Origin of the sequence: Mesorhizobium mediterraneum (assembly GCF_002284565.1) — a bacterium.
Lineage (GTDB): Bacteria > Pseudomonadota > Alphaproteobacteria > Rhizobiales > Rhizobiaceae > Mesorhizobium > Mesorhizobium mediterraneum.
The window spans coordinates 1-56962 of the sequence record NZ_NPKI01000037.1; the positions used below are offsets into that span (position 1 = coordinate 1).

The window sequence follows — 56962 nt, forward strand, 5'->3', positions numbered from 1 at the left end:
TTGAAGCTTACCGGTACTAATAGTTCGATCGGCTTGATCGTTCTCATTCCTTATGCCCATCACCAGCGCAATCCTTTGGATTGCGCCGAGATGGATGGCACAGAAAACAGCTTCTCGAGCAACGTGCGCTTTGCCGACCTGGTGGTTATGGCGGAGCGGCTGCACCCGATCCCATTCCGAACTCGGCCGTGAAACGCTCCAGCGCTGATGGTACTTCGTCTCAAGACGCGGGAGAGTAGGTCGCTGCCAGGTCTGCAAAACGCACGTTGAAAAAATCTTCTCCTTACAAAACAGGCCCGCCATACGGGAGCCCGGGCCGCGCAAGCGGCCCTTTCAGTTGGCGGAAGCTTGAACCCAGTAAGCCAGCGCTTACTTCTAAGATTGACGCGGGGTGGAGCAGCCCGGTAGCTCGTCAGGCTCATAACCTGAAGGTCACAGGTTCAAATCCTGTCCCCGCAACCAAATCAAAAACGGCCCGCTTCACGCGGGCCGTTTTGCGTTTGCGGCCCGGCACGGTCGAGACCCTGTTCACGCGGCCGGCGCATGAGCGCTGAGCAGGCGTTCCAATTCAACGGTAGAGTCGCGCAGACAGAATCGACAATTTAACCCGCAGCTCATCCCGCAACAATTGCGGTTTGGGCAAGCCCGCCCGTCCGCCGTCCGTCGGCGGTCTCAGAGCTGCGGACCCTTAGTCGAAACCTGCCGCGGTGCTGCCATAAGGGCGTCGCTCAATTCACACGGTTTTCCGACCCCGCCATCAGCGGTATCTCAAGCCCTCGCCGCAATCCCGTCGCAACGACCGACACCCTGAATTTTCCTGCGAGCGCCTTGTCGAAAATGGCGCCGACGATGATATCGGCGTCGGCGTCGACCTCCTCGCGTATGCGGGTGGCAGCTTCGTCGACCTCGAACAGCGTCATATCAGTGCCGCCTGATATCGAGACAAGGACGCCCTTGGCGCCCATCATGGACGCTTCGTCGAGAAGCGGGTTTGCGATTGCCGCCTCGGCCGCCTTCCTGGCGCGGTCCTCCCCGGTGGCTTCGCCGGTGCCCATCATCGCGCGACCCATATCGCGCATCACCGACTTCACATCTGCGAAGTCGAGATTGATCAGCCCTTCCTTGACGATGAGATCGGTGATGCAGCCGACGCCCGCGTAGAGGACGCGGTCCGCCATGGCGAACGCGTCCGCGAACGTCGTCTTGGCATCGGCGATCCTGAAGAGATTCTGGTTCGGGATGACGATGACGGTATCGGCGCTCTCGCGGAGCCGCTCGATGCCCTCATTGGCCGCATGCATTCGACGGTTCCCTTCGAACACGAACGGCTTGGTGACGACGGCCACCGTCAGTATTCCCGCGTTGCGCGCGGCCTGCGCTATGACCGGTGCCGCACCGGTTCCAGTTCCGCCTCCCATGCCTGCGGTCACGAAACACATATGCGTTCCCGCGAGATGGTCCATGATTTCGTCGATCGATTCCACGGCAGCGGCATGGCCAACTTCGGGCAGCGATCCTGCACCCAGGCCCTCCGTCACGTGAGCTCCCAATTGGATCAGCCGCGTTGCCTTCGACATGGTGAGCGCCTGAGCATCGGTGTTGGCAACGATAAATTCGGTGCCCTGCAAGCCTTCGGCGATCATGTTGTTGATGGCATTGCCGCCACCGCCGCCAACTCCGATGACGGATATTTTGGGCCTCATCTCGGAGATTACCGGCCTCGTTGCAGTGTTCATTTGCCGTCTCTCCCGTTGAATGCGCAAGCGCAGGGGTCGGTGGAAGGCTTGTTCCCGACGCACTGCAAGACTTTGGACAGTGAGCGAATCAGGACAGCCCAGCGTGCCTAAGGGAATCAGACGGTTGACTCGGCTGCAAGTGCACTATGCAAACTCGCGCATGTTACGCGCCATTGGTTCGCCGTCAGTGCTTCGAAAGTTGTCTGATGTCAGCGTCTCTGGGTAGGGCCGGGGCGATCTTCCTGTTCTACTTCACGCCGATGCCGGCCGTCAGGCCGCCATCGATCTTGTAGTCCGCACCAGTGCAGAACCCGGCTTTCGACGAACACAGAAAGGCGATGAGTTCCGCCACTTCCTCCGGCTCGCCGATGCGTCCGATGGGGTGGGCTTCGCCGAAGCGCCTGTAGGCCGCCTCGACATCGGCATCGGTGCCATTCTCGCCGCGCGCCGCCTTTTCCAGGATTGGCGAGCGGATCGAGCCAGGGCTGACGGAGTTGACGCGAATGCCGGAGCGTGCGTAGTCGAGCGCCAGAGAGCGCGTCAATGTGTGGATGGCACCCTTGGTCGTGGCATAGGCGGCGACGTTCTGCTGGCAGGCAAAGCCCTGCACCGAAGCCACGTTGACAATGGCGCCGCCGCCCCGCTTGATCATTTCCGGGATGCCGAAATGCGCGGTCAGGTAGATCGAGCCGACATTGACTGACATCGCCTGGTTCCAGGTGTCGAAATCGGTGCTGGTAGCGGTTCCATATGGATGGACCGCCGCGGAATTGACGATGATATCGAGGCCGCCGAACCGCTCGACACCGGCCGCGACCGCGTCGCGAACCTGATCCGGCACCGACACGTCGACGGCCATGACCAGCGCCCCGGCGCGGATCTGTCCAGTTCCGCCGTCATCGCTGCGTTGGCCGCGCGGTCGATGCCGCAAGCGATGATCGCAGCACCCCCTGCCGCAAGACGTCGGGCGGTTGCCAGGCCGATCCCGGTCGTCCCCGTCACCAGAGCGATCTTGCCGTCGAAATCCTTCATTGCGGAAAACTCCTTCATTGGTCGTCGGAAGCCGGCTTTAGTTTGACTTCCATTGTGGCCCAACAATACCTTTCTGTTCTGTTTTTATCGCAAAGGGAAAGTCTCAATGGAACAGTGCTGGCGCTGGTATGGACCGGACGATCCGGTGACGCTCGATCATGTTAAGCAGGCAGCTGCGACAGGCGTGGTGACGGCCCTGCACGACATATATGACGGGCGTGCCTGGCCGCTCGACAGCATTTTGGAGCGCAAGCGGATCATCGAGGCGGCAGGGCTGACCTGGTCGGTCGTCGAGAGCATTCCCGTTCACAACTCGATCAAGATCGGCTCGGCGGAACGGCTTCGCTATGTCGGCTTCTACAAGGACACGATCCGTGCGCTCGCCAAGGCCGGCATTTCGACGATCTGCTACAATTTCATGCCCGTGGTCGACTGGACCCGCACGGATCTGGCCTATCGGCTTCCGACAACGGGTTATGCGCTGCGTTTCGATGCGATCGATTTCGCCGCCTATGACCTGTTTGTGCTGACGCGCAGGAATGCCGAGGCCGGCTACAGCGCCGCCCGTATCGCCGAGGCGGAATCGCGACTGAAGGAACTGAGCGACGAGCAGATCGACAGGATAGAGCGCAATCTCATTGCCGGCCTGCCGGCGACCGAGCGCAGCTATAATCGCGAAAGCTTTCGCGAGGCATTGGCGGAATATGACTCGATCGGGCCGAAGGAGTTGCGCGACAATCTTGCCTGGTTTTTGCGCGAGATCATTCCGGTGGCCGAGCAGGAGGGAGTGCGCATGTGCATCCATCCCGACGACCCGCCGTTCTCGCTCTATGGCTTGCCACGGATCGTTTCGACCGCCGAGGACGCGCGTTTCATCCTTAACGCCGTCGACAGCCCGGCCAATGGGCTGACGTTCTGCACCGGCTCCTATGGCACGCGCGCCGACAACGACATTGTCGGCATGGTCAAGGAATTCGCCGACCGGATCCATTTCGTCCATCTGCGCAATGTAACCATCGAGGATGACGGCTCCTTCTACGAGGCCGAGCATCTGGAGGGCGGCACCGACATGGCGCATGTCATCCTCGCTTTGATGCAGGAAGAGACGCGCCGTCGCAGGGAAGGTCGCGCCGACTGGCGGATTCCGATGCGTCCCGATCATGGCCATTTGCTCGCCGACGATATCGGCAAGACCAAGATCAATCCCGGCTACTCATTGATCGGCCGCCTGAAGGGCCTCGCCGAGCTGCGTGGCATCATGCGCGCCGTGGAGCGTTTTGGGCTGGCCTGAGATCGCCAAACAGGAAGCCCAAACGTAGTTTTCCTATGTGAAAATATCTTGCGCAGGTAAAAATACCTGCTAGTAATCTCGGATCGGGCTAGCGCCCGGTTCGGGAGGAATTTTTCAGGAATGACAAGGCTGCGCGGTCTGGCGTGGGATCATCGACGCTGCTGGGGTCCGCTCGACGCCAGCATCGAGACGTACTGCTCCGACAATCCCGGTCTGGAAATCGAATGGGACCGCCGCAGCCTCTACGAGTTCGGCGAGGGCGTGCTTGGTCCGGTGCTAGGCACCTACGATCTGATCGTATTCGATCATCCCTTTATCGGCGACATCGCCGACGGCGAGTTGATGGTGCCGTTCGACGGCTATTTGTCGGTGGAGCAGCGCCGCTTCTTCGAGCACGACTCGGTCGGCGCGTCCTGGCGATCCTATGCACGGAACGGCCGCCAGTGGGCACTGCCGATCGATGCCGCCTGCCAGGTCGCCTCCTATCGCCCGGATCTCCTGGAGCGCTACGCAGCGGTGCCCACTACTCATGAAGAGGTGCTGGAGCTTGGCCGTCGCGTGCGCAAGGACGGCAAGTGGCTTGGCCTGCCGTTCGTGCCGACGGACGCCATGTGCCTGCTCTTGACGCTCGGCCATCCGCAGGAGAACGGCGAGGAGTTCATTGCAAGGGACAAGGTCGAGCAGGCTGTCGCGCAGTTGCGCCAGCTTGCCGAGCTGTCGCATCCGAGTTCGTCGAAATGGAATCCGATCCGCTGCTATGACCACATGATCGCGCATGACGATGTGGTCTATGTGCCGTTCGCCTTCGGCTATGTGAACTATGCCTCGAACGCCGACAGGCCGTATCTGCGTTTCGCCGACGTGCCGACCCCGCGATCCGCTGGCGCCTTGCTCGGTGGTGCCGGCATCGGGGTCAGCGCCCAATCGAAACACAGGCAGGCCGCCATCGACTACGCGCTTTTCCTATGCTCGCCCGGCTACCAGCGCGGCGACTACGTGAAGTCAGGCGGACAGCCGGAATCGCTGGCGGCGTGGAAGGACGCCGAAGTCAACGATCTTTCCGGCAATTTCTTCAGCTCGACGCTTGCGACGATCGAAGCGTCCTACCTGCGCCCGACACATCCGGGCTTCATCACCTTTTTCCGCGAATGCGCTCCGCATGCGGCCGCTGCCATCGCCGGCGGCATGCCCGCGACCGAACTCGCGGATCGGCTGAACCGCCTCTACCGCGAGACCAGACGAGGCCAACCGGAACGGAGCGTCGCATAATGGCCGCCGACATAGCCCAGATCGTCGAAGAAGGCGAAAGCGGCCGCAACGGCTATCGCGTGCCGGCGGTGGAAAAGGCGCTCGACGCTCTCGAGTTCATGGCGTCCAGTGCCGAGCCGCTGACCCAGACCGAGATCGCCGCCGGCCTGGGGCGCTCCATCCATGAGATATACCGCATCCTGCTTCTGCTGGAGAAGCGCGGCTACATCTTCCGGACGCAATCCGACCGCTTCCGCCTTTCGCTAAAACTGTTCGAGCTGGCGCATATGCATCCGCCGGTAAACCGGTTGGTCGAATGCGCGCTGCCGGTGATGCGCGAGCTCTCGGCCAATACCGATCAAAGCTGCCATCTGGTTGTTCGCGAAGGCGAGAGCGCGCTGGTGGTGTTGCAGATCGATTCGCCTTTGCCGATGCGCTACTCGGTCGCGCTCGGCTCGCATTTCCCGATCCTAGAAACGAGCTCCGGCGCAGTGCTGCTCGCACATTCGAACCAGGCCGAGCGCGACCGCATCGTCGAGCGGATTGTGGCCGCCGGCGAGGGGCAGGGCACGCGGGCGGAAATCGAAGCGCGGCTGAACGAGGTCGCAAGGCTCGGCTATGAGATGCGCCCCTCGCTGGCCGTCGAGGCCTGCACCAACGTCTCAATGCCGGTGCGCGACCACACGGGTGCGGTCATTGCCGCGCTCACAGTCCCGTTCCTGCCGCAGAAAGCCGCTCGCTTCGATCGCGAAACCGTCTTCGAACGGGCGAAAGCGGCAGCCGAGACAATATCGGCGGCGCTGGGCGCGGGTGAAATCATCGCTTCGTCACGTGCCGACCCGGAACGGCGGGACTATCCGTTCAGCAACTAACAAGATGATATCAGGGAGAAGAAGATGAATTGGTCCAAATCAATCCTGTTTGCCTCGGCGGCCGCGCTGGCCCTGAGCGCCGCTGCCGCGCAGGCCGAAAACATGCCGAAGCGCATCGGCTACGTCACCAACTACGCCACCCATGAGTGGTATCAGAATGTCATCAAGGGCATGCAGTCTCGCGCCAAGGAACTCGGCATCGAGCTCGAGGTGCAGGACGCCAATCTCGACATCGCCAAGCAGGTTTCTGCCGCGGAAGACTTCATGGCCAAGGGCGTCGACGTGCTGATTGTCACGCCTGTCAACGAAGAGGGCGTCGTGCCGCTGCTGCGCCAGGCGAAATCCAATGACGTCCCCGTCGTTCTGGAAGGCAATCCGGTCAAGGGCATGACGACCATGGTCGCGATCTGCGACTATGATACCGGCTACACGACTGGCGTCGAAGCAGGCAAATACGCCAAGGAAAAGCTCGGCGGCAAAGCCCAGGTGATGAATGTCGGCCTGCCGCTCCTGTCTGCCACCGTCCTGCGTTCGCAAGGTTTCATGGACGGCCTGAAGACCATCATCCCTGACGCGGTCATGGTCCACGATCTCGACGGCGGCGGCAATCCTGACCGCGCGCTCGAAGTGTCTTCGGCGGCGCTTGCCAAGAACGCCGACATCAACATCATCTATGGCATCAACGATTCCTCGTCGCTGGGCGGCCTGCAGGCCTGGAAAGCGGCCGGCAAGTCGCAGGATAATTTGTTAACGGTCGGCACGGGTGGCGAAGGCCTTGCCTTCATCAATGCGATACAGAACGAGCCGTCCTACCGCATCGAAGCCGCGATGTTCCCGGAAAAGGAAGGCTACACCGCCATCGATGCCGCAGTGAAGCTGTTCAACGGCGAAGAGGTGCCCGAGCACATCGTCAGCCCGACCGCGCCGATGAACGGCGACGATTGGAAGAAGTACTACGATTACGACGGCACTGTCCGGACGATCAAATGGGATGCCGTCAACGCGCTTCAGCCGCCGGAAAAGTGCATGAAAACCTCCGCCGACCTGAAGAAGTAGGATCCCAAAATCGCCCTTCCCGCTCGGCGGGAAGGGCAACTGATCGGATGCCGACGGCAAAACAGGTCAACCGCCCGGTTTAGGCAGGTTTCCAAATAGCGACGGCACCCGATGCCGCCCCGGAAATGAAATGGAAATGAGCGAGCTTACGCAATCTTCCGCGCCAAGGCGTTTCATCGGCGGCCAGCTGCTGGGCAGCAGCCAGCTCGTGCTGGGGATTATCCTGGCCGTGCTTTGCATCGCCATCTCGATCGCAGCGCCACAGTTCTATTCCGAGGCCAATATCATCGCCATCCTGCGCCAATGCGCGCTGGTGCTGATCGTCGCCTCGGGCATGACCATGCTGATCATCACCGCTGAGGTCGATCTCTCGGTCGGAGCGTCGCTCGCCTTTGTCGGCTGTATCGGCATGGCCGTGCTCAACTCGACGCACAGCCTCGTGCTCGGCATGCTGGCGGCGCTCGCCTTTGCCGGCGGGGTCGGCCTGTTCAACGGGCTGGTCGTCACCAGGCTCAAGGTGAATTCGCTGATTGCCACCATCGGCACGATGATGATGCTGCAGGGCGGCGTCTATCTATTCACCCGTGAGGCCGTGCAGAACCATCACCGGCTGGTCAGCTTCACTGATCTCGGTGCCGGCTACATCGGCGCGATCCCGCTGCCCGTCGTCATTGCGGTGGCCATCTTCGCCATCGCAGCCGTGACGCTGCGCTTCACCACGCTTGGCCGTTACCTCTATGCGGTCGGTGCCAATGAGCGTGCGGTTCGTCTTTCCGGTGTGCGCTCGGAGCGTCTGAAACTGTTCGCCTTCGTCGTCACCGGCCTGTGCGTCGGGGTTGCCGGCATGATCCTGGCGTCGCTGATGAATGCGGGTCAGCCGACCGCCGGACGCGGCTTCGAGCTGACGGTGATCGCCGCTGTCATCCTTGGTGGCACCAGCCTGCTTGGCGGGCGCGGCTCGCTGTTCGGCACGTTGCTCGGCGTTCTGGTGCTGAAGGTCATCGACAACGGTATCATCATCCTGGGCTGGAACCAGGACCTGCAGATGGTGGTGCCCGGCGTGGTCATCATTCTGGCAACCTATCTCGACATCATCCGGAACAGAGCCAATGTCCGTTGATTTCCTTCACCCCGGCGAAGGCGCGGCCGTCGACACAAGCGTGCCGGCGCTTGAGATGCGCGGCATCGACAAGCGCTTTCCGGGCGTGGTGGCGCTGGACAATGTCGACCTCACCCTGGAGCCCGGCAAGATCCACGCCTTGATGGGCGAGAACGGCGCCGGCAAGTCGACGCTCATCAAGATCATGGCCGGGGTCTACGGCAAGGATGCCGGCACCATCCGCATGCGCGGACGCGAGCTCGACATCAAGTCGCCGCGCGACAGCCTGAAAGAGGGCATTAAGGTCGTGTTCCAGGAGATCGCGCTGATCTCCGAATTCACCGTGGCCGAGAACATCTTCCTCGAGGGCTATCCGACCGGCAAGGGCGGCTCGATCGACTGGAGGAAAATCCGCGCCGATTCCGCCGCGCTGTTCAACCGCATCGGCTTCAATGTCGATCCGGCGGCGCGGACGGGATCGCTGCCGGTCAGCCAGCAGCAAATGGTCGAGATCGCGCGCGCTCTCGCCCACGAAGCCCGCGTCGTGGTCATGGACGAGCCGACGTCCTCGCTGACGCCAAACGAGATTTCGCTGCTGTTCACCGTCATCCGCCGGCTGGCCGCGCTCGGCATTGCGGTGCTCTATGTCAGCCACAAGCTCGACGAGGTTTTCGAGATCGCCGACACGGTCACTGTTCTGCGCGACGGTCGGCATGTCTCGACCCGACCGATCGGCGATCACACCAATGATACGCTGATCCAGGACATGATCGGCCGTCGCATCGAAAGCCTGTTTCCGCGCAAGCGCGGCGCACCGGGCAGCAAGGTCGCCTTATCCGTGCAAGGGCTCAGCACGGCGAAGAAGCTGAAGGACGTATCGTTCGAAGCGCATGCCGGCGAAGTCCTCGGCTTCTTCGGCTTGATGGGGGCCGGCCGAACCGAACTTGCCAAGGCGGTCGTCGGCTTCGATCCGATCACCTCCGGCACGATTTCCGTCGACGGTCACCGCCTGCTGCCGCACGACACGCATACGGGTGTCCGGCTCGGCATCGGCCTGCTTACCGAAGACCGCAAGAGCGAAGGGCTGATGGGCGAATTGCCGGTTTACCAGAATGCCAGCCTCGCCTCGCTCGGCGCCTTCGCCCGTATGGGCTTCATCGACAAGGCCGGGGAACGCAAGGCGGTGCAGGATTATGTCGACCGCTTCCGCATCAAGACGCCCAGCCTGTTCCAGGAGATCAAGAACCTGTCCGGCGGCAATCAGCAGAAGGTGCTGATCTCGCGCTGGCTGATGCGGGGCCTGAACGTGATCGTCGTCGACGAGCCGACCCGCGGCATCGATGTCGGCGCCAAGTCGGAGATCTTCGCGCTCATCGACCGGCTCGCCGGCGAGGGCCTGGCGGTCGTCATGATGACATCGGAGATGCCCGAGTTGCTGGGCCTTTCCGACCGTGTCGCGGTGATGTGCGAGGGCCGGCTCACCGCGATCATGTCGCGCGACGACGCCACGCAGGAGAAAATCCTCAATGCAGCGATCGGATAAGACGATGACGCTTCGCAGCCGCATTCCCTGGCATTCGGCCGACGCCTTCGATGGTGGCAAGCTATGAGCCTGGCAAGCACAGAGACGATGAGAGCCGGGCCGTCCATGTTGGCGCGGCTCTTCGCGCGGCAGGAATTGGCGTTGCTCTTATGCCTCATCCTGGTCATCGCGTTCTTTTCCTTCACCGCCGAGAATTTCTTCTCCGTGCGCAACATGACCAACGTGCTCGGGCAGGCGTCCCTGGCGCTGACCGCCGGCATCGGCTGCGCCATCGTTTTCATGTCCGGCGAGGTCGACATTTCGATCGGGTCGCTGCTGGCGACCATCGCCCTGCCGCTGATCATCATCATGAACGACACGAACTCCCTGCTGCTCGGCGTTGGCGGTGCGCTGCTGTTCGGGCTGATCATCGGTGTGGTGAATGGCTATCTCACCGCCTATGCCGGGATCAACTCGCTGATCGTGACCCTGGGCACGATGTTCATCATGCGCGGTGGGGTGTATCTTTATACCGGCCAGCGGGCGATCCCCGCCGATGCCGCTCTCGACAGCTTCATCGCGCTGTCGGATGGCCGCCTGTTCAATGTCGTTCCCTATTCGGCGGTGATTGCGATCGTCCTGCTCGCTGCCTTCGCCTACATGATGCGGCACCGGCCGTTCGGACGGCAGATCTATGCTGTCGGTGGCAATCCGGAAGTGGCACGGCTCGCCGGCTATGACGTGCGCCGGGTCAAGTTCATCTGCTTCATCATCAGCGCGATGCTGGCGACGGTTGCCGGCATTATTCTCGCGGCCCGCGTCGGCTCAGCGCAGCATACGGCCGGACTGAACTTCGAGTTCCAGGTCGTTGCCGCCACCGTGCTCGGCGGGGTGAGCCTTGCCGGCGGCATCGGCAGCCTGACAGGCATGGCGCTCGGGGTGCTGATCCTGCAGTTCCTGTCCAACGGGCTGCGCGGACTCGGCCTGCCGACCGAGTGGCAGCTGGTCATCACCGGCATGATCATCATTGCCGCTGTCGCTTTCGACGAAGCGAAGCGCCGGCGCATCATTGGAGGCTGACATGGATCGTCTCAAGGGGAAAAGCGCAATCATCACCGGCGCCGCCGAAGGCATCGGCCATGCGATCGCGGCGGCGATGGCAAGGGAAGGTGCGCATGTCTTCTTGAGCGACATCGCCGACGAGAGCGGGGAACATTTCGCGGCGAAACTGCGCGCGGCTGGCCACGCTGCCGACTACGTGCATTGCGATGTGTCGAAGGAGGCCGACATCGTCAACCTCATCGCTACCGCCGTCGGCAAGACCGGCCACCTCGACGTGATGGTCAACAACGCCGCCATCGCCATCGGCGGCATGCCGGTCCACGAGATGACTGACGAGCAGTGGCACCGGCTGATCGCGGTCAATTTGACCAGCGTCTTTCGCGGCTGCAAATACGCGTTGCCGCACATGATCGCGCAGAAATCGGGGTCGATCATCAACATGGCCTCAGCGCAGGGGCATATCGGGCTCGACGGCTGGACCGCCTATGCCGGCGCCAAGGGCGCGGTGATGGCGATGACGCGCCAGATGGCGGTCGAGTTCGGCCCGCTCAACATCCGCTTCAACTCGATCTCGCCAGGCACCATCAACACGCCGATGAACGACAAGCTAATCAAGGAGATCGGCGGCAATCTCGCCAAGGCGTGGGTGAAGATGCATCCGCTCGGCCGCATCGGCGAGCCTTCCGAAGTGGCGGAAGCCGCCGTCTATCTCGCCTCCGATGCCGCCGGCTTCACTACTGGCACCGACCTGCGCGTCGATGGCGGGCTGACCGCCGCGCCACGCTACGTTCCCGATCTGCTTTGACACACGAAACGAGACATAAAATGAACAAGGCCCTCGAAGGCGTCCGCATCCTCGATTTCAGCCATCTGCTGCAAGGGCCGTTCGCCACGCAGCTGCTCGGCGACATGGGCGCCGACGTCATCAAGATCGAGCGCGCCGGCGCCGGCGATATGTTCCGCAGCATGACCTTCTTCGCCAAATGGGTCGGCGGCTCCGAGAGCCCGAACTTCCTCGCCTGGAACCGCAACAAGCGCTCGATCGCGCTCAATCTGAAGAGCCGCAAGGTGCATGCGATCGTCATGGACATGGCCAAGAAGGCCGACGTCGTCGTGCAGAATTTTCGCCCCGGCGTGCTGGCCAAGCTCGGTTATGGCTACGAGGACTTCAAGGCAGTCAATCCCGGCATCATCTATTGCTCGGGCTCCGGCTATGGTGAGGAAGGCCCTTATGTCGAGCGCCCGGGCCAGGACATGCTGATCCAGGGGCTGTCCGGGCTGATCTCCAACACCGGCCGTGGTGACCAGGCTCCTGTTCCGGCCGGCGCCGGCCTCGCCGACCAGATCGGCGCGATGAACATGGTCTACGGCATATTGTCGGCGCTCTACTATCGCGAGAAAACCGGCAAGGGCCAGAAGATCGAGGTCAATTTGCTGGCCGGGATGCTCGCGCATCTCAACCAGGAGTATGTCGCCGTGCTCAATCTCGGCGAGGATTTCGTGCGGCCCAATTCCGGTATCGGCCATCCCGGCATGCAGGCTCCGTTCGGCATCTACGAAGCGAAGGACGGCGGCCATGTGTCGATCGCCATGAGCCCGTTCAAGACGCTGTATGAGACATTGGAGGCGCCGCAGCTTGCCGTCTACGACGATCTGAAGACGCTGTTCGACAAGCGCGACGAGGTGTTCGAGAAGGTCAACGCCGAGACCAGGAAGTTTGCGACGCAGGACCTGCTGGCGCGGCTGCTTGCAGTCGATATCTGGTGCGCCGAGGTGAAGGATATCCGCCGCGCTGCCGAGGATCCGCAGGTCAAGCACATGGGCATGATCACCAGTTACGATCATCCGCGCGGCGGCAAGGTGAGGGTGGTCGCGCCGGCGGTCAAAATGAGCGAGACCCCCGCAACCATCGAACGGCCCGCCCCGCTGGTCGGCCAGCATGGTCGCGAGATCCTGGCCGAGTTCGGCCTCTCCAAAGACGAGATTGCAGCACTTGAGGCGTCCGGCGACATGACCGTGGACGCTACCTGACGATGCCCGCCTACCAGACGCTTACGGTCGAAATCTCGGGTCGCGTCGCCGTCGTCACTTTTCGGCGCGCCGACCAGCTCAATGCCATGAACCGGCTGATGCAAGGCGAGATCACCGGCGCCTTCGAGGCGCTGTCCGGGGATGACGGTGTCGGTGCGATCGTTGTGACCGGCGAAGGACGCGGCTTCATGGCTGGCGCCGACATCAAGGAATACGCCGCCCAGACGGCTGCCGAGTTCGACGCCTTCCAGGCCGCCGGCACTCGCATGTATGCGGCGATCGAGAATAACCGCAAGCCGGTGATCGCCGCGGTCAATGGCTTCGCGCTGGGCGGCGGCATGGAGCTGGTGCTGTGCTGCGACATCGTGATCGCCAACCAGTTCGCGAAACTCGGCCTGCCGGAGATCAAACTCGGACTGATCCCCGGCGGCGGCGGCACACAGCGCAGCGTCCAAAAACTCGGCCGCAACCGCGCCAATCTCCTGCTGATGACCGGCGCCATCGTGCCGGCTTCCGAATTCATCGACGCTGGACTGGTCAACGAGGTCGTCGACGTCGAAAGGCTGATGCCGCGGGCGCTGGAACTCGCCGAGATGATCGCCGCCGAACCGGCTGCAGCGATCGAGGGACTGAAAGCGTTGACGGCGCATGCCGTATCGGGCGACCTGGCCGATGGCCTCGCCATGGAACGCGACATTCTGGGCGGGCTCTATCGCAGCGAGATCGGCCAGCAGCGAGTGAAGGCGTTCGCCGAGAAAAGCGCGGCGCGGGCGAAGGTAGCGCAATGACCTCCTTGGTCGAGCCGAACCGCCCGCGCTTCACCGATGTCGAAGGGCTGGCTGCTTTGGTTGGAAGTGGCGACGTCTTCGGCGTCGGCGGCCATCATTTCGCCCGGCTGCCGATCGCCTTGCTGCGCGCCATCGCCGGCTCTGATATCAAGGATTTGCGCTACGTCTGCTGGGCCGGTGGGCTGCCGCTCGAACTGCTTCTCGAAGCGGATGCGGTAGCGGAAATCGACCTCTGCTTCTCCAGCCTGGACATTTTTGGCCTTCCGCCGCGTTTCCGCGCGGTTGCCGAGACGAATGCCGTGCCCGTCCGCGATTGGACGGCGCTGGCGATGATCCAGGCGCTGCGGGCGGCGCAGCAAAACCTGCCGTCGATGCCGTTCCAGCTTCCGCAGGGCTCGGACATGCTCGCGCGTGTGCCGGGCGCGCTCGCCGCTCCCGATCCCGTTGCCGGGACCGAGACAGGGTTCATCCCGCCGCTGCGGCTCGATACGTTCGTCGTCCACGCCCAGCGCGCCGACGAGAGCGGCAATGTCCAGATCATCGGGCCTCGGGCGCTGGACTTTGCCATGGCGGGCGCGGCGCGGCAGGTGCTGGTCACGGTCGAGGAGATCGTCCCTGTCGGGGCGCTGCGGCATGACGGCCGCCAGAGCATTCTCACGCGGAACCAGGTTTCGGCCATAGCGCTGGCGCCGAGCGGCGCCTATCCGGCCTCCTGCCTGCCGTTCTATGTGACCGATTATCAAGCGTTGTCGGGGGCGTTCGCAGCCAGGGAAGCACCTTTGGCGGACACTCTGCGCCTGCCTTCCGAAGGCGTGCCGGAGCTGGTTCAGGATGCTGCGAAAATCCGCGCCGAAACGGCCCTCGCAACGCCCGCTCTCGCGCAGGGCGAAAAGAAAGCGTCGATCGACGAGATCATCGCCGCCCGTATCGCCGCCGAGCTCGACAACGACAGCTTTGCCAGTGCCGGCGCGGTGTCGCCGCTGGCCAACGTCGCCTACCGGCTGGCCAAGGCGACCCACGCGCCGGACATGATCATCGCGACGATGAGTTGCGGCCACCTCGATATCGCGCCGAGCCCGATGATACTGTCGCTGATCGAAAGCCTCGATTGCGAGACGGCGGTGGCGCATGCCGGTGGCGACGACACCTACTCGACCTACTATCAGGCCGGCGCGGTGACCCATGAGATCGTCGGGGCCGCGCAAGTCGATCGACGCGGTCGCGTCAACACCATCGCGCTGCGCAAGCGCGATGGCGGCCTCATCCGGCTGCCCGGGCAGGGCGGCATGGCCGATGTCGCCAACATGCATCGCGACTATTTGCTCTACGTTCCCCGCCATTCGGTGCAGTCGCTGGTGGACGACGTCGAGATCGCCAGTTCGGCGCGAGGCTTGCTCACCCAGAATGAACGCGAGCCGATGGGCTATCGGACCGGTGAGGCGCTGGTGTTCACCGATCTTTGCGTCTTTCGGCTCGACCGATCGAGCCGGGAATTGATCGTCATCGAAACCATGCCTGATATCACGCAGCAGCAGATCCGTGATGCCACTGGTTTTCCCGTGTCATTCGATGCCGACTGCCGGCAAATTCCGCTGCCCTCAAACGACACGCTTGATGTCCTGCGAAACAGAATCGATCCCCTCGGTCTGCGCCGCCTGGAATTCGTCAGCGCCAAGGAGCGGGGTGCACTGATAGCCGAGATCCTCGCCGCCGACCGCATCATGGTCGAGCGTTGCATCGCCGCGCAGACCGCAGGAGGCTGAAGCTCCAATGGCAAAGCCGTTGCTTGAAATGGCCGCCGCCCGGGTCTTCTTCGACGGTATCTTCACCAGTCCGCGCGTCGCCCATCCGGAGGGTGTGGCCGTCAACCGCGACGGGTCGATCTGGTGCGGCACCGAAACCGGCGATCTCTTGCGGCTTTCCGCCGATGGTGGCTCGGCCGAACGCATGGGTGGCACGGAAGGTTTTCTGCTCGGCATCGCTTTCGACAGCGCGGGAAACTGTTTCGCCTGCGATCTGAAGCATTCGGCGATCTTTCGCTGGAATGCCGGGACTGGTCTTATGGAGCGCTTCGCCTCGGCTGGCATCCGCGTGCCGAACTATCCGATCGTCGACGAGACACGAGGCTGGCTCTACGTGTCGGACAGCGCAGGCGAAGACAACCGCTCCGGCATCTTCCGCTATGATCTGAAGACCGGTGAAGGCCGCCTGTGGTGTCGCGAACCCATGGCCTTTGCCAACGGCATGACGATGGCGCCGGACGGCAGCGGGCTCTATGTGGTGGAAAGCAATGCGGCGTGCATCAGCTATGTGCCGATCCTGGCTGACGGCGCGGCTGGCGCCAGGCAGATCGTCGTCGATGGCGTCGACAATGTCCCGGACGGATTGGCTTTTGCGCCCGACGGCTCGCTTTTCATCTCATGCTACGAGCCAAGCCGAATCTATCGCTGGCGCCAGGACAGAGGCCTCGAAGTGCTGATCGAGGACCCGGCCGCGACCACACTGGCGCATCCCACCAACATCGCCTTCAAGGGCGATAAACTCTACACGGCCAATTTGGGTCGCTGGCATATTACCGAGATCGACCTGGCCACAATTCCAAACTAGATTTTATTTGAGCATCGGATTTTCCCAAAACCGGTACCCACTTTTGGGTCCGATGCTCGAGCCACGCCTGATGGATGAGGCCGGGGTGGGTGCTAAGGTCGATGGCTTGATGAAACAAGCTCGGCCTTGCGCCGTGACGTCTCCAGCCCGATGGCGATGAAGCGGCGTGCATGCTGAGCCAGCTCCATATTGTCGGTCCACAAATTGCGCCAGATAGCGGTTTTCTTCGACAGGTTCTCGTCGACGATCTCCGACGAGAACGATTCGAAGCTGAGATCGTCGCTGTAGCCGATTGCGGTCAGCGCATCGAAGATCGCGGCAAAGTCGATGTTGCCGGTGCCGAGGAAGCCGCGATGGCTCTCGCCTATATGGACATAGCCGATCTTCTTCGCGGCGTGGCGGATGGCCAGTCCGACATCGGCCTCCTCAATATTCATGTGGAAGGTGTCGAGATGCAGGAAGATATTGTCGGAGCCGGTGTCCTCGATGAAGGCCAAGCCTTGCGCCGCGGTGTTGAGCAGATTGCTCTCGAAGCGATTGACGATCTCGAGGTTGAGCGTGACGCCGGCGGCCTTAGCGGTCTCCGCGACCTTGGCGAGCGTTCCGGCGCTGCGGTTCCATTGATCGCGCGTCGGCGCCTGCGTCTGCAATCCATGGCCCGTGCTGAGGATGCCGGCGACCTTCTGGCCACCCAGATCGCGGGTCAGCGAAATGGTATCATTGAGGATTTCGACGCCGCGCGCGGCAATCGTCTTGTCGGCGCTCGAAATGTCGCCGTCGGCCGGCAGTCCGATGCTGATCGCCACGCCGAGATCGAGGTCGGCGATGCGCTTGGCCAGCCCGCCAATGTCGACATTGGCAGGGTCGAGATAGGAGAATTCGATCAGGTCGAAGCCGGCCTCTTTGGTGTTGGCCAGCGTCCGTTCGAGGTCGCCTTGCGCCGAGCTTGCCGACCAGACGAAAGAATGGATTCCAATGCGCGACATAATCGTCTCCGGTTGCGCGGGAGCATCGGACCCAAAAGTGGAAACCGGTTTTGGGAGAATCCGATGCTCAAACAAAAAAACGGCGCGGCCGGTCATCCCGGCCGCACCAGCCTTGGGAGGCTTAGCGGGCTGCGGTCCAGCCCTTGTAGTCCTTCAGGTTCTCGGCCGTGATCAGCTGCGGGTCGAGCAGCACCGTCGCCTCGGCCGGCTTTTTGCCGGCGAGCACTTCAGCCGCCATCTGCAGCGATTGGCCAGCCATCACATAGGGGTCCTGCGAGGCCGAGGCCTTGATCATCGATGTGCCGGACGAGAGTTCCTTCTCGATATCGGGCGCGCCGTCGACCGCGGTGAAGATGAACTCCGAGCGGTTGAGCTGCTTGGCCGCAAGCTGGGCGCCGATCGCCGTCGGATCGTTGATGGCGAACACCGCGTCGATCTTGTCGAAGCGGGTCAGCAGCGACTGGAACACCTTCAGGCCGCCGTCGCGCGAGCCTTCGGCATTCTGGTCGTCGGAGAGGATCTTGATATCCGGGTGCTTCGCAAGCACGTCCTTGCAGCCCTTCACCCGCTCCAGGATCGACGACGATGCCGGGCCATTCAGGATGACATAGTCGCCCTTGCCGCCGGTATGGTCGACCAGATACTGGCAGGCCGCTTCGCCGGCCTTGACGTTGTTGGTCATCACGGTGACGTCGGCGCCCGGCGCCGAAACGTCGAACGCGGCAACCACGATGCCCGCCGCCTGCGCCTTCTTCACCGCCGGCGCGATCGCCTTGGCATCGACGGCGTTGAGCATGATCACGTCGACGCCGGCCGCTATGAACGAGTCGACCTGCGAGACCTGCTTGTTGAGGTCGTAGTCGGCCGACACCGACGTCACCTCGACGTTGGGGTTGATCTTCTTGGCCGCGTCTTCGATGCCCTTGATGGTTGCGACGAAGAACGGGTTGCCGAGCAGGCCGACCGAGATGCCGACCTTGTTCAGATCCTTGGCCGAAGCCGGTGCGATGGCGACGGCCGTAAGGGCAACGCCGCAGAGCAGTTTAGCGATGGTCTTCATTCTTTTCCTCCTGATGCCCCGCGCCTCTCACGGTGCGTTACATGAAACCGGTCGTTGACGCCGGCGACTAAGGTCAATCACGTTCTTGCTCCTGCCTGGAGCCTGTAGCGGTCGAGGGCGACCGCCACGATGATGACCAATCCCTTGATGATGTACTGCCAGATGTCCGAAACACCGGCCAAGATGAGCCCGTTGGAGAGCACCGCGATGATCAGGCCGCCGATCAGCGTGCCCCAGATCGAGCCGACGCCGCCGACGAAGCTGGTGCCGCCGAGAATGACCGCGGCGATGGCGTCGAGTTCGTACGACTGCCCAAGCTGCAGCCCATTGGCCGCGTAGAGCCGGGCCGCCGACATGGCGCCGCCAAGGCCGGCCAGGAGACCGGACACGCCATAGACGAAGAGCAGCACGAGCGGCACCTTGATGCCGGTGAGGCGGGCGGCCTCGGCATTGCCGCCGACGGCATAGATCCAGGTGCCGAGCACGGTGCGCTTGAGCACCAGCCAGGACAGCACCACGACCGACAGAGCGATGATGACGAGCCAGGGGATGCCGAACAGCGAACCGTTGCCGATGAAGTCGAACGGCAGGTCCGAGTTGAACACCGTGGTGTCCTGGCCGAGCAGGCGGGCGACGCCGCGCACGGCTGTCAGCGAACCCAGCGTGACGATAAAGGGCGGCAGCTTGATGTAGGCGACGAGCAGCCCGTTGATGACGCCGAAGCCGAGGCCGACCAGAATGGCCGCCGGCACGCCGAGCATGCCCCATTCCGGCACCAGCGACACCATCACCGCCACCATCGCCGAGGCGGCAAGGATGGCGCCGACGGACAGGTCGATGCCGCCGGTCAGGATAACGAAGGTCATGCCGGCCGCAAGCACGATGTTGATCGACGACTGCTGGGTGACGATCAGCAGGTTGGTCTCGGTGAGGAAGCGCGGGTTCATGAACTGGAAGCCGGCCGCCAAAAGGATCAGAACCGGCAGCATGCCAAGGGCGGCGAAGGCGGTGCGTAGCCGCCGGCTCCTGCCGACAGCCTGGTCGCCAGCGCTCATCTCGGTTGCCTTGTCGGTCATCGCTTGGCCGCTCCCGTTGCAAGTTCCATGATTGCTTCCTGACTGAGCGGCTGGCCTTCGGATGACGTCACCTCGCCAGCGATGGTGCCGTCGCGCATCACCAGCACGCGGTCGGCGACGCCGATCACCTCCGGCAGTTCGCTGGAGATCATCAGGATGGCGATGCCCTTCTTGGCGAGATCGTCGATCAGCCGGTAGATTTCCGACTTCGCCCCGACATCGACGCCGCGGGTCGGCTCGTCGAGGACGAGGACCCGCGGCTCGGTCTCGAGCAGGCGGGCCAGCAGCACCTTCTGCTGGTTTCCGCCCGACAGCGAGCCGGCATTGGCCTGCACCGACCGGGTGCGGATGGACAGGTCGGAAACGGCCTTGGCAGCGCGCCTCTCGGCCGTCGCGAAGTCGCGCAAGCCTCCGGCCCGCGCGTCCCTTGCGAGCACGCCCATGCTGATATTGTCGGAAATCGACATGTCTAGGAACAGGCCGAGCTCCTTGCGGTCTTCGGTGAGATAGGCAATGCCGGCATCCAGCGCCTCGCGCGGCGAGCCGATGGCTATCGGTTTTCCGTCGAGCTCCAGCGTGCCTGATGTGTGCTTATCGGCGCCGAAGATCAGCCGCGCGAGCTCGGTGCGGCCCGAGCCGACCAGGCCCGCCAGCGCCAGCACCTCGCCCTTGTGCAGGTCGAAGGAACAGTCCTTCAAAAGATTGCCGTCCGACATGCCCTGCACTGATAGCGCGATCGCGCGCTTGCTGTCCGGCGGGCGGTGATCCTTCTTGTAGAAGGCGGATAGGTCGCGGCCAACCATCATCGAGACGAGGCGCGAGGCGTTCAGATCGGCGCGATCGAGCGTGCCGACATAGCCGCTGTCGCGCAGCACGCTGACGCGGTCGGCAAGCTGGTAGACCTCTTCCATGCGGTGGCTGATGTAGATGATGGCGATGCCTTGCGACTTCAGCGTTGCAATGACCTCGAACAGCCTGTCCGTCTCGCGCGAGGTCAGCGAGGTGGTCGGCTCGTCCATGACGATGATGCGCGCGCTGGTCGACAGCGCGCGGGCGATCTCGACCATCTGGCGCTCGCCGAGCGACAGGCTGGAGACAAGCGCGCGCGCCGAGAAGGAGACGCCGAGCCGCGCGATGATTTCCTTGGCGCGCCGATTGCACTGGTCGCGGTCGACGATGCCGAACCGTCTCGGCTCGTTGCCGAGGAAGATGTTCTGCGCGACCGTCAGGTTGGGCGCCAGCGACAGCTCCTGATAGATGACGGCAATGCCGTTGGCGCGTGCCTTGATCGGGTCGCCGGTGGCGACCGGCGCGCCGTCGATCAAGATATCGCCGCCGGGGTCCGGCCGGTAGGCGCCGGATAGCACCTTCATCAGCGTCGACTTGCCGGCGCCGTTTTCGCCCATCAGCGCGTGCAGTTCGCCGGCGTGAGCGGTCAGCGACACATCCTGCAAGGCGCGGATCGGACCGAACGTCTTCGAGATATGCCGCATCTCCAGCACCGGCTGGCTCACTGTTTCGATCCGGGCCGCGGCGGTCATCGTGCACCTCCCGCTGCAGCATCAGCGACGCCTCGGTCGGTGGCGAGACTACGCCAGCTGTCGCGATAGCCGGCAAGCCCGGCGAAGCTTGATGCACGGACAGGCTCCGGCGCCTCGGCGGCGAACTCGCGTCCAACACTCTCGAACGCAAGAGCCGCCGCTCCGGTGGCGCTGCCCTCCAGCGTGGCGCCCTGCATGAAGGCCTGGCCGGGACGCAGCTGCGCCAGCAGGCTGGCGAGCAGGCCACCACTGTTCAGCCCGCCATCGACGATCACGGTGTTGTTCGAATGGATCAGGTCGAGACACAGATCGACCATTAGCGCGACATAGAGCAGCGCCACGGCCGCGCGCTCCTCCGCGTTGGGTGTGCGCCCGACCAGTTCGCCGGGATGGCCAGGCATCGGCCCACCTGGCGCGAAGCTGGGCAGCGCCATGATGCCGGCGTCGATCACCTGCTGTACCGAGGAGCGATCGATTGCGCCTTGCCAGCCCTCGCTGATGACAGCGAATTCGCGCCCGCCCATGAAGCGGACGGTCGGCACCGGGCCACCGTCGACATCGACATTGACCAGCATGTCGCGGTCGCGATCGAGCGCGTCGAGCGGGCAGTCCGGGTTGAGCACGACGACCCAGGTGCCGGTCGAGACGACAGTGACCGGGCCAAGCTCCTGCCGGCGATAGGCATAGAGCGCCGCATTGCTGTCATGGACACCGTTGTGGATGGCGATCGGCCGCGCCTTATCGCCGAAGCGCTGCTCGCCGATGACCGCGCCGGCACGCTCGAAGGCGGGCATCTTGCCGCGCCATCCCTCTGCGTCGACCAGCGAGGAGAAATCGCGCTTGCGCGGCGCCCACAGATGCGAGTGACAGCCCAGATACGACACTTCCGAGGCCGCCCGGCCGCCAAAGCGCCAGCTCCAGTACTGCGGATAGCCGAGGATCGACTTTGCCGCAGCGAACGCGCCGGGTTGCACCGCCTTCAGCCACAGCATGTGGCGACCATAGTTGAAGCCGAGCGGCAGATGCGGCGAGAAGGTCTCGGCAAAATCCGGAATGCGGCGATCGATCTGCGCGGCAATCTCGGCCGGCGGCTCCTGCTCGTAGTCGAGGATCGGATGCGTCAGCGCCGCATCGTCGACCAACGCAAAGGTGCAGCCATGGCCCGAAACCATCAAGCCCTCTATGCCATGATTGTCGACCGCGTCGTCGACGGCGCGAGCCGCCCAATCGTGAAGCGCTGGCTCGTCGAGCACGCTGAAGCCGCCTTTGCGTGTCCAGTTCGGCTGGGTCCGACGCTCGTCGAGGATCCGCCCGTCCTGATCGAAGACGAACAGCTTCGAGTTGGTCTTGCCGAAGTCGAGGACAGCCACCTTCATTGGATGGCTCCCGAGGCAGAGGCGATCCGCACCATGACGCCGGCGTCTTCCAGCATGCGCGCGTCAGCGTCGGACAGGTCTTCATCGGTGACCAGAGTGCCGATGCGGGACAAGGGCAGCGCGACGTTGCGCGCGTGGATCGACAGTTTGCGGCTGTCGGCCAGCACCACGATCTGGTCGGCGCATAGGCTGAGTTCGACGATGGAGCGGACCAGCAGCGGATGCGATTCCAGCAGGCCCTCCTGGCCGATGCCTTGCGCGCCGAGAAAAAACTTCGACGCATAGAACGGCACGGCTTGGGTGAGCGAATGGATGATGCCAGGCTCACGGTGCAGTTCGCCGCCGGCAATGGTTAAGCTGCAATGGCCGTGGTCGCTCAAATAGGCGATGAGGGGCATGGAGTTGGTGTAGAGCCGGATGTTGCGGTCGGCGAGCTTGGCGCCGAGATGGAAACAGGTCGAACCGCCATGCACGATGACGGCATCGCCATCGCGCACCATGGTCGCCGCGAGAGCGGCGATCTGCCGCTTGGCCTCGACCGCGAGATCGCGGTTTTCGTCATAGGGTCTGGCATAGGCGACGCCGGCTTGAGAAGCGCCATCGAGCGCCGAGATGCCGCCATAAACCTTCCGTGCTTCACCGGCCTCATCGATCTTGTCGATGTCGCGCCGCACCGTCGCAGCCGACACGCCGAGCCGCTCCTGCAGCTCGCGCACCGAGGCGAAGGGGCGATCCCGCAACAACTCGACGATCTGACGCTGGCGGCCGGAGTCGCTCAACGGATACCTCCCGAAAATGCCATTTTGCCACGGCAATTGGTGCAACTTACTCAACACACATCGGATTGCAAGCTCGATTTGACGAGATAAGATCACTATTGACGTAACTTACTCGCATCTGCGATACCAACGTCAACCATATCCCGGCAGCGGGACATCCAAAGCCGTGGCCACGCGGCCGGTTTGTGGAGGAATTCGATGGCAAACTATGCGGATGCGCAGGAATTGGCTGCTCTGCGGTCGCTTTCGGCCAGCATCGGGCGCGACCCGCATTTGACCCAGGCCGCGGGCGGCAACACTTCGCTGAAGGCCGGCGACACGCTCTGGATCAAGGCTTCCGGCACCTGGTTGAAGAATGCGCTCGCCGAGGACATCATGGTGCCGGTGGCGATCGCGCCGCTGCTTAAGGCTGTCGAACAGCGCGACCCGGCCGCCGATCAGCCGCAGGCGTTCGCCATCGAGGCGCTCAATGCCCGCAAGCTGCGTCCCTCGATCGAGACCACGGTTCATGCGCTGATGCCGCAGCGCGTCGTTCTGCATGTCCACTGCGTCGAAACCATTTCGCTTGCCGTGCAGGCCGACTGCGAGGCTCAGCTCGCCAAGCGCCTCGATGGGCTCGAATGGGCGTATGTTGCCTATCGCCGACCGGGCCTGCCGCTTGCCCAGGGCATTGCCGAGCGCCTTCGGCCAGGCGTCGATGTGCTGATCCTTGGCAATCACGGGCTGGTCGTCGCTGCCGAGACCGTCGCTGACGCCGAGGCACTGCTGCGTCGCGTCACAGGGCTGCTGGCGCGGCCACCGCGCGAGGTGGTGGAGCCCAACGTAGCGGCATTGACCGCGCTCATCGGACGCACCGGTTACAGGTTGCCGGCGGATATCGAAGCGCATGCGGCCGCGATCGATCCGGAAAGCTGCCGCATGGCGTCGGGAGGCAGCCTCTATCCCGATCATGTCATCTTTCTCGGCCAGGGTTCAGTCGTGGCGAGATCCGGCGAGGATGTGAAGTGTGTCACCGAACGGTGCGGCGCGGCACCCGCGGCAATCCTGTTTCCCGGGCTTGGCGTGCTGATGCGCGGCGACGCCGGTGCCGGCGCCGATGCCATGCAACGCTGCCTCGCCGACGTGACGGCGCGGGTCGACGTCGTGGCGAAGCTGAACTATCTGACCGCCGCCGAGAACGACGAGCTGATCAACTGGGACGCCGAGCAGTATCGCCAGAAACTCAATGCCGCCGGCGGCTGACATGGCGCGTTCAATCGACCAGCTTTCGATCGGCGTCGACATCGGCACATCAGGTGCGCGCGCCGTCGCCATGCGCCCGGACTTTTCGATTGCCGCGCGTTCCGCCGTTCCACTCGACAGATTTGGCCAGGATGCCCGCGACCCCTCGGTGTGGTGGTCAGCGGTCGGCGCGGCGCTGACGGAACTGCTTTCAGGCATCGATCGCGCGGCGGTCCGGTCGATTGCCGTCGACGGCACTTCGGGCACGTTGCTGCCGGTCGACGGCGCCGGGCGGCCGCTGGTCGAGCCGCTGATGTACAACGACAAAGTCGACGACGACGCGATCCTCGCCGTGATCGCGCGCGAGGCGCCGGCAACGAGCGCAGCACTTGGGCCAACGTCCGGTCTCGCCAAGGCGCTGTCGTTCCAGCGCCTGCCTGGCGTCGCCGCGGTGCTGCATCAGGCCGACTGGATCGCGGGGCAGTTCTCCGACCGCTTCGATATCAGCGACGAGAACAATGCCCTGAAAACCGGCTACGACGTCGAGGGCCGCCGCTGGCCGGACTGGATCGCGGCAACCGGCATGCGCATGGAATTCCTTCCCGATGTCATCAAACCGGGCGATGTGGTCGGAACGCTCGCCGCGAGCGCTGCGGACCTGTTCGGCCTGGAGCGTGACGTCGCCGTGGTCGCCGGGACGACGGATGGCTGCGCGTCGTTCCTGGCGACGGGTGCTGCGGCAGTTGGCGACGGCGTCACCGCGCTGGGGTCCTCGCTGACCATCAAGATCCTCTCCGACCGACCGATCTCGGCGCCGCAGTTCGGCATCTATAGTCACCGGTTGGGAGATGCCTATCTGGCGGGTGGTGCGTCGAATTCGGGGGGCAAGGTGCTGGCGCAGCATTTTCCCCTCGCGCGCATCATCGAGCTGAGTGCGGCGATCGACCCCACGACGGAGACGGGCCTCAACTATTATCCGCTTCCGGCGGTCGGCGAACGCTTTCCGATCGCCGATCCTGCTCTGCCGCCACATCTGACGCCGCGGCCTGCGGACGACGCCGACTATCTGAAAGCGATGTTGGAGGGCATTGCCGGGATCGAGGCGCTCGGCTATCGCCGGCTTGCCGAGCTCGGCGCCCCGCGACTGACGTCGGTCAGAAGCGTCGGCGGCGGTGCGGCAAATCCTGCCTGGACCGCGATCCGGCAGCGCAAGCTGGGCGTCGGTTTCCTGCCGGCGCTTTCGGACGAGGCGGCCGCCGGCACGGCGCGGCTGGCGCTGATGGGCGCAATCGAAGCGGGGCTTTTGTGAGCACGAAAACAGTTGAGCATCTAGACGGCATCGGCGCGCTGGTTGAGCGCTATCAGGTGTTCCTGCTCGATCAGTTCGGCGTGCTGCACGATGGCACCAATCCTTATCCGGGCGCCGTGGAGGCATTGTCGGCGCTGAAGCGCGCAGGCAGGACGATTGTGCTGGTCTCGAACTCCGGCAGGCGGGCACGGCCCAACGAGGCCCGCTTGCTGAAGCTCGGCTTCGAACCAGGAAGCTGGGATCAATTTGTCTCTTCCGGCGAGATCGCGTGGCGATCTTTTCACGAAATGGCGAAATCCGGAAAGCTGCGCCCAAACACCAAGTGCCTGCTGATCAGCAGGGAAGGCGACCGCTCGGCGATTGAAGGTCTGTCTTTCGCGTTGACCAGCGACGGCGACGATGCCGAGCTGGTGCTGATCGCCGCCAGCGAGGGCGATCGCTACGATCTCGAGCATTATCGCAGACTTTTTGAACCGGCAGCAATGCGGCAGGTGCCATGCTTCTGCACCAACCCCGACAAAATCATGCTGACGGCAGTGGGGCCTCGTTTTGGCGCCGGTCAGCTTGCGGATCTCTACGAGAGCCTCGGCGGCAGCGTCACCCGTATCGGCAAGCCCTACACGCCGATCTTCGATGCAGCGCTGGCGCTGGCGGGCAACCCGGACCGCAGCACCGTGGTCTGTGTCGGCGACAGCGTCGAACACGATATCGCCGGTGGAATTGGCGCCGGCGTGGCGACTGCGCTGGTCTTGTCCGGAATATTGGCAGACACCCCTGACCTGGCCGATCTTTTCGATGGGCTGAACGCATACCCGGATTACACGACAGATCTTTTCAAGTTTGCGGATTGAGCTCGGTGATCTCCCAGGGTTGAGCGCTGCCCGGTGATTGTAATGTCGGTCGTGGTGCTTTCGGTGGCGTAGCTCTTTGGCTGCCGTTGCCAGTTCACATCTGGTTGGTCGGAGGCTATTGATCCTGCATGCGTGATTTTCAACTCCCTGGGCGGTCGCCGGTTCGTGCGACAGAAGCGATGGCCGCGACATCACACCCGTTGGCGACGCTGGCGGCGGTCGAGATGCTGCGGTCCGGCGGCAACGCAATGGACGCAGCCGTGTGCGCGGCTGCGGTGCAGGCAGTCGTCGAGCCGCAATCGACCGGTATCGGCGGCGACTGTTTCGTCCTTTACTGCCCCAACGGCCAAGGCGAGGTCCTGGCCTTCAACGGCTCGGGCCGCGCACCTGCAGCAGCGACGGCTGAGTGGTATCTGGACAGGGGGCATGACGCACTGCCTGAATCAGGTCCGCACGCGGTTACCGTGCCGGGGGCCATCGACGCCTGGTGCCGGCTGCTCGAGGATCACGGCAGAAAGGGCATCGACGCCGCGCTGGCGCCCGCCATACGTTACGCCGAGCAGGGCTATGTCGTCCAAGACCGCGTCGCCTTCGACTGGGCTGACAGTGCTGCCTTGCTGGCCGCCGACGAACATGCCGCGCGGATTTTTCTGCCGGATGGAAAGGCGCCGCTGGCCGGCGAGCTGCACCGACAGCCGCAACTGGCCGACACCTTACGCATCGTGTCGCGCCGCGGTCGTGCCGGCTTCTATGAAGGCGAGGTTGCCGACGACTTGGTGTCGCGTCTGCGTGCTCTCGGTGGGCTGCATGCGCTCGACGATTTTGCGGCCACGAAGGGCGACTATGTCAGGCCGGTCGGCACGTCCTACCGGGGCTACGATATCCATCAGATGCCGCCGAACAACCAGGGGCTGACGGCACTGATCATGCTGAATGTGCTGTCGGGCTTTTCGCTCGGCTCGCTGGAACCGAACGGCGCCGAGCGCTTTCACCTCGAGATCGAGGCGGGGCGGCTTGCCTATCAGGACCGCGACAATTTCATCGGCGACCAGAACCAGGTCCATGTCCCCGTGCAGCAGTTGTTGTCCAGATCCCATGCGGACCAGCTTCGCGCCGAGATCGATCCGGCGCGCGCGATGACGCATCTGCCTCGGCTTGAGCTTCAGCCGAGCGATACCGTTTATATCTCGGTGGTCGATCGCGACCGTAATGCGGTCAGCTTCATCAACTCGACCTTTCATTCGTTCGGCAGCGGGGTGGTCGGCCCTAAGACCGGCGTCGTGCTGCAGAACCGCGGCAGCAGCTTCTGCCTGGCGGCGGACCACCCAAACTGCATCGCACCGGGAAAACGCCCCATGCACACCATCATGCCGGGCATGGTGACAGCCAAGGGCCGGGCGATCATGCCGTTCGGCGTGATGGGTGGCGGCTACCAGCCGTTCGGCCATGTCCACCTGCTCACCAACATGATCGATTTCGGCATGGACCCGCAGGAGGCGCTGGATGCGCCGAGGGTGTTTTACAGACAAGATACTGTGGAGGTGGAGCGTGGCGTTCCGGCCGATGCGATCGCCGGCCTGCGCGAGCGGGGCCATCAGCTGTCCATCGCGACCGAGCCGCATGGCGGCGGTCAGTTGGTGCTGATCGACTGGGACAAGGGGACGCTTACCGGCGCGTCCGATCCACGCAAGGATGGTTGCGCGCTCGGTTACTGACGATCGGCCGCGTCTGAGTCTTTGCTGGTCCTGTTCAGTTTTGGCGCTGCCGCCACCAGCGCCTTGCCGATCGCCGACTGCGGCGCGTCGATGACGGCACGGGCGTCGCCGCTCTCGGCGGTGCGGCCGGCGTCGAGGATGACGACACGATGGGCAATGGCGCTGATAACGCCGAGATCATGCGAAATGAACAGATAGGCGATCCGTTCCTCGCGTTGCAGATCGAGCAGCAATTGCAGGATCTGTCGGCGCACGGATACGTCGAGCGCAGACACTGCTTCGTCGAGCACGATCAGCGATGGCTTTGTCGCGATGGCGCGGGCAATCGCGACGCGCTGGCGCTGGCCGCCAGAAATCTCGTGGATGGCGCGGCCGGCGAGATCGGCGCTCAGGCCGACGCGCTCCAGCAAAGCAGCGATGCGGCGCGGGCGCTCCTTTCGAGAGGCGATGCCATGGATGCGCAGGGGGTCGTCGAGCACGCGTGCGACGCTGGCGCGCGGGTTGAAGGCGGCAAGCGGGTCCTGGAACACCATTTGCAGACGAGCACGCTGGGCGCGCAAGGCAGCGCCGTTCAGGGACAGGAAATCGCCGCCTTCGAACTCGACGCGGCCGGCGTCGGGCTCGATCAGCCGCAGCAGCAGCCGCGCGATCGTCGACTTGCCGCTGCCGGAAGGCCCGGCCAGCGCCAGCGTCTCGCCGGGCTCGATGTCGAAGGAAACGTCATCGACGGCGGCAATCGTCTTGCCGCCGCGACGATATCGTTTGGTCAGGCCGGAAACGGCCAGCAATGGACTGCTCACCTCGACGCTCCTGCCCGCTCCAACAACGGTTCGGCGTCGAGGCCGAGATGGGCGTCGAGCAGCGCTCTTGTGTAGGCGTGGCGCGGGCTAGCGATAATCTGCGCCGTCGCACCGAGTTCGACCAGCTCGCCGTGCCGGCACACGGCGATGCGCTCGGCCAGCTCGGCGGCCAACGCGATGTCATGGCTGACGAACAGCAGCGTCATGCCGTCCTCCGCTACCAATTGTCGGATCAGGGCGACAATCTCGGCCTGCACGATGGTGTCGAGCGCGCTGGTCGCCTCATCGGCGATCAGCAGTTTCGGACCGGCCGCGATTGCGGCGGCGATCGCCACGCGCTGCTTCTGGCCACCGGAAAGCTGGTGCGGAAAGGCGCGCAAAGCGGCGTCTGGATCGGGCAGCCGGACGCGTTCAAGCAGGGTTTTTGCCCTGGCATAGGATTGCGACCAGGTAAGGCCGAGATGCGCGTGCGCGACTTCCGCGATCTGCTCGCCGACCGCCATCACCGGATCGAGGCTGGCCGACGGGTCCTGGAAGACGAAGCCGATGTCGCGGCCACCGAGGGGAATGTGGGTGGGTTTGGCGGCGGATTTTTGAGCGTCGCGTTCCATGAGGCCCCCCTCTGTCCTACCGGACATCTCCCCCTCTAGGGGGGAGATTGGCAGTTTCGCTGTTGGGTCCCTTCCTGCAACCTTGGAGATCGGCGAAGGCGGAGATGAGAGCGCAATCTCCCCCCTTGAGGGGGAGATGTCCGGCAGGACAGAGGGGGGTGCCTTGGCGCCCCAGGATGACGGCGATCGCAAAAACCAGTCAATACGGCCGCCAATCCTGGCGGAAGCCGGCAGCAGCCCGGCAATGGCCAGCGCCAGCGTGCTCTTGCCCGAGCCGCTCTCGCCGATGATGGCGAGGCGCTCGCCGGCGGCGACATCGAGGCTGACATGTTTCAGCGCCGCCACCTCGCTGCCATCGCGGCGATAGGTCACCGTCAAATCGCGGATCGAAAGCAGCGCCGTCACGACAGGCTCCTTCTCACCGCTGTCGTCTCGACGACGCCTTCGCCGGCGAGATAGACACCGAGCACGGTCAGCACGAGCGCTACACCGGGAATGATCGACAAAAAAGGCGCGGTGCGCAGCACGGCGCGGCCTTCGGCGATCATGCCGCCCCAGGTCACGCGGTTTGGGTCGCCGAGGCCGAGAAACGAAAGGGCCGCCTCTGTGAGGATCGCGGCGGCGACGATCACCGACGACAATGCCAGTACTGGCGGCAATGCGTTGGGCAGCACTTCGCGAAAGGCGATCTCCAGCGGATGCATGCCGATGACGCGGGCGCCAGCAACAAAATCGCGCTCGCGGATCGACAGCACTTCTGCACGGGCAACACGCGCTGGCCCCGTCCAGGCACCGAGCGCGATCGCCGCGACGACGACACCGAGCGATGGGCCGACGACGCTGACGAAGGCCAGCGCCAGCAGGAAGCTCGGCACGGTCTGGAAGGCGTCGGTGATACGCATCAGCACTTCGTCGACGCCGCCGCCGGCAAAGCCGGCCACTGTGCCGACTATCGCGCCGACGGCAAGGGCTGTGGCTGCCGCCGCCAGCCCGACCGCCAGCGAGGTGCGGGCGCCGTGGAAAAGCTCGGCCAGCACATCGCGGCCGAGCCTGTCGGTGCCGAGCGGCAGCGACCAGTCCTGAAAGGGTGGCAGCAATGCCGGCCCGGCAATGGCTTGCGGATCGCCGGGAAAGAACAGTGGTGCGGCAAGCGCCATGGCGCACAGCGCCGCCAGGATGATCGCGCCGGCGACCGCTTCCGGCGTGCGGAAAAAACGGCGAAGCGGGTTCACGCACTGGCCTCGCTGGCGCCGACGCGCGGATCGAGGACGGTGTAAGCGATGTCGACGAGAAGATTGATGATGACGACCAGAACGGCGCTGGTGAGAATGATGCCGAGCAGCAGCGGCGTGTCGCGCGCGGCCACCGCTTCCTGCGCCAGCCGGCCAAGGCCGGGCACCGAAAAGACGCTTTCGATGACGACGCTGCCGCCCAGCATCTGCGCCGATTGCAGGCCGAGCATGGTGACCAGCGGCAGCAGCGCGTTGCGGGCGACGTGGGCGAGCACGATGCGGCGGCGGGACAGGCCTTTGGCGCGAGCGGCGAGGACAAAATCCTGCCGCCAGACTTCGGCCATGCCGGCGCGCATCATGCGCAGATAAAGTGCCAGATAGATGAAGCCGAGTGCGGACACCGGCAGGACGAGATGGCTGGCGATATCCATCGCGCGGTCGAGGCCGGTCTTGCCCGACGCGAGGCTCTCGATGCCGCCGATCGGAAACCAGCGCAGGTCGACGGCAAAGACGATGATCAGCACCAGCCCGAGCCAGAAGCCCGGCACGGCATAGACCGCCAGCGAGCCGATCGACAGGAAACGGTCGCGAAAGCTACCGGGTCTGGCGCCGGCATAAATGCCGAGCGCCGAGCCGAGCCCGAAGGAGACCGCGGTGGCGCTGCCCATCAAAAGCAGCGTGTTGGGCAGGCGTTGGAGGATCACCTCGCGGATCGGTCGCGAGAAGGTGACGGACTGGCCGAGGTCGAGATGCAGCAGCGCCCAGAGATAGTTCGCCAGCCGCGTCAGCGCCGACTGGTCGAGGCCCCAGCGATGACGCAGCAATTCGATCATGCCGGCGTCGCCGCCGGTCGAGGCGATATAGGCGTCGACCGCATCGCCGGGCGCGGATTCCAGCAAAAGGAAAGTGCCGATGACGACAATCAGCAGCACGAAGATGCTGCCGATGAGGCGGCGGCGAAGAAGGATGAGGGTGCGGGTCATGGCGGCGCCGGCTGCTTGGCGATGTGCCGATCCTGGGATGCGCAGTGCCTAGGCGCCCCCCTTTGTCCTGCCGGACATCTCCCCCTCAAGGGGGGAGATCCGCCGTCACTCGCCGTAGCGCCAATCGCAAACATCGCTAAGGGAAGGGCCGGCATCAAAGCAAGCCAATCTCCCCCCTTGAGGGGGAGATGTCCGGCAGGACAGAGGGGGTATCGTCGAGCACGGACATTACCAACTTCACCTACTGGCGAAGGTCAATCTCAATTAACCGCAGCTCACCCCTCCAGCCAGGTGTCCGCCCAGTTCGATACCGCCCAGCGCGGGTTGTTGGCGACATTCCCCACCGTGTCTCTGATAACGCTGATAAAGCTCCATTCGGCGACGTTGATCAGCGGCAGGTCGGCTGCGACCTTTTTCTGAAACTCCTTGTAAAGCTCCGTCCGCGCGGCGGTATCAAGCGTCTCGGATGCCTTGGCGATGAGGGCGTCGAGCTCGTCGTTCTTGTAGCCGCCCTGGTTGGAGAACGGCACCCCGTCGGGAATGCCGCTCTGCACCAGGATGGTGGTCGAGATCGCCGGATCGCCGCGGAACACTGGCGGCCCAACCGCAAGGTCGAAGGCGTGGTCGGTGTAGACGGCCTTGATATGCGCGGCCGAGTCGTTGTTGACCAGCTGGGCGTCGATGCCGATGGCGGCGAGCGCCTGGCGCAGATAGTCGCCGAACTGCTTGGTTTCGTTGAAGTAGGGCGCCGGCAACAGTTTCAGCGAGAAGCGCTTGCCGTCGTCGCCTTTGCTGTAGCCGGCTTCGTCGAGCAGGGCGTTGGCCTTGGCCACGTCGAAGGCATAGGTCGGCACGTCGGCAGTATAGAACTGCGGATCGTTCTTTGGCACCGGGCCGGTGGCTGTGGCGGCGTAGCCGAGGAACACTGTCTTGACGACGAAATCCTTGTCGATGGCGTGGGCGATCGCCTGGCGCACCTTGAGGTCGGCCAGCTCCTTGCGGCGATGGTTGATCTCGACGACGAGCTGGTAGGTCAGGCCCTCGTAACCCTTGGTGATCACCTTGAGGCCAGGCACTTTGGAGATGCGGTCGAGATCGGCCAGCGGCACGGCGGAAAAGGCGGCGAGCTGGATCTCTTCGGCCTCAAGCGCGCTTGCCGCCGAAGTGCGGTCGGGCAGCACCTGGTAGATGATCTCGTCGAGGTAAGGTTGGTCCTTGCCCCAATAGTCGGCATTCTTCTCCAGCCGATAATATTCGCCGGGTTTGTGTTCGGCGAATTTGAACGGGCCGGTGCCGACAGGCGCATTGTTGGCGGGGTTCTCTTCGATCTTTCCGGTCTCGTAGATGTGCTTCGGCACCACGCTGCTCAGCGCCGGCAAGGCGTTGCGGATCAACTGGAACGGTGTCGGCTTGGCGAATTTGAATACCGCGGTCAGTTCGTCGGGCGTGTCGACGGTCTCCAGGTCCTTGAACACGGTGCGGCCGAGATTCTGCAGCGGCTTCCAGATCTGCAGCGCTGAGAAGGCGACGTCGTCGGACGTGAAGGGCTTGCCGTCATGCCATTTGACGCCTTCGCGCAATTTGAATGTCACCGACAGGCCGTCGGCGGCGCCCTCCCAGCCTGTCGCCAGGCGTGGTTCGAGCCCGTCCTTGCCGTCGAAGGACGCCTCGGCCAGCGTTTCCACGATCTTGCTTGAGATGAAGAACACGCCGTTGGAAGCGACGATCGCCGAGTTGAGGTTGCGCGGCTCGGAATCGGCGGCGACGACCAGACGCCCGCCTTTCCTGGGCGTCTGCGCCAGACCGATGGTCGGCAGCGCCGTCGAAGCCAGAAGCGATGCCGAACCGGCAAGCACGGTGCGTCTGGAAATCGTGACATCTGACATGATCGAACTCCGTCCCTCTCAGCCACCCGGCCGGGTGGCCAATACCCTCGGACGCCAGACGGCATCCTTGCAAGGCTGATTATGAGCCTTGTCGAGGGTTTCGCCAGAGAGGGAATTGGCGCATCCTGGCGTGGCTTTGAAAATTTCGTCCGCTGGACCAGTTACCGGGAAGCGGTTCAATCCGAGCTTATCTGGTAAGACCAGATCAGGTTTAGGCATCGCGATATACGACGACGAACTGTGCCGAAACGGCCGTTTCACCTATTCTGGCTGGACCAGACTGGACAAAATAGTGCAGATTTGACCGATCATGACCAAAACAGCCGGCGATGCGACCGGCCGGCCAGGGAATTCAGGGAGAGAGAAAGATGAACGTCGCCCCGGGCAAGAATGCCGTCAGCACCATTCCGTTCGATCATGCCAGGGTCGATCGGCTGATGGAGGAGGCCGGCATCGATGTGCTGCTCGCCACCTCCAAGCACAACACGCAATATCTGCTTGGCGGCTACAAGTTCATCTTCTTCGCCGCCATGGATGCGATCGGCCACAGCCGCTATCTGCCTGTTGTCGTCTACGAGAAGGGTGGGCCGGAGCATGCCGCCTATATCGGCAACCGCATGGAGGGCGGCGAGCACCAGAACCACCCGTTCTGGACGCCGACCTTGCACGCCGCGTGCTGGGGCACGCTCGACGCTGCCAATCTTGCGGTTGAGCACCTGACGAAAATCGGCAAGGGCAACGCCCGCATCGGCATCGAGCCGGCTTTCCTGCCGTCGGATGCCTACACCCTGATCCGCAAGGCGTTGCCGGACGCCAAGCTGATCGACGCGACCGATATGCTGGAGCGGATGCGTGCCATCAAGACGGAAGCTGAGCTGGAGAAGCTGCGCATCGCCTCCGAACTGATCACCGATTCCATGCTGGCGACCATTGCCTGGGCGCGCGAAGGCACGACCAAGACCGAGATCATCGAGCAACTTCGGCGCGAGGAGACCAATCGCGGCGCGCATTTCGAATATTGCCTGCTGACGCTCGGCTCCAGCCACAACCGCGCCGGCTCGTCACAGGCGTGGAAGAAGGGCGAGGTGATGTCGATCGATTCCGGCGGCAACTATCACGGCTATATCGGCGACCTTTGCCGCATGGGTATTCTGGGCGAGCCAGACGCCGAACTGGAGGATTTACTGGCCGAAGTCGAGACGGTGCAGCAGGCCGCTTTTTCCAAGGTCAGGGCGGGCACTCGTGGTGGTGATATGATCTCCTATGCGGAGGGCGTGCTGAAGAAATCCAAGGTCGCGCCCTACACCGATTTCTTCGCCCACGGCATGGGACTGATCACGCATGAAGCGCCGTTCCTGATGACCAACCATCCGGTGACATATGAAGGCACCTATGCCGAAAAGCCGCTGGAGAAAAACATGGTGCTCTCGGTCGAGACGACGATGCTTCACCCGACGCGCGGCTTCATCAAGCTGGAAGACACCGTGGCGGTCACCGATAGCGGCTACGTCATGTTCGGCGACCGGGGCAGGGGTTGGAACAGAGGTGGGGTGGCTTAGCCGCTACCCGGCGGCAGCAGCCTGAAATCCGGCAGGTCGCGCAGCGTCAGTTCCGGTCCGGCTGGCGAATAGACGACGAACAGCTGCATGGGCGCATCGCCGGTGTTCAGCGTTGAGTGGAAGCGGCTTTCCGGCACATAGATGGTGCAGCCGGGGCCGACCTTCGCAACAACTGGATTGCCGTTCTCGTCCTCGACCATCTGCTCGCCATTGCCCGATATGACGAAGATGATCTCCTCCGCGCCCGGATGGTTGTGGCGCGTGTGGCCCTTGCCGGATGGAAGGTCGACGACGCCGCCCGAAAAGCGTGTCGCGCCGTTCACCTCGGGCGCCACCGTCAACGACAGCCTGCCCCAGTCGAAGCCGAAGGCGCTGACATCCTTCGGATAGACAAACACCTTGCTTTTGTCGGTCATCGTCTCATCCCTTCTTTTTCTTCGCAGTCGTTTTGGCACCGCTTTTTTTCGTTTGCGCATCGGATTTTCCCAAAACCGGTTCCCACTTTTGGGTCCGATGCTCCAGCGTGACCGCCTTGAAATCGGCGGTCTGCCTGGCGATCGCCGCTTCTGCCGGCAGCCGTTCCATGGAGCTCGCGCCATAGAAGCCATGCAGGCCCTTGCAGCGTTCGAGGATGTATCGGGCGTCATCCGGCATCGAGATCGGCCCGCCATGGCAAAGCAGGATAACGTCCTTGCGCACCGAGCGCGCAGCGGCTGCGATCGCGTCGATCTCCGTCACGCAGTCGTCCAGCGACTTGGCCGACGTGGCGCCAATCGAGCCGCCGGTGGTCACCCCCATATGGGCGACAACGATGTCGGCGCCGGCCTTGGTCATGGCGCGCGCCTCGTCGGAGTTGAACACATAGGGCGTGGTCAGGAGGTCGAGCTCGTGTGCCGCGGCGATCATGTCGACCTCGAGCCCGAAGCCCATACCGGTTTCTTCAAAACTCTGCCGCATCTGGCCGTCGAACAGGCCGATGGTCGGAAAGTTCTGCACGCCGGAAAAGCCCATCGTTTTCAGCTCGGCCAGCAGCAGCGGCATGATGACGAAGGGATCGGTGCCGTTGACGCCGGCCAGCACCGGCGTCTTCTTGACCACCGGCAGCACCTCGTAGGCCATTTCCTTGACGATCTCATTGGCGTTGCCATAGGCGAGAAGGCCGGCGGCCGAGCCGCGGCCGGCCATGCGGTAGCGGCCGGAGTTGTAGATGATGATCAGGTCGATGCCGCCGGCCTCCTCGGCCTTGGCCGACAGGCCGGTGCCGGCGCCGCCGCCGACGATCGGCACGCCGCCGGCAATCATCTTGCGGAACTTTTCCAGGATTTTCTTGCGCGGTATGGCGGCCATGTTTTCTTCTCTCACTGTCCGGCGATGTCGAGAAAGGCCGCTGTTGCCGCCTTGGCGAATTCGGAGTCGTTGATGTGCAGCGGCAGGCGCGTCACGCGTCGCGTGTTATCAGGCACGATCGTGCGCTCAATGGCCTCGAAGAGTGCTGCATCGGCTTCAGGGTCGAAAAAGGCGCCGCCTTCGATGTCGAGCGCCGAGACGCCCTTTTCGGGAATGAGGAACCGGACCGGTCCCTGACAGAGGCTCAGCCTTGCGCCGATCCATTCGCCGATCTTGCGGCTTTCGTCAGGTGTCGTGCGCATCAGCGTCACGTTCGGATTGTGCTCGTAAAACAGCCGCCCGCTATAGCGTTCCGGAATGGTCGGCGGCGCCCAGAAATTCACCATGTCGAGCGCACCGACCGAGCCGACATAGGGCAGTTTCGTGCGGGCGATCGCGCCGAAGCGGTCTTCGGTTGCAGGCAGCACGCCGCCGAACAAGAGGTCGCAGACCTCGGTCGTGGTAATGTCGATGACGCCGGACAGCAAGCCGCTGTCGGCCAGCTTTTCCATGGTGCGGCCGCCGGTGCCGGTGGCATGGAAGACCAGGCAGTCATAGGTCGAGCGAAGCTGCTCGGCGATGGACGTCACGCATGGCGTGGTGACGCCGAACATGGTGAGCCCGATCGACGGCTTGCCGTCGGGCGGCGCCGCCGGTTTTGCAGCCATGCCTGATATCGCCTGGGCGGCATTGTGCAGCACGACACGAGAAAGCCGGTTCAGGCCGGCCATGTCGGTCACCGACGGCATCATGACGATGTCTGAGACATCGATGTAAGGCGCGGTGTCGCCCGAGGCGAGCGTCGAGACCATGATCTTCGGCAGGCCGAGCGGCAGAGCGCGCATGCCTGATGTGATGATCGAAGTGCCGCCACCACCGCCGATGCCGATCACACCTGATATATCGGTGCGCGATTGGACAAACCGGGTGAAGGCGATGGCCATTGCCGCGACCGCGGTGCCGCGGTCGTCGATGCCCAATACGGCACTGCTGCCACCGGGATGGTAGCCGGCGACCTCTTTGGCCGGGACATGGACCGGCACGGTGGCATCGCGCGTTCCGACATCGACACGGGCGACAGCAGCACCGGTGGCAGCGACCGCATCGGCCAGAAAAGCTAGTTCCTCACCCTTGGTGTCGGCGGTGCCCACCACATAGACGCGCTTCATGGGCGTGCCTCCCTGGGGGCTGGCTGAACGGTGGCCGCGTTCAGTACATGAGAACGGAGTGCGCTACGGCGCCCCCCTCTGTCCTGCCGGACATCTCCCCCACTTGGGTGGAGATCGGCAGTTCGCTCGATCGGCGCCTTCCATGCGATGTTGGAGATTGGCGAAGGTGCAGATGACAGCCAATCTCCCCCCTCGTGGGGGAGATGTCCGGCAGGACAGAGGGGGGCGCCGTAGGGCTTCAACGTAACCAGAGGGATGGCCATTGCAATTTTTTGAGACGCGCGTATCGTATTGACATGAATGTCTCACGTCAACAAGCGGCGGTTTCCGAAGACGCCGGCTCTGCCGCGCGCGGACCGCGGGCGCGCACAAGGCGGTTGATGCTGGAGACGGCGACAAGGCTGATGCAGGCGGGCGCCACGCCCTCGGTCAGCGAGGTCGCCGAAGCGGCGGAAGTCTCGCGCGCCACTGCCTATCGGTATTTTCCAAGCCAGGCGGCGCTGGTGCAAGCGGTGGTCAACGAAGGCCTCGGGCCGATCCTCACCTGGAAATCAGCCTCGACCGATCCCGAGCGCCGCGTCGTCGAACTGTTCGATACGGCCATGCCTCGCATCGAGGCCTTCGAGGCAACCTTCAAGGCGGCGCTGAAGCTGTCGCTCGACCAGTGGGCGCGCCGGCAGGCGGGCACGCTGGGCGGCGAGCCGGCCTTTACGCGCGGCCACCGCGTCGATCTGCTCAAGGACGCGATCGCACCGCTCAAGGACCGGCTGCCGCCACGCGAATTCAAGCGCCTGGCCCAGGCCCTGTCGCTGATCTTCGGCGTTGAAGTGCTCATTGTGCTGAAGGATATATGGGGGCTGGACAGCCGCAAGAGGATGTCGGTAGCACAATGGGCAGCCAGCGCCCTGGTACGAGCTGCAGTGGTGGAATCGATGGCCAAAGGAGACAGAAGCGCGCCGGCGATAGCCACGAAATAGTATCGATCTGGTTCGACCAGATTGGGATGTCAAGTACCGACAATTATCGTAGCGCCGTAGCCAAAACAAGGCTCTTGCGTATCAAGGAGTAGGAAAATTTAAGAAAAACAGGCAGATGTTGCTGGAATCCGCTTGTCTGAGGGCCTGCCATCGTCCAAGAAAGAGCTTGACGTGCGCCGGAAATTGGTAATACCAGATCAGGACAATAAAGCGGATTAAAAGTGAGGGCTGCGAGCCATTTCTGGCTGGGCGAGGAGGCTCAAAACCGGAACGCTGCCGTCACGGGAGGAACTACCAGGGTCGGCTCGCCGCCGGCTCGCATGATAAGGTAGAATGCGCACAAGGGAGGAAATCATTATGCGCAAGACAATGACCAGTATGCTTGCTGGTATCGGCTTAGTGCTCGCCTGCGGAACGTCCGTCTACGCGCAGGATAAGGAACTCACCATATTCTGGGCTGAATGGGATCCGGCAAACTATTTGCAGGAACTCGTCAACCTTTACGAGGCCGAAAGCGGCGTGAAGGTCACGGTCGAAACCACGCCTTGGCCCGACTTCCAGACCAAGGCGTTCACCGAGTTCAACGCCAAGGGCAGCGCCTACGACATGGTGGTCGGCGACTCCCAGTGGATCGGCGCCGCCTCTGAGGCCGGCCACTATGTCGACCTCACCGACTTCTTCAACAAGCACAATCTGAAGGAAGTGATGGCGCCGGCGACGGTGAAATACTACGCCGAATATCCGTCCAACTCCGGCAAATACTGGTCGATCCCGGCCGAGGGCGACGCGGTCGGCTGGTCCTATCGCAAGGACTGGTTCGAGGATCCGAAGGAGATGGAGGCCTTCAAGGCCAAGTACGGCTACGATCTCGGCATACCGAAGGACTGGAAGCAGCTGCGCGACATCGCCGAATTCTTCCACCGTCCCGACGAGAAGCGCTACGGCGTCGCCATCTATACCGATAACTCGTATGACGCTCTGGTGATGGGCGTCGAGAACGCCATCTTCTCCTTCGGCGGCGAACTTGGCGACTATGCCAGTTACAAGGTCGACGGGATCATCAACTCCGAGCAGAACGTCAAGGCGCTCGAGGCTTACAAGGAGCTCTACTCCTTCACTCCTCCTGGTTGGGCCAAGAGCTTCTTCATCGAGGACAACCAGGCGATCACCGAAAACCTGGCGGCGATGAGCATGAACTATTTCGCCTTCTTCCCGGCGCTCATCAACGAAGCCTCGAACCCGAATGCAAAGGCCACCGGCTTCTTCGCCAACCCTCCAGGACCGAACGGCGACCAGTTCGCCGCGCTCGGCGGCCAGGGCATCTCCGTCATCTCCTATTCCCAGAATCAGGAAGAGGCGATGAAGTTCCTGGAATGGTTCATCAAGGAAGATACGCAGAAGAAATGGGCGGAACTCGGCGGTTACACGGCAAGCGCCAAGGTGCTCGAGTCGCCTGAATTCCAAAACGCCACGCCTTACAACAAGGCCTTCTACGAAACCATGTTCAAGGTGAAGGACTTCTGGGCGACGCCGGAATATGCCGAGCTGCTCATCCAGATGAACCAGCGCGTCTATCCGTACATCACCGGCAATCAGGGCACGGCCAAGGAAGTGCTCGATTCGCTCGCCGCGGATTGGAACGCGACGTTCAAGAAATACAACCGCGTGAAGTAAACGGCATTAACGCTCGGAGGGGGCGGTAGCCTGCCCCTTCCGTTTTCTTTTCCGGACAAGGAAGGAACGGGCCTTGGCCACTGCAGTCATGACCACCCTGGATCCCAACTCGCGCTCCGCCGCCCGCGGCATGAGCGATCTCACGATCCGCAATCTCTTCATCATTCCGACGATCGTTTTCCTGATCGTCTTCAACATCTTTCCGCTGATCTATTCGCTCGGCTATTCGTTCACCGACTTTCGCGCATCGAGCCCGGCGGCGGCCAATTTCGTCGGACTGCAGAATTACCGCGAGCTGCTCAACGACCCGTTCATCTGGTCGAATTTCGCCATCACCGCCAAATATGTCATCGTCTCCGTCGTCGGCCAGGTCATCGTCGGCTTCGGCGTGGCGTTGCTGCTCAACCGCGATATCCCGTTGAAGGGCCTGCTGACGACCCTGCTGCTGTTGCCAATGATGCTGTCGATGGCTGTCGTCGGCCTGTTCTGGAAGCTGCTCTACGATCCGTCCTTCGGCATCATCAACTATACGCTCGGCCTCGGCTCCTTCGAGTGGCTGTCCAACCCCGACATGGCGCTCTACGCGGTTGCCATCACCGACATCTGGATGTGGTCACCCTTCGTGATGCTGCTGTCGCTCGCCGGCCTGTCGGCAGTCCCGAAGCACCTCTACGAGGCGGCGGCGATCGACCGCGCCGGCTCGTTCTACACCTTCTTTCGCATCACGCTGCCCTTGGTCGCGCCGATCCTGATGATCGCGATCATCTTTCGCACCATGGAGGCGTTCAAGACCTTCGATCTCGCCTACATCCTGACCAGCCAGCCAACCACCGAGGTGATCTCGATCCGGCTCTACAAGATGGCGTTCCAGGAGTGGCAGACCGGGCGCTCCTGCGCGCTAGCCTACATCGTGCTGATCATGATCCTGGCTATCACCAACATCTACGTCAAATACCTGAACAAGGTGAAGGAGCGCTAGAATGGCCGCTGTCACCACCTCTACCGAGCGTTCGCTCAACAAGCTCGCCATCGTCGGTGTGCTGATCATCACGATGATCTTCCTGGCGCCGATCTACTGGATAGCCTCGACGGCCTTCAAGCCGCGCAACCTTGCCACCACCATTCCGCCGACGGTGATGTTCCAGCCTGAGATATCACCCTTCGTAAAGCTCTTCACCAAGCGGTCGCAGTTGCGCACTGCGCCGACGCCGGAACAATACGCCGCCGCCCCGTGGTGGGAGCGGCTGGTGTTTGACGGCGGCGAGAAGGTGGTGCGCTCGGGCAGGGGCGAGGTGCAGTGGTCCGGTTATCCGAGCCGCTTCATGAACTCGCTGATCGTCGCCATCACCTCGACGATCCTGGCCGTCGGCATGGGCACCTTCACGGCTTACGGGTTCTCGCGCTTCAAGATAAAGGGGGAACAGGACCTGCTCTTCTTCATCCTGTCGACGCGCATGCTGCCGCCGGTGGTGGTGGCGATCCCGATGTTCCTGATGTACCGGGTCGTCGGCCTCAACGACACGCATTGGGGCCTGATCATCCTCTACACCGCCTTCAACCTCAGCTTCTCTGTATGGCTGATGAAGGGGTTCATGGACGAAATTCCGAAGGAGTACGAGGAGGCGGCGCTCGTCGACGGCTACACGCGCATGGAAGCCTTCTTCAAGATCGTGCTGCCTGAGGCCGCCACCGGCATCGCCGCCACCGCCGTGTTCTGCTTCATCACGGCGTGGAACGAATATGCCTTCGCGCTGATCATGACCAACCGACGCGCCCAGACGGCACCGCCCTTCATTCCCAGCCAGGTCGGCTCCGGCCTGTCGGACTGGACGGTGATCGCCGCCGGAACCTTCCTGTTCCTGCTGCCTGTCGCGATCTTCACCTTCCTGCTCCGCAACCACCTCTTGCGCGGCATGTCCTTCGGAGCGATCCGCAAATGATCCGCCATGCTACAATCCAACGCACGGCCGAGATCGTGATGGTGTGCGGCATCATCGCGCTCTGCCAGCCGTGGAATCTCTTCCTGCATCGCTACGGGCTGACGATCATCATCGTCGGGCTGGTGACGTTCATGATCACCGGCTGGGTCGGTCCAAGGCAGAAGCCGCAGGCGACCGGCACCCCGGAAAAAGAAGGTCACGCATGACCCAGATCGAGCTTCGTGGCGTCCAGAAATTCTTTGGCGCCGTTCAGGTCATCAAGGACCTCAATCTCAAGATCGACGACAACGAGTTCATCGTGCTGCTCGGACAGTCGGGCTGCGGCAAGACGACGACGCTTCGCGCCATCGCCGGGCTGGAGACGATCGACGGCGGCGATGTCCTCATCGACGGCAAGCCGGTTCAGCATCTCAAGGCTGCCGACCGCGACATCGCCATGGTGTTCCAATCGTTCTCGCTCTATCCGCATATGAGCGTCTACGAGAACATCGCTTTTCCGTTGCGCGCCATGCGCAAGAGCAAGGCGGAGATCGACGGCGAGGTGCGCTCGGTCGCCAAAGTGCTGCAGATCACCGACCTGCTCGGCAAGAAGCCGTCGGCGCTGTCGGGCGGCGACATGCAGCGCGTGGCCATCGGCCGGGCGCTGGTGCGGCGGCCGAAAGCGATGCTGATGGACGAGCCGATCGGCGCGCTCGACGCCAAGCTGCGCGAGGAGATGCGCGCGGAGATCAAGCGGCTGCACATCAAGCAGGGCTCGACCACCATCTACGTCACCCACGACCAGATCGAGGCGATGAGCCTAGCCGACCGCATCGTCATCATGCATGAGGGCGTTCTGCAACAGGTAGGCAGCCCATCGGACGTGTATACGCACCCGGCCAATTTGTTCGTCGCGCAATTCGTTGGCTCGCCTGTGATGAACGTCGCCAACGCGGCGGTGACGATGAACGGCTCCGGCGCCAGGGTCACCGTCGACGGGGCCGCGGAAGGGTTCCTTTTTCCGTCCGAGCTGGTCGGCCAGCTCGACGCCGCGAACGTCGGGCAGGACCGTCTTGCGCTCGGCATCCGCCCCGAAGGAGTGATGGTCTCGCGCGAGGCGGCGGACGGTTATCTGCCGGTCGAGGCGCACATCATCGAACCGCTAGGCTCCTACGACATTGTCGACCTCAAGGTTGGGGCACAGATGTTGCGTGCCCGCACCCGTTCCGGTTTCGTCGGCAAGCCGGGGGTCCAGGTCTTCGCCAAGCTCGACCCGGCGCAGGCGCACTTCTTCGACACGACAAGCGGCAATTCGCTGGGGGTGAGACTCTGATGGCCCATATCCAGCTCAAGAACATCTCGAAGACATTCGGCAATCACACCGCATTGACCGGGCTCAATCTCGACATTGCCGACGGCGAGTTCTTCGTGCTGCTCGGCGAGACCGGAGCCGGCAAGACGACGACGCTGCGCATGATCGCCGGCCTGGAAAAGCCGGACGAGGGGCAAATACTCATCGACGGCGCTGACGTCGCTGACTGGGGTGCGGCCGAGCGCGACGTGGCGCTGGTGCTGCAGCAATATTCGCTTTATCCGCGCTACACGGTGCGCGAAAACCTCGAATTCCCGCTGAAGCCAAAAATCCGCCGCATCGAGCCGGACGAGATCAAGACGCGCGTCGACCGCGTTGCCAAGACCTTGCGCATCGAGCATCTGCTCGAGCGCAAGACGGATCGCCTCTCTGGCGGCGAGATGCAGCGCGTCTCGATTGGTCGCGCCATCGTCAGGAAGCCCCGCGTATTCCTGATGGATGAGCCCCTTTCGGCGCTCGATGCCAAGCTGCGCGAGGCGCTGCGCACCGAGCTGAAGAACATCCAGATGAACCTTGGTCAGACCTTCCTGTTCGTGACGCACGACCAGATCGAGGCGATGTCGATGGGCGACAAGGTCGGCGTGCTCAACCATGGCCGCATCGTCCAGACCGGCACGCCGTATGAGATCTACAACAATCCGCGCGACACCTATGTGGCGAGCTTCGTCGGCTCGCCGCCGATGAACCTCATCGACGGCAAGCTCGTCAACGGCCGCGCGGTGATGGCACCGCTGAATTTCGAACTGCCTTTTGCGGGGGGGGCCAAGACGAGCGGTGCGACCGACGGTCGCCCGCTCGTCTTCGGCATTCGTCCCGAGGATGTCTATCTCGAGAGCGGGGCCCCGGTGGAAGCGCGCGTCCACGATGTCGAGAACCATGGCGTCGAAAAGATCCTGACGCTGCGGGTCGGCGATGCCATGCTGCGGGCCACGGTGCCGGCCAGAACCGATGTCGAGATCGAGCAGCCGGTGCGCTTTGCCTGGGATCCGGACAAGGTGGTGCTGTTCGACAAGGCTAGCGGAATAAGCCTCCGTCACGCGGGCTAGAGCGCGTCTGTTGGGCAGCAGGATGCTCGGCGGCTCGAAGCCCCTGGCCAGATTTAGCCGGCTTGGCGGGTCTCAGCCTGTTCCTCGGCCCGGAAATGGCTGGGAGCCGATCCGATGACGCGCTTGAACGCCCGACTGAAGGACGCGTCGGATTCATAGCCCAGGCGAGCGGCGACGACGGAAATCTTCAGCCGGTCGCGGACTAGCCATTGCCGAGCCTGGTGCATCCTCACCTGGGTGACATATCTCGCCGGGGTTTCGCCGACGATCGTCGCGAAGCGTTCCGCGAAACCCGATCGCGAGGCGCCCATCATCCTGGCGAGCGTTTCCACGGTCCAATCGCGGTCCGGTTCGAGGTGGATTGCCGCCAGCACGCGGCCGATCTCGCGGTCTCTCACCGCCGCGATCCATCCGGACGAGTCGCCGCAGCCGCGCTCGACCCACGAGCGGATGACGGTGGCGGCGAGCACATCGGCAAGCCGTGCGAGGATGCCGCCGGATCCGACGCGCTCCATCGTCACTTCGCGGGCCATGGCTTCCAGCAGATGCGGGATGCCGGGTTCATAGGCTTCCAACTCGTGCGCGCGCATTACGTCCGGCATCATGCCGAGCAATGGGTGCAAACCGTCGAGATTGAAATACATGCTGCCGAAAAACAGCAGCGTCCCCGGCCGGCGACCTTCATTGGACATGCAGTAAACGTCCTTGCAGACCTCGGCGACCTTGTAGCCCTGGATCGGCGAAGCCTCGATACCCGGCTCGCTCGCCAGGACGTGTGCCGCACCACGCGGCAGCAGCACCGCGTCGCCCGCCTTGAGCTCCACCCATTCGCCGGACGGCTGCAGCAGCCAACATCCCTTGCGGCCGATGAAATGAAACCGTGCCGCCGTCTGGGCCGGAAACTGGAGGCCCCAGGGCTCCTGCATTTCACAGCGGCCGTATTCGACGCCGTCGAGCCGTAACCCGCGCAATATGTCTGTCAGCGGATCGCCGGTGATCGGAACTTTGGACGAATAGTCAAGCATGATGGTGTTTCTAGCATGGAAACTCCAGGCGGTCACTCCCTATGTTGCATTGCAGCCAAATACTGCGCTGCAACCAGACCGGAGATTCCATCATGACCGAACCCGCGACAGGCGTCATGGACGCCGTTCTTGATCCCGCGGAAACCGACGAACGAGCCGAGCCGGCGTGGGGGGCGGTCGTGTCCCTTGCGCTTGGGGTGTTTGGGCTGGTGACCGCAGAATTCCTGCCTGCCAGTCTGCTGACGCCGCTGGCACAGGACCTCGGCGTGACGGAAGGGACTGCGGGCCAAGCGGTGACAGCGACGGCCGTTGTCGGCGCGATAGCCGCTCCGACCATGGCCATCATCACCAAACGCCTGGACCGCAGGCTGGTCATGTGGGGACTGACGGTGCTGCTGATCCTGTCGAACCTGGTGGCGGCGTTTGCCTCCTCGCTTCCCGTTCTTCTGATCGCTCGCATCATGCTCGGGATCAGTCTCGGCGGCTTCTGGTCGATGTCGGCGGCCATGGCGATGCGGCTTGTACCGATGCGGCTGATGCCGCGCGCCATGTCGATCATCCTCACCGGCGTTTCGGTGGCGACGGTCTGCGCCGCCCCGGTCGGTGCCTATGTCGGCGACATCTGGGGATGGCGAACGGCCTTCATGATCGCAGCTGTTGTCGGCGCCCTGGCGCTGCTCGTGCAGATCGCCACCCTTCCGAAGCTGCCGCCGGCGGGCGTGGCAAGCGTTCGGACCTTGCTGGACGTGATGAAGCGCCCGATGATCAGGATTGCGCTTCTGGTGGTCCTGCTGGTCGCTTCGGGACACTTTGCCGGCTTCACCTATGTCCGCCCGTTTCTTGAAAAGGTGCCTGCGCTGGACATCGAGACGATCTCTCTGGTGCTGCTCGCCTATGGCATCGGTGGGTTTTTCGGCAATTTTGCCGGTGGCTTCATGGCCGAGCGCAGCCTCAAAACCGCCGTCGGCCTGGCGCCTCTGCTGATTGCTGTGGCAGCCGCCTTGCTGCTCACTCTCGGAGCCTCGCCAGTCGTTGCGGCGATAGCGGTTGCCGCCTGGGGCTTTGCCTTCGGCGCGGTGCCGGTCGGACTGCAAACCTGGCTGGTGCGAGCCGCTCCCGACCAGGCTGAAAGCGCCGGCGGGCTGATGGTCGCCACGTTCCAGGTGGCCATCGCGCTGGGGGCCGTTTTCGGCGGCCTGCTGGTCGACAACGCCGGCGTTGCCAGTGCGTTCGCCTATTGCGGAATCGCGACATTGCTGGCGGCCTTGGCGGCGTTCCTGCTTGGTCCGAAGCACGCAGACTAGCCCGTCCGCCCTTGCGGATTCATCTTTGATCGGCCCGGAGATCGGTTACGCTCTTCGGGCCGTTATCGCCGTTACGAAACGGGTCAGGCTGTTTTCGACATAAGCGGCCACTTCGACCTTGGGGTCGAAGCTCCACCACAGCAGCGAGCCCTGCCAGTGCGAAGCCATGAGCAGTCCGACGCCTTCGGGCGCATCGGCTGCTGAGGCAAAACAGGCGTCGAGCACGGTACACAGCGAAGCTTTCCACGACGCGCCGCGTGCGCGAAGCAGCGGATCGCGCAGATCCTCGCGCAGCACCAGAAGGCCTTCGGCATAGGATTCGATGCCCCCGTAGTCCTGCGACAGCGCCACCATCAGCCCGATCGCTCCACCAGGGGTTCTTGGGATCGTCTTCGACAGCCTCGCCGTCTTGTCATCAAGCCGGTCCCATGCCTGCAACAGAGCCCTCTGCTTCAGAGTGGCCTTGCTTTTGAAACGCTGCACCAGCGTCGAGCCGGACAGCCCGCAGGCTACGGACAGCCGCTCAAAGGTGAGCGCTTCCGGGCCATGCGCGTGGATCAGCCGGTTCGCCGCTTCGAGCACGTCTTCGTCGGACTGGGTTTTTGGCCGGGGCATCTTGACATCCATTTATAACCGAATGATCATTTATATATTATGGCACCGGCAGAGACCAGCACCTCCTGGTCGAATCGAGCTTTGGGAGAGCCTAATGAGGCTTCGTGGAAAAGTCGCTCTGGTCGCGGGCGCCACGCGTGGCGCCGGCCGAGGCATTGCAGTCGAACTGGGCGCTGCCGGCGCGACTGTTTACGTCACCGGCAGGTCGACGCGCGGGCATCCGTCCGAATATGCGCGTCCTGAAACCATCGACGAAACGGCGGAACTGGTTTCGGCGCTTGGCGGCAAGGGCATTGCCGTGCAGGTCGATCATCTGATTTCGGAAGACGTGCGCAAATTGGTCGACCGAATCCGTGCGGAGCAGGGCCGTCTCGATATACTGGTCAACGACATCTGGGGCGGCGAAAAGCTGTTCGAATGGAACAAGCCGGTCTGGCAGCACAATCTCGAGAACGGCCTGCGCATGCTCAGGCTGGCAATCGACACGCACCTGATCACAGCTCACCACGCGCTGCCGTTGCTGATCGAGCGTCCGGGTGGGCTGCTTGTCGAGGTCACCGACGGCACCTCCGAGTATAATGCAGACCACTATCGGCTTTCCCCGTTCTATGACCTCGCCAAAGTGTCAGTGACCCGCATGGCCTGGGCCCATGCCCAGGATCTTGCCCCGCACGGTGCCACCTCGATTTCGCTGACACCCGGCTGGCTGCGTTCGGAAATGATGTTGGAAGCTTTTGGGGTGACGGAGGATAACTGGCGTGATGCGACAGCGAAGGTGCCGCATTTCATCATTTCGGAGACACCGCGCTTCGTCGGCCGCGCGGTGACGGCGCTGGCGACGGACGCCGATCTCTCACGCTGGAACGGGCAGTCGCTGTCCAGCGGCGGGCTGGCGCGGGTTTATGGCTTTACCGATCTCGACGGCTCGCGGCCCGACGCGTGGCGCTACGTTCCCGAGGTTCAGGACGCCGGCAAACCTGCTGATGCGACTGGGTACAGGTAGGTTCAAACCGCCCGGCCGTCGAAATCGAAAACCGGCACAGCGGCCAGATTGAGATCGTCTATGCAATGGACATTGACGTAGGCGCTTCGTTCCATCCCTTCGCTGACGTCCTCGGCGAAGGGGTGGATGCCGCAGGTCCGGCAGAATCGGTGGGCGATGACATGGTTGCCGAAGGCGTATTTGCCAAGATCGTCACCCCAGGCAAGCACCCGCAATGCCGCATGCGGCACGGCCCATAGCAGTGCGCCCTTGCGCGAGCAGATCGAGCAATTGCATCGCACGGCTCCGGTCAGATCGCCTTCGACCTCGAAGGCGATCTTCCCGCAGTGGCAGCTGCCTTTGTAGAGCATCAGGTCTCCTCCTTCTTTCGACAGGGTGCAAATGTGCTTGTGCCGGGTTATGTCTCTGCAGGTCACGCACCAGTCGTTGCCTGTAAGACGTTGCAGGCGTCCGGAGTCCGACACCGAAAATGCAATCTGCCCGCGACCGCCTCGAAGTCGTCCTTTCGCGTCTCGCCGTCCGCGCGGACAATGAAAGCGTATTCGTAAAACTCTATCCGGAAGCCGGGCGGGCAGCAGCCGATGCCGCCGATATCAGGCGCAAGGCCGGCGTGACGCTCGGACCGCTCGACGGAGCGATCGTATCGATCAAGGATCTGTTCGACGTCGCCGGCGAGCCCGACCACAGCCGGTTCGCTGTTGCTCAGCACCGCGGCGCCGGCGTTGCGGGATGCCGTCATCGTGCAACGGCTGCGGCAGGCGGGTGCCGTCATCTTCGGCAAGACCAACATGACCGAATTTGCCTTCACCGCGATCGGCGTCAATCCGCATTACGGCACGCCTGGCAATGCGACCGACACCAGCCGGATTGCGGGCGGCTCGTCTTCAGGCGCCGGCGTTTCGGTCGGCGAAGGCACGAGCGAGATCTCGATCGGTTCCGACACCGGCGGTTCGGTCCGCATTCCGGCGTCGCTGAACGGTGTCGTCGGCTTCAAGCCGACCGCACGGCGTGTGCCACGCGATGGCGTTTTCCCGCTGTCCAACACGCTCGACTCCATCGGCCCACTCGCGCGCACCGTTGCCGAATGTGCCGCAGCCGACGCCGTGATGGCGGGCGAGGAGCCTGTGGCGCTGGTTCCGCTTCCGCTTGCCGGACTGCGCATCGGCGTTCCACGCGGCGTGCTCTTCGAGGAGACGGAAGAAGAGGTCGCGGCGGCGTTCGACCGATGTGTTGGCAAGGTAGAGCTTGCGGGTGCACGCCTCGCCGATCTGTCCATCGATGACCTCCTTGCCGATCTGCGCGCGGTAACCAAGCGGGCCTCGATCGCGGCGATGGAGGGTGCCGAGGTCCACGCAGATTGGCTGGCGACAGGTGCGACGACGCCGGTCGATCCGCGGGTGAGCGAGCCGTTGTCGCGCGCTGCCGCCGTTCCGGCCACCGCCTATATAAGGGCAATCCGCCGCCGCACGGCGCTTGTCGCCGCCATGGATGAGCGGCTGGCGTCGATCGATGTGCTGGCCCTGCCGACCACGCCGGTCACCGCCCCGACCATCGTGTCGATGACCAGCGACGAAGTTCTATGTGAACGTACGGAAGGCCTTCTGCTGCGCAACACGCAAGTCGCAAACCAGTTCGACCTCTGCGCGATCTCGCTGCCGATGCCGGGAATGGCGCGCCCGGCCGGGCTGATGCTGGTGGCGCGCAACGGCCACGACCACCGTCTCCTGCGCATCGCTGCGGGGGTCGAGGCACTGCTTGGCCACTGAAGACGTGAACGTCAATGCGACGAACAGTGGCCGCGTTCGCTGTCCCTGGAGGCGCGTTCGATACCGGCCGCGACCAGCCATGGCAGAGTGTATCGCTTGCCGTTGAGGGTCTGGGTCCGGTTCTCGATCGAGCCGAAAACCACGACCTTGCCGGCGTAGAGCTTGTCCGAGAGATCGAGCGCCTTGTCCTCCCGCGGCAATTCATCGATGTCGATCGACACGCCCTTGATGATTTTGCCGGTGGCAAGATCGAGCGCGCTGTTCGATGGACAGGGCGCCATCACGCAGCGCAAGCCGTTGTCGCAATAGACATAACTGCTCTCCGCCACAGCGAGCGAGGGCAGGACGCAGATCGAAAAGATGGCAGCAAGCAGCGCCATGCGGCGAAGAACGAGCATGGGTCCAGCGTCGTGGAGAAATAGGGCGAAACGGCGGTGACGCTACGCGTCGGCCGGAAACCGCCGCCGGTAGTGCTCGACCACTTCGGGATTGCGCAGGTTGACCGGCAATTTGTTGGCCAGCACCAGCAAGGTTTCATCAGCCGACCCGACGCCCATGCGCATCATCGACTGCTCGGTGATCCCTGCCATATGCGGGGTGACGATGACATTGTCGAAGCCGAAATAGGGATGATTGGAAGGCAGCGGCTGCGTCGCGAAGACGTCGAGCGCGGCACCGCCGATACGGCCCTTTTGCAGCGCTTCGATCAGCGCGTCGTCGTCGATCACCGGCCCGCGCGAAATATTGATCAGCAGCGCATGTGGCTTCATGCGGGCGATGCGCTCGCGGTTGATCAGGCCGCGCGTCTCCGGTGTCAGCGGGCAGCACAGAACGATGATGTCGCTCTGCTCGACCAGCGCGTCGATCGACAGAAAGCCGACCCTGTCCAGCGCCGGCCCCATGCTGCGCGTCGTCGCCACCACGTTCAGGTCGAAACCATGCGCCGCGATATGGCCGACTGCCTGTCCGATGGCGCCGAAGCCGACAATGCCGATCGTCTTGCCGGCGAGCTCGCTGGCGAGAGTGGTGTGGTCGCGGCCGGCCAGCCAGCCCTTCGCCCGCAAGTCGCGGTCCACCATGCGGAAACGCCGAAGCAGCGCCAGGGCCGCGAACATCACGTATTCGGCGACCGACCGCGCATTGACTGCCGGCACGTTGGCGACCAGCACGCCGGCTGCAGTGGCCGCTTCCATGGGGACCATGTCGAGCCCAGCACCATGGCGGATTGCGGCCCGGAGCTTCGTCGTGCCCTCGAAAAGCGCTGATGGCAGCGGAGCGCGAACGATGATGATATCGGCGTCCCTCGCCTCAGTCGCCAGCGTGTGCGCATCGAGGGCGGAGGCGACAACGAGTTCACCGGCACCGGTCAGCATGGCGGAGGCGCGCGGGTGCAGCGTGTGCGTCGACAGGATTCTAGGCATATCAGACCTGTTCGAGCGCTGGGCTTTGAGCTTCTTCGCGGCCTTCGATCAGGCCTTTCCAATAGCTCTCCGCGCCTTGCAAATGGGCGCTCATCAGCGCCTGGGCGAGGTTGCCGTCGCGGCGCAGCAGCGCCTCATAGATCTGGATGTGCTCCGCATGCGAGCGCACGCTGCGTTCGGGATCGTTGAAATAGATCGGCAGGCGTTGCTCGCCCATCATGTAGTAGACGCTGCATATGTTGTGAAAAACGCTGTTCTTGGTTGCTCGCACGATCTCAAGGTGAAACTCGCGGTCCTCCTTGGCGAGGCCTTCGCCCGCAGCAATGCGATCCTCCGAAGCCTTCAGGATTTCGCGCAGCCGCTCGAAATTTTCCTCGGTGGCACGCGAGCAGGCAAGCTCAGCGGCCTTGATTTCGTGGATCTTGCGCAACTCGACCGTCTCGTAGATCATAATCGGGTCGAGCGGCAGGCCGGCCCGCGCAAACAGTGCCATCGCCTCAACGCTGGGCTGCTTGGTGTCGATATAGATGCCGGATTTGGCCCGGCGCTCGACGATGCGCATGGCTTCGAGGATGGCCAGCGCCTCGCGGATCTGGCCACGGCTGACGGCGAAATGCTCCGCCAGTTCACGCTCAGACGGCGTTCGGCCCGTCGCCTTGTCGGAATGGGAGAACAGATAGGCGGCGAGTTCCGCGAGGAGGTTCTTTTCTTTCATGATCAGCCGCGTAGCGCGTGCGCCTCCAGGAACCGTTCCGAAAGGGTGAATCCCAGTCCGGGCTTCTCGGGGATCGCTATCATACCGTCCTTTGCTTCGACAGTCTCTTCGATAAGATCGTGGATCATCGGGTTGGCGCCGAGCGAATATTCGACGGTAAAGCTAGCCGGCGAGGCAGCGCAGACATGCAGCCCGGCAAAGAAGCAAGGGGCGCCGGCCCACAGATGCGGCGCGAAGCGCAAATTGAAGGCGCTGGCGATGGTGCCGATCTTCATCGCCTCGCTGATGCCGCCGCAGAAGGCGGGATCCGGCTGGAAAATATCGGCCGCTTTGAGCATGGCGAGGTCGCGGAACGCGTAGCGCGTCGCCTCGCTTTCGCCGGCGGCGATCGGGATGGAGCCGGACGCCCGCACTTCGGCCATCCCAGGCTTATCGTCGGCGATGACCGGCTCTTCGAACCAGGCCAGATCGAGATCGCCGGCAAGATGGATGAAGCGCTTGGCCTCCGCCACAGTGTAGGTGCCATGCGCATCGACCATCAGGTCGACTTCGGGGCCGAGCGCCTGTCTGGCGGCGCGGACGCGGGCGGCGGAATTGTGCGGGGTGCCGTCCATCGCGCCGATCCGCATCTTCAGCGCCTTGAAGCCACCCTTGGCGATATAGGATTTCAACTGGTCGCCGATCGCCTCGGTGGACGCCCAGCCACCGGAAGCATAAGCCGGCATGCGTTCGAGCTTGCGGCCGCCGAGCAGCCGCCAGACCGGCACCCCCAGCGACTTGCCCAGAATATCCCACAATGCGATGTCGACGGCACTGATCGCCGCGACACTGATGCCGCGCCGCGCCAGTTGCGGCATGGCGTGGCCGTTTTGCGCGGCGCTGTCGTGGCGCACGCCATTGTAGAGCATCTCCCAGATCACCCCGATGTCAGCCGGATCGCAGCCAATCAGCTGCGGGCCGACCTCGTGGTTCAGCATGTGGACGAGGGCGCCATAGCTGCCGGTGCTGCCGGCGGCATTCTTGCCTTCACCCCAACCGACCAGCCCATCGTCGGTCTCGATGCGCAGGATGGCGGCGTCGAACGTCGTCACCTGACCGAAGTCGCTGCGATGCTGCTTCGCGGCTTCGATCGGTATGCGGACCCACCAGGCTTGGACCGTCTTGATGCGCATGTTCATCCCCGGCCCTGCCGCCGGTCAGGGCGGAAGGCTCATTCCCAAACGGACCGACTACTTGATCAGCGGCAGCAGCGTTTCAGCATTGATGCGCATCTGGTCGGTGTAGAATTTCTCCGTGAGCACGCTGGAACCGTGGTCTTGGATGAACTTCAGCTGCTCCGGCGAGATGTCGACTGGATTGCGCTCGACCATGTCGGGATAGGGAGCGGCCGGCGTGCGGTCGACAGGGGCGACGAACTCATTGGTCAGCGCGCCGTCGTAGCCGACCTCCTTCAGCGTGCCGACGATCTTCGGCCAGTCGATCTGTCCGAGCCCCGCGGCGAAGCGGTTGTTGTCTGCGACATGGAAGTCGAACAGCCGCTTGCCGACCTGCCGGATGGCGTCATAGACGTTAAATTCTTCCATGTGGATGTGGTAGGCGTCGAGGCAGACACCGCATTCGGGGCTGACCGCATCGGCCAGCGCCAGCGCCTGGGCGCCACGGTTGAACAGATAGGTCTCGAAGCGGTTGAGCGGCTCGACCGCGATCTTGACGCCGACCTTCTTGGCATGGGTGAAGCACTCCCTGGTGGCGTCGACCACCCATTTCCATTCTTCTTCTTCGGTGCCGTCCGGCACCACCTTGCCGACGGTCGCGGGAACGAGCGTGATGATCTCGCCATTGAGCTCGCTGACCATGGTCAGCACGTCCTTGACGTACTGCACCGAGCGCTCGCGCTGGCCCTGGTCCTTGGCGGCAAGGTTGCGCTCACCCAGCATCAGCGTCACCGCCCCCCAGCAGCGGATGCCGTGCTCCTTCAGGAGCGCGCGCGTCTCATTGGTCTTGTATTGCGCGGGCTCGCCGGAAATCTCGATCGACTCGTAGCCGAATTTCTTGATGCGTTTGAGCGTCGTCTCCAACGGTTCGGCCCGCATCCAGTTGTGCGTCGAAAGATGCATGGTCTGTCCTTCCCAGAATTCGCCTGTAACAGCTCGCCTGCAACGCACCCATCGGAGCGCGCAGCACGATTCCTCCCCAAGGCGCTCCAGCGTTCTTCGTAAACTGGTTCGACCAATTGGGCCTGAAGCGAGGTCTACAGCAATTTGATCTGAACGGCAAGAAGCGCAGGATTACCGCTCTGATGCCTGGCTTACCTCATTGATTACATTGCAATATGTCGCGAAACTCGGTATAGTTGCAGGCTTCGGATGGCAAGCAAGGTGGCTTGACGAGATTTCGATGTTTGGTAATACCAGAATAGCGGTGCGTAACGCACTGTGCGAAAAGACCAAAGAGGCTGGCCCTGCTTTCAATCGGCGCTATGCTTGGTCGTGGAAAAATTAGGGAGGATGCCGATGCCGTCGACGATGAAGGGGCCTGGGCTGTTTCTGGCGCAGTTCGCGGGCGATGCCGCGCCGTTCAACTCGCTGCCGTCGATCACCAGATGGGCGGCCGGCCTGGGCTACAAGGGCGTGCAGATCCCGACCTGGGACAGCCGGCTGTTCGACCTCGAGAAAGCGGCGTCTTCTCAGGCCTATTGCGACGAGGTAAAGGGCATCTGCACCGAGGCCGGCGTCGAGATCACCGAGCTGTCGACGCATCTGCAGGGGCAGTTGGTGGCGGTGCATCCGGCTTACGACGCGCAGTTCGACGGCTTCGCGCCGCCTGCGGTTCACAACAATCCGAAGGCCAGGCAGCAGTGGGCGGTCGAACAGATGAAATTCGGCGCCAAGGCTTCGAAAAATCTTGGGCTCAAGGCGTCGGTATCCTTTTGCGGAGCGTTGGCCTTCCCCTACCTTTATCCGTGGCCGCAACGGCCGGCGGGATTGATCGAGGAAGCATTTTCTGAACTCGGCAAACGCTGGAAGCCGATCCTCGATGTCTATGAGGACAATGGCGTCGACCTTGGCTACGAGATCCATCCGGGCGAAGACGTGTTCGACGGCGCGACCTTCGAGATGTTCCTCGACGCGGTGGGCGGCCACAAGCGCTGCAACATCAATTACGACCCGTCGCATTTCCTGCTGCAGCAGCTCGACTACCTCGAATTCATCGACATCTATCACGAGCGGATCAAGGCGTTCCACGTCAAGGATGCCGAGTTCAATCCGACCGGCCGGCAAGGCGTCTACTCCGGCTATCAGAGCTGGACAAACCGGGCCGGGCGTTTCCGCTCGCTCGGCGACGGGCAGGTGGATTTCGGCGGCATCTTCTCCAAGCTTGCTCAATATGACTATGATTCATGGGCGGTGCTGGAATGGGAGTGCTGCCTGAAGCATCCGGAGGACGGCGCGGCCGAAGGCGCGCCCTTCATCGAGCACCACATCATCAGGGTGACGGAAAAGGCCTTCGACGACTTCGCCGGCGGCGCGACCGACAAAAAGATGCTGCGCGCCATGATGGGAATTTAACGCCGCTGTCCCTCCCCCTCGAGGGGAGGGTGGCCCGAAGGGCCGGGTGGGGTCGGTCCATGCCGAGTTCCACGCCCGGCGACCCCACCCGATCCGCTGCGCGGATCGACCTCCCCTCAAGGGGGAGGTAAGCAACGACGAGGGAGAAAATCATGGTCGGCGCATCGAAGTCGGAAACGGGAGGCGGCCCGATCCGCTACGGCATGGTCGGCGGCGGGCAAGGCGCCTTCATCGGTGCCGTGCACCGGATCGCGGCGCGCATGGACAATGAGTTCATGCTGGTGGCAGGTGCCCTATCGTCGGATCCGGCGCGTGCGAAAGCGTCGGCCGCGGAACTCGGGCTCGATCCCACGCGCAGCTACGGCTCTTTCGCTGAGATGGCCAAGGCCGAGGCCAAGCGACCGGACGGCATCGAAGCGGTAGCCATCGTCACGCCCAACAATGTGCATGTGCCGGCGGCGAAGGCATTTCTCGAAGCCGGCATTCACGTCATTTGCGACAAGCCGCTGGCGACGACGTTGGCGGAAGCGAAGAAGCTGGCGGCACTGGTTGAAAAGACCGGCAAGGTCTTTGTGCTCACCCACAACTACACCGCCTATCCGATGATACGGCAGGCGCGCGAGATGGTGGCCAAGGGGCAGCTCGGCGACATCCGGATCGTGCAGTCGGAAT

At 63.3% G+C, this 56962-nt stretch carries 51 protein-coding genes, 1 tRNA gene, 1 rRNA gene and 2 pseudogenes (1 of these 55 cut by a window edge); 31 read left to right on the top strand and 24 right to left on the bottom strand.

Features of this window, described 5'->3' with window-relative positions; translation table 11 throughout:
- The first annotated feature begins 137 nt into the window (after window positions 1-137).
- Window positions 138-252: ribosomal RNA gene (rrf, locus tag CIT25_RS27140) — 5S ribosomal RNA — on the top strand.
- Between the two features lie 133 nt (window positions 253-385).
- Window positions 386-462: transfer RNA gene (locus CIT25_RS27145), tRNA-Met, on the top strand.
- A 266-nt stretch (window positions 463-728) separates the two neighbouring features.
- Here CIT25_RS27145 and ftsZ read toward each other — a convergent pair.
- Window positions 729-1736 (bottom strand): cell division protein FtsZ, encoded by a 1008-nt coding sequence (gene ftsZ, locus CIT25_RS27150; protein WP_095488178.1) that lies wholly within the window; start codon window positions 1734-1736, stop codon window positions 729-731.
- A gap of 247 nt (window positions 1737-1983) precedes the next feature.
- A pseudogene (locus CIT25_RS27155) lies at window positions 1984-2768 on the bottom strand (SDR family NAD(P)-dependent oxidoreductase).
- Between the two features lie 106 nt (window positions 2769-2874).
- On the opposite strand from CIT25_RS27155, the gene uxuA reads away from it, so the two are divergent.
- The 12 genes from uxuA (at window position 2875) to CIT25_RS27215 (ending at window position 16344) form a co-directional block, all read left to right on the top strand.
- Window positions 2875-4059, top strand: coding sequence for a mannonate dehydratase (uxuA, locus tag CIT25_RS27160; protein ID WP_095488180.1), 1185 nt, complete (start codon window positions 2875-2877; stop codon window positions 4057-4059).
- A 120-nt stretch (window positions 4060-4179) separates the two neighbouring features.
- A complete protein-coding gene (locus CIT25_RS27165) occupies window positions 4180-5328 on the top strand; it encodes an ABC transporter substrate-binding protein (RefSeq protein ID WP_095488181.1) in 1149 nt (382 codons plus the stop codon).
- Window positions 5328-6179 (top strand): IclR family transcriptional regulator, encoded by an 852-nt coding sequence (locus CIT25_RS27170; protein ID WP_095488183.1) that lies wholly within the window; start codon window positions 5328-5330, stop codon window positions 6177-6179. The genes CIT25_RS27165 and CIT25_RS27170 overlap by 1 nt, the downstream gene beginning before the upstream one ends.
- Before the next feature lie 24 nt (window positions 6180-6203).
- A complete protein-coding gene (locus tag CIT25_RS27175) occupies window positions 6204-7235 on the top strand; it encodes a sugar ABC transporter substrate-binding protein (protein ID WP_095488185.1) in 1032 nt (343 codons plus the stop codon).
- 136 nt (window positions 7236-7371) lie between these two features.
- Window positions 7372-8355: an ABC transporter permease gene (locus CIT25_RS27180; RefSeq protein ID WP_095488464.1), complete on the top strand. Its 984-nt coding sequence runs from the start codon at window positions 7372-7374 to the stop codon at window positions 8353-8355.
- A complete protein-coding gene (locus CIT25_RS27185) occupies window positions 8345-9877 on the top strand; it encodes a sugar ABC transporter ATP-binding protein (protein ID WP_095488187.1) in 1533 nt (510 codons plus the stop codon). Before CIT25_RS27180 ends, CIT25_RS27185 begins: the two co-directional genes overlap by 11 nt.
- 105 nt (window positions 9878-9982) lie before the next feature.
- A complete protein-coding gene (locus tag CIT25_RS27190) occupies window positions 9983-10936 on the top strand; it encodes an ABC transporter permease (protein WP_245330006.1) in 954 nt (317 codons plus the stop codon).
- Between the two features lies 1 nt (window position 10937).
- Window positions 10938-11723 (top strand): SDR family NAD(P)-dependent oxidoreductase, encoded by a 786-nt coding sequence (locus tag CIT25_RS27195; protein WP_095488191.1) that lies wholly within the window; start codon window positions 10938-10940, stop codon window positions 11721-11723.
- A gap of 20 nt (window positions 11724-11743) precedes the next feature.
- Window positions 11744-12949: a CaiB/BaiF CoA transferase family protein gene (locus CIT25_RS27200; RefSeq protein ID WP_095488193.1), complete on the top strand. Its 1206-nt coding sequence runs from the start codon at window positions 11744-11746 to the stop codon at window positions 12947-12949.
- Between the two features lie 2 nt (window positions 12950-12951).
- A complete protein-coding gene (locus CIT25_RS27205; protein WP_095488195.1) occupies window positions 12952-13737 on the top strand; it encodes an enoyl-CoA hydratase/isomerase family protein in 786 nt (261 codons plus the stop codon).
- Window positions 13734-15500 (top strand): CoA-transferase, encoded by a 1767-nt coding sequence (locus tag CIT25_RS27210; RefSeq protein ID WP_095488197.1) that lies wholly within the window; start codon window positions 13734-13736, stop codon window positions 15498-15500. Before CIT25_RS27205 ends, CIT25_RS27210 begins: the two co-directional genes overlap by 4 nt.
- Window positions 15501-15507: 7 nt before the next feature.
- Window positions 15508-16344: an SMP-30/gluconolactonase/LRE family protein gene (locus CIT25_RS27215; RefSeq protein WP_095488199.1), complete on the top strand. Its 837-nt coding sequence runs from the start codon at window positions 15508-15510 to the stop codon at window positions 16342-16344.
- A 92-nt stretch (window positions 16345-16436) separates the two neighbouring features.
- On the opposite strand, the gene CIT25_RS27220 is transcribed toward CIT25_RS27215, so the two are convergent.
- The 6 genes from CIT25_RS27220 to CIT25_RS27245 all read right to left on the bottom strand — a co-directional run bounded on the left by CIT25_RS27220 (window position 16437) and on the right by CIT25_RS27245 (window position 23162).
- Window positions 16437-17330 carry a sugar phosphate isomerase/epimerase family protein gene (locus CIT25_RS27220; RefSeq protein WP_095488201.1) on the bottom strand — a complete coding sequence of 298 codons (894 nt, stop codon included), beginning with the start codon at window positions 17328-17330 and terminating at the stop codon, window positions 16437-16439.
- A gap of 121 nt (window positions 17331-17451) precedes the next feature.
- Window positions 17452-18390: an ABC transporter substrate-binding protein gene (locus tag CIT25_RS27225; protein WP_095488203.1), complete on the bottom strand. Its 939-nt coding sequence runs from the start codon at window positions 18388-18390 to the stop codon at window positions 17452-17454.
- A 77-nt stretch (window positions 18391-18467) separates the two neighbouring features.
- A complete protein-coding gene (locus CIT25_RS27230; protein WP_095488204.1) occupies window positions 18468-19466 on the bottom strand; it encodes an ABC transporter permease subunit in 999 nt (332 codons plus the stop codon).
- Window positions 19463-21007, bottom strand: coding sequence for a sugar ABC transporter ATP-binding protein (locus tag CIT25_RS27235; protein ID WP_095488205.1), 1545 nt, complete (start codon window positions 21005-21007; stop codon window positions 19463-19465). Before CIT25_RS27235 ends, CIT25_RS27230 begins: the two co-directional genes overlap by 4 nt.
- The gene (locus tag CIT25_RS27240; RefSeq protein ID WP_095488207.1) at window positions 21004-22383 is read right to left on the bottom strand and encodes an FGGY-family carbohydrate kinase; all 1380 of its coding nucleotides are present in this window, start codon (window positions 22381-22383) and stop codon (window positions 21004-21006) included. Before CIT25_RS27240 ends, CIT25_RS27235 begins: the two co-directional genes overlap by 4 nt.
- Window positions 22380-23162, bottom strand: a complete 783-nt coding sequence (locus CIT25_RS27245) for a DeoR/GlpR family DNA-binding transcription regulator (RefSeq protein WP_095488209.1) — start codon at window positions 23160-23162, stop codon at window positions 22380-22382. Before CIT25_RS27245 ends, CIT25_RS27240 begins: the two co-directional genes overlap by 4 nt.
- Before the next feature lie 198 nt (window positions 23163-23360).
- On the opposite strand from CIT25_RS27245, the gene CIT25_RS27250 reads away from it, so the two are divergent.
- The 4 genes from CIT25_RS27250 (at window position 23361) to ggt (ending at window position 28258) form a co-directional block, all read left to right on the top strand.
- A complete protein-coding gene (locus tag CIT25_RS27250) occupies window positions 23361-24404 on the top strand; it encodes a class II aldolase/adducin family protein (RefSeq protein ID WP_095488211.1) in 1044 nt (347 codons plus the stop codon).
- A gap of 1 nt (window position 24405) precedes the next feature.
- Window positions 24406-25692 (top strand): FGGY-family carbohydrate kinase, encoded by a 1287-nt coding sequence (locus tag CIT25_RS27255; protein WP_095488465.1) that lies wholly within the window; start codon window positions 24406-24408, stop codon window positions 25690-25692.
- The gene (locus CIT25_RS27260) at window positions 25689-26543 is read left to right on the top strand and encodes a TIGR01459 family HAD-type hydrolase (protein ID WP_095488213.1); all 855 of its coding nucleotides are present in this window, start codon (window positions 25689-25691) and stop codon (window positions 26541-26543) included. Before CIT25_RS27255 ends, CIT25_RS27260 begins: the two co-directional genes overlap by 4 nt.
- A 128-nt stretch (window positions 26544-26671) precedes the next feature.
- Window positions 26672-28258: a gamma-glutamyltransferase gene (gene ggt / locus CIT25_RS27265; protein WP_095488215.1), complete on the top strand. Its 1587-nt coding sequence runs from the start codon at window positions 26672-26674 to the stop codon at window positions 28256-28258.
- On the opposite strand, the gene CIT25_RS27270 is transcribed toward ggt, so the two are convergent.
- The 5 genes from CIT25_RS27270 to CIT25_RS27290 form a co-directional block, all read right to left on the bottom strand.
- Window positions 28252-29058, bottom strand: coding sequence for an ABC transporter ATP-binding protein (locus tag CIT25_RS27270; RefSeq protein WP_095488217.1), 807 nt, complete (start codon window positions 29056-29058; stop codon window positions 28252-28254). The genes ggt and CIT25_RS27270 overlap by 7 nt on opposite strands.
- Window positions 29055-30074 (bottom strand): ABC transporter ATP-binding protein, encoded by a 1020-nt coding sequence (locus tag CIT25_RS27275; protein ID WP_167391096.1) that lies wholly within the window; start codon window positions 30072-30074, stop codon window positions 29055-29057. The genes CIT25_RS27270 and CIT25_RS27275 overlap by 4 nt, the downstream gene beginning before the upstream one ends.
- On the bottom strand, window positions 30071-30901 hold the full coding sequence (locus CIT25_RS27280) for an ABC transporter permease (protein ID WP_095488219.1): 831 nt from the start codon (window positions 30899-30901) through the stop codon (window positions 30071-30073). The genes CIT25_RS27275 and CIT25_RS27280 overlap by 4 nt, the downstream gene beginning before the upstream one ends.
- Window positions 30898-31884: an ABC transporter permease gene (locus CIT25_RS27285; protein ID WP_095488221.1), complete on the bottom strand. Its 987-nt coding sequence runs from the start codon at window positions 31882-31884 to the stop codon at window positions 30898-30900. The genes CIT25_RS27280 and CIT25_RS27285 overlap by 4 nt, the downstream gene beginning before the upstream one ends.
- Window positions 31885-32159: 275 nt before the next feature.
- A complete protein-coding gene (locus CIT25_RS27290; protein WP_095488223.1) occupies window positions 32160-33770 on the bottom strand; it encodes an ABC transporter substrate-binding protein in 1611 nt (536 codons plus the stop codon).
- A 368-nt stretch (window positions 33771-34138) separates the two neighbouring features.
- Between CIT25_RS27290 and CIT25_RS27295 the strand changes: the two genes are divergently transcribed.
- Window positions 34139-35329 carry a M24 family metallopeptidase gene (locus CIT25_RS27295; RefSeq protein WP_095488225.1) on the top strand — a complete coding sequence of 397 codons (1191 nt, stop codon included), beginning with the start codon at window positions 34139-34141 and terminating at the stop codon, window positions 35327-35329.
- On the opposite strand, the gene CIT25_RS27300 is transcribed toward CIT25_RS27295, so the two are convergent.
- Genes CIT25_RS27300 through CIT25_RS27310 form a run of 3 tightly spaced genes read right to left on the bottom strand, consistent with a single transcriptional unit; the run spans window position 35326 to window position 37884 of the window.
- On the bottom strand, window positions 35326-35745 hold the full coding sequence (locus CIT25_RS27300; protein WP_095488227.1) for a cupin domain-containing protein: 420 nt from the start codon (window positions 35743-35745) through the stop codon (window positions 35326-35328). The genes CIT25_RS27295 and CIT25_RS27300 overlap by 4 nt on opposite strands.
- Before the next feature lie 4 nt (window positions 35746-35749).
- Complete coding sequence (locus tag CIT25_RS27305) at window positions 35750-36676, bottom strand: phosphoenolpyruvate hydrolase family protein (RefSeq protein WP_095488229.1); 927 nt, start codon at window positions 36674-36676, stop codon at window positions 35750-35752.
- An 11-nt stretch (window positions 36677-36687) separates the two neighbouring features.
- Entirely contained in the window at window positions 36688-37884 is a 1197-nt protein-coding gene (locus CIT25_RS27310) for a Tm-1-like ATP-binding domain-containing protein (RefSeq protein WP_095488231.1), read from the bottom strand.
- A gap of 296 nt (window positions 37885-38180) precedes the next feature.
- On the opposite strand from CIT25_RS27310, the gene CIT25_RS27320 reads away from it, so the two are divergent.
- The 7 genes from CIT25_RS27320 to CIT25_RS27350 all read left to right on the top strand — a co-directional run bounded on the left by CIT25_RS27320 (window position 38181) and on the right by CIT25_RS27350 (window position 44872).
- Window positions 38181-38861, top strand: coding sequence for a TetR/AcrR family transcriptional regulator (locus CIT25_RS27320; RefSeq protein WP_095488233.1), 681 nt, complete (start codon window positions 38181-38183; stop codon window positions 38859-38861).
- A gap of 357 nt (window positions 38862-39218) precedes the next feature.
- Window positions 39219-40535: an ABC transporter substrate-binding protein gene (locus CIT25_RS27325; RefSeq protein WP_095488235.1), complete on the top strand. Its 1317-nt coding sequence runs from the start codon at window positions 39219-39221 to the stop codon at window positions 40533-40535.
- A 73-nt stretch (window positions 40536-40608) separates the two neighbouring features.
- Window positions 40609-41514 (top strand): carbohydrate ABC transporter permease, encoded by a 906-nt coding sequence (locus tag CIT25_RS27330; protein ID WP_029348308.1) that lies wholly within the window; start codon window positions 40609-40611, stop codon window positions 41512-41514.
- A 1-nt stretch (window position 41515) separates the two neighbouring features.
- Complete coding sequence (locus CIT25_RS27335) at window positions 41516-42475, top strand: carbohydrate ABC transporter permease (RefSeq protein ID WP_095488237.1); 960 nt, start codon at window positions 41516-41518, stop codon at window positions 42473-42475.
- Window positions 42472-42681: a hypothetical protein gene (locus CIT25_RS27340; RefSeq protein WP_095488239.1), complete on the top strand. Its 210-nt coding sequence runs from the start codon at window positions 42472-42474 to the stop codon at window positions 42679-42681. Before CIT25_RS27335 ends, CIT25_RS27340 begins: the two co-directional genes overlap by 4 nt.
- Window positions 42678-43787, top strand: a complete 1110-nt coding sequence (locus tag CIT25_RS27345; protein WP_095488241.1) for an ABC transporter ATP-binding protein — start codon at window positions 42678-42680, stop codon at window positions 43785-43787. The genes CIT25_RS27340 and CIT25_RS27345 overlap by 4 nt, the downstream gene beginning before the upstream one ends.
- Complete coding sequence (locus CIT25_RS27350) at window positions 43787-44872, top strand: ABC transporter ATP-binding protein (protein WP_095488243.1); 1086 nt, start codon at window positions 43787-43789, stop codon at window positions 44870-44872. Before CIT25_RS27345 ends, CIT25_RS27350 begins: the two co-directional genes overlap by 1 nt.
- Window positions 44873-44925: 53 nt before the next feature.
- Here CIT25_RS27350 and CIT25_RS27355 read toward each other — a convergent pair whose 3' ends face one another.
- Window positions 44926-45897 (bottom strand): AraC family transcriptional regulator, encoded by a 972-nt coding sequence (locus CIT25_RS27355; protein WP_095488245.1) that lies wholly within the window; start codon window positions 45895-45897, stop codon window positions 44926-44928.
- 92 nt (window positions 45898-45989) lie between these two features.
- On the opposite strand from CIT25_RS27355, the gene CIT25_RS27360 reads away from it, so the two are divergent.
- Window positions 45990-47201, top strand: a complete 1212-nt coding sequence (locus CIT25_RS27360; RefSeq protein WP_095488467.1) for an MFS transporter — start codon at window positions 45990-45992, stop codon at window positions 47199-47201.
- Window positions 47202-47246: 45 nt separating this feature from the next.
- On the opposite strand, the gene CIT25_RS27365 is transcribed toward CIT25_RS27360, so the two are convergent.
- Window positions 47247-47816 carry a TetR/AcrR family transcriptional regulator gene (locus CIT25_RS27365; RefSeq protein WP_095488468.1) on the bottom strand — a complete coding sequence of 190 codons (570 nt, stop codon included), beginning with the start codon at window positions 47814-47816 and terminating at the stop codon, window positions 47247-47249.
- Window positions 47817-47910: 94 nt separating this feature from the next.
- On the opposite strand from CIT25_RS27365, the gene CIT25_RS27370 reads away from it, so the two are divergent.
- Window positions 47911-48819, top strand: coding sequence for an SDR family oxidoreductase (locus CIT25_RS27370; RefSeq protein WP_095488247.1), 909 nt, complete (start codon window positions 47911-47913; stop codon window positions 48817-48819).
- Window positions 48820-48821: 2 nt separating this feature from the next.
- On the opposite strand, the gene CIT25_RS27375 is transcribed toward CIT25_RS27370, so the two are convergent.
- A complete protein-coding gene (locus tag CIT25_RS27375; protein WP_095488249.1) occupies window positions 48822-49169 on the bottom strand; it encodes a GFA family protein in 348 nt (115 codons plus the stop codon).
- Window positions 49170-49288: 119 nt separating this feature from the next.
- Here CIT25_RS27375 and CIT25_RS27380 point away from each other — a divergent pair.
- Window positions 49289-50585, top strand: a pseudogene (locus CIT25_RS27380) (amidase).
- Window positions 50586-50596: 11 nt separating this feature from the next.
- Here CIT25_RS27380 and CIT25_RS27385 read toward each other — a convergent pair.
- From CIT25_RS27385 to CIT25_RS27405, 5 genes are read right to left on the bottom strand one after another with little or no spacing between them, the layout of a single operon-like run.
- Window positions 50597-50983, bottom strand: coding sequence for a hypothetical protein (locus CIT25_RS27385; RefSeq protein ID WP_245330007.1), 387 nt, complete (start codon window positions 50981-50983; stop codon window positions 50597-50599).
- Window positions 50984-51025: 42 nt separating this feature from the next.
- Window positions 51026-52006, bottom strand: coding sequence for a hydroxyacid dehydrogenase (locus tag CIT25_RS27390; protein WP_095488250.1), 981 nt, complete (start codon window positions 52004-52006; stop codon window positions 51026-51028).
- A 1-nt stretch (window position 52007) separates the two neighbouring features.
- Window positions 52008-52721: a FadR/GntR family transcriptional regulator gene (locus CIT25_RS27395; protein WP_095488252.1), complete on the bottom strand. Its 714-nt coding sequence runs from the start codon at window positions 52719-52721 to the stop codon at window positions 52008-52010.
- A 2-nt stretch (window positions 52722-52723) separates the two neighbouring features.
- Entirely contained in the window at window positions 52724-53893 is a 1170-nt protein-coding gene (locus tag CIT25_RS27400) for a mandelate racemase/muconate lactonizing enzyme family protein (protein ID WP_095488470.1), read from the bottom strand.
- Between the two features lie 57 nt (window positions 53894-53950).
- Complete coding sequence (locus CIT25_RS27405) at window positions 53951-54838, bottom strand: sugar phosphate isomerase/epimerase family protein (protein ID WP_095488254.1); 888 nt, start codon at window positions 54836-54838, stop codon at window positions 53951-53953.
- A gap of 396 nt (window positions 54839-55234) precedes the next feature.
- On the opposite strand from CIT25_RS27405, the gene CIT25_RS27410 reads away from it, so the two are divergent.
- The gene (locus tag CIT25_RS27410) at window positions 55235-56290 is read left to right on the top strand and encodes a sugar phosphate isomerase/epimerase family protein (protein WP_095488471.1); all 1056 of its coding nucleotides are present in this window, start codon (window positions 55235-55237) and stop codon (window positions 56288-56290) included.
- Between the two features lie 152 nt (window positions 56291-56442).
- Window positions 56443-56962, top strand: the 5' portion of a protein-coding gene (locus CIT25_RS27415; protein WP_095488256.1) for a Gfo/Idh/MocA family protein. Its footprint extends 668 nt past the window's final position; 520 of the gene's 1188 nt are visible here — the first part of the coding sequence; its start codon is at window positions 56443-56445; the stop codon falls past the right edge of the window.

Coding starts and splice junctions, on each gene's coding strand:
- ftsZ (WP_095488178.1), bottom strand. CDS start 1,736: ATGAACACTGCAACGAGGCCGGTAATCTCCGAGATGAGGCCCAAAATA.
- uxuA (WP_095488180.1), top strand. CDS start 2,875: ATGGAACAGTGCTGGCGCTGGTATGGACCGGACGATCCGGTGACGCTC.
- CIT25_RS27165 (WP_095488181.1), top strand. CDS start 4,180: ATGACAAGGCTGCGCGGTCTGGCGTGGGATCATCGACGCTGCTGGGGT.
- CIT25_RS27170 (WP_095488183.1), top strand. CDS start 5,328: ATGGCCGCCGACATAGCCCAGATCGTCGAAGAAGGCGAAAGCGGCCGC.
- CIT25_RS27175 (WP_095488185.1), top strand. CDS start 6,204: ATGAATTGGTCCAAATCAATCCTGTTTGCCTCGGCGGCCGCGCTGGCC.
- CIT25_RS27180 (WP_095488464.1), top strand. CDS start 7,372: ATGAGCGAGCTTACGCAATCTTCCGCGCCAAGGCGTTTCATCGGCGGC.
- CIT25_RS27185 (WP_095488187.1), top strand. CDS start 8,345: ATGTCCGTTGATTTCCTTCACCCCGGCGAAGGCGCGGCCGTCGACACA.
- CIT25_RS27190 (WP_245330006.1), top strand. CDS start 9,983: ATGTTGGCGCGGCTCTTCGCGCGGCAGGAATTGGCGTTGCTCTTATGC.
- CIT25_RS27195 (WP_095488191.1), top strand. CDS start 10,938: ATGGATCGTCTCAAGGGGAAAAGCGCAATCATCACCGGCGCCGCCGAA.
- CIT25_RS27200 (WP_095488193.1), top strand. CDS start 11,744: ATGAACAAGGCCCTCGAAGGCGTCCGCATCCTCGATTTCAGCCATCTG.
- CIT25_RS27205 (WP_095488195.1), top strand. CDS start 12,952: ATGCCCGCCTACCAGACGCTTACGGTCGAAATCTCGGGTCGCGTCGCC.
- CIT25_RS27210 (WP_095488197.1), top strand. CDS start 13,734: ATGACCTCCTTGGTCGAGCCGAACCGCCCGCGCTTCACCGATGTCGAA.
- CIT25_RS27215 (WP_095488199.1), top strand. CDS start 15,508: ATGGCAAAGCCGTTGCTTGAAATGGCCGCCGCCCGGGTCTTCTTCGAC.
- CIT25_RS27220 (WP_095488201.1), bottom strand. CDS start 17,330: ATGTCGCGCATTGGAATCCATTCTTTCGTCTGGTCGGCAAGCTCGGCG.
- CIT25_RS27225 (WP_095488203.1), bottom strand. CDS start 18,390: ATGAAGACCATCGCTAAACTGCTCTGCGGCGTTGCCCTTACGGCCGTC.
- CIT25_RS27230 (WP_095488204.1), bottom strand. CDS start 19,466: ATGACCGACAAGGCAACCGAGATGAGCGCTGGCGACCAGGCTGTCGGC.
- CIT25_RS27235 (WP_095488205.1), bottom strand. CDS start 21,007: ATGACCGCCGCGGCCCGGATCGAAACAGTGAGCCAGCCGGTGCTGGAG.
- CIT25_RS27240 (WP_095488207.1), bottom strand. CDS start 22,383: ATGAAGGTGGCTGTCCTCGACTTCGGCAAGACCAACTCGAAGCTGTTC.
- CIT25_RS27250 (WP_095488211.1), top strand. CDS start 23,361: ATGGCAAACTATGCGGATGCGCAGGAATTGGCTGCTCTGCGGTCGCTT.
- CIT25_RS27255 (WP_095488465.1), top strand. CDS start 24,406: ATGGCGCGTTCAATCGACCAGCTTTCGATCGGCGTCGACATCGGCACA.
- ggt (WP_095488215.1), top strand. CDS start 26,672: ATGCGTGATTTTCAACTCCCTGGGCGGTCGCCGGTTCGTGCGACAGAA.
- CIT25_RS27285 (WP_095488221.1), bottom strand. CDS start 31,884: ATGACCCGCACCCTCATCCTTCTTCGCCGCCGCCTCATCGGCAGCATC.
- CIT25_RS27290 (WP_095488223.1), bottom strand. CDS start 33,770: ATGTCAGATGTCACGATTTCCAGACGCACCGTGCTTGCCGGTTCGGCA.
- CIT25_RS27295 (WP_095488225.1), top strand. CDS start 34,139: ATGAACGTCGCCCCGGGCAAGAATGCCGTCAGCACCATTCCGTTCGAT.
- CIT25_RS27300 (WP_095488227.1), bottom strand. CDS start 35,745: ATGACCGACAAAAGCAAGGTGTTTGTCTATCCGAAGGATGTCAGCGCC.
- CIT25_RS27305 (WP_095488229.1), bottom strand. CDS start 36,676: ATGGCCGCCATACCGCGCAAGAAAATCCTGGAAAAGTTCCGCAAGATG.
- CIT25_RS27310 (WP_095488231.1), bottom strand. CDS start 37,884: ATGAAGCGCGTCTATGTGGTGGGCACCGCCGACACCAAGGGTGAGGAA.
- CIT25_RS27320 (WP_095488233.1), top strand. CDS start 38,181: ATGAATGTCTCACGTCAACAAGCGGCGGTTTCCGAAGACGCCGGCTCT.
- CIT25_RS27325 (WP_095488235.1), top strand. CDS start 39,219: ATGCGCAAGACAATGACCAGTATGCTTGCTGGTATCGGCTTAGTGCTC.
- CIT25_RS27335 (WP_095488237.1), top strand. CDS start 41,516: ATGGCCGCTGTCACCACCTCTACCGAGCGTTCGCTCAACAAGCTCGCC.
- CIT25_RS27340 (WP_095488239.1), top strand. CDS start 42,472: ATGATCCGCCATGCTACAATCCAACGCACGGCCGAGATCGTGATGGTG.
- CIT25_RS27345 (WP_095488241.1), top strand. CDS start 42,678: ATGACCCAGATCGAGCTTCGTGGCGTCCAGAAATTCTTTGGCGCCGTT.
- CIT25_RS27350 (WP_095488243.1), top strand. CDS start 43,787: ATGGCCCATATCCAGCTCAAGAACATCTCGAAGACATTCGGCAATCAC.
- CIT25_RS27355 (WP_095488245.1), bottom strand. CDS start 45,897: ATGCTTGACTATTCGTCCAAAGTTCCGATCACCGGCGATCCGCTGACA.
- CIT25_RS27360 (WP_095488467.1), top strand. CDS start 45,990: ATGACCGAACCCGCGACAGGCGTCATGGACGCCGTTCTTGATCCCGCG.
- CIT25_RS27365 (WP_095488468.1), bottom strand. CDS start 47,816: ATGCCCCGGCCAAAAACCCAGTCCGACGAAGACGTGCTCGAAGCGGCG.
- CIT25_RS27370 (WP_095488247.1), top strand. CDS start 47,911: ATGAGGCTTCGTGGAAAAGTCGCTCTGGTCGCGGGCGCCACGCGTGGC.
- CIT25_RS27375 (WP_095488249.1), bottom strand. CDS start 49,169: ATGCTCTACAAAGGCAGCTGCCACTGCGGGAAGATCGCCTTCGAGGTC.
- CIT25_RS27385 (WP_245330007.1), bottom strand. CDS start 50,983: ATGCTCGTTCTTCGCCGCATGGCGCTGCTTGCTGCCATCTTTTCGATC.
- CIT25_RS27390 (WP_095488250.1), bottom strand. CDS start 52,006: ATGCCTAGAATCCTGTCGACGCACACGCTGCACCCGCGCGCCTCCGCC.
- CIT25_RS27395 (WP_095488252.1), bottom strand. CDS start 52,721: ATGAAAGAAAAGAACCTCCTCGCGGAACTCGCCGCCTATCTGTTCTCC.
- CIT25_RS27400 (WP_095488470.1), bottom strand. CDS start 53,893: ATGCGCATCAAGACGGTCCAAGCCTGGTGGGTCCGCATACCGATCGAA.
- CIT25_RS27405 (WP_095488254.1), bottom strand. CDS start 54,838: ATGCATCTTTCGACGCACAACTGGATGCGGGCCGAACCGTTGGAGACG.
- CIT25_RS27410 (WP_095488471.1), top strand. CDS start 55,235: ATGCCGTCGACGATGAAGGGGCCTGGGCTGTTTCTGGCGCAGTTCGCG.